The following is a 57,671-nucleotide window of genomic DNA, read 5'->3' as shown; positions in this document are numbered from 1 at the left end:
TCATCGTCCACCCGTTGAGCGCGCCGAACCCGGAGACGATGACCGCCAGTGCCACCAGGTCGCCCACCCACGTCGCGCCGCCCGCCATCGTGGTCGCCGCCACCGAGTACGACGCCTTGTTCGCCTCCTCGCCCAGGATCGCCGACGGCACGGTGCCGAACACCGCCAGCAGCGACAGGAGGTAGACCACGGCGCTGACCAGCGTGCCGAGCACCGTGGCGCGCGGCACGTTCCGCTCGGGGTCGCGCACCTTCGCCGCGGCCACGGCGGCGGTCTCCACGCCGAGGTAGCTGAACAGGCAGATGGCCATCGCGCCGGCGATGGCCCGCAGGTCGCTCTGGCCGCTGACGTTCCACGGCTGGAAGTTCGCCGGGTCGATCAGCAGCAGCCCGACCGTCGACATGATCGCCAGCGGGACGAACTTGATGATCGTCGTCCAGAGCTGGACCGCGCCGATGTTCTTCACGCCCGACAGGTTGACGAAGGCCGGGATCCAGAGCCCGACCAGCGCGATCAGGATCGACCAGCCGGGCACGGCGTCCTGGTTGACGAAGTTCTCGACGTAGTACACCCAGCCGGTGACGATCGCCGCGTTCCCCGCCCACGCGGTGATCCAGTACGACCAGGCGTTCGCGAAGCCGACCCGGTTGCCGAACGCGGCCCGTGCGTAGGCGTACGGGCCGCCCTCGGCCGGCAGCCGCCGTGACAGCCCCGCGAACATCAGGGCGAGCGCCACCGCGCCGACCGTGGTCACCGCCATCGCGACGATGCTGATCGGCCCGAACGAGGCCAGCGAGTACGGCAGGTTGAAGATGCCGACCCCGATGATGCTGCCCAGGATCAACGCGGTCGCCTGTGGCAGCCCGAACCTGGTCGGCGCCGTGGGCGCACCCTTCTTGACTTCGGCTTCGGCCATGGCTGTCTCGCTTCCGTCCCGCCGCTTCCTGACACCACCGCTTGCACCTTCGTCGGGCGCCCGCCGGGCGGGCCTCACCCGCACCGGGTGAGATCAGTGCAGGCAGGAGCGGTTCAGCGGGTCAGTGCGCCAGCAGGGCCTTCAGCGCGACCAGCAGCAGCCCGATGAGCAGATTGCCCACCGCCGCCAGGACGATCAGGTAGGTGCCCAGGTGGGCCCGGATGCCCGCGATGGTCGCCCAGGTCACCTGGCCCGCCAGCGCGGTCGTCAGCGCCATCCAGGCCGTCACCGAGTCGGGCAGGCCGAGCGCCCAGCCCGCCATGGCCGCCAGCGCCGGCGGCAGCGCCGCCTCCACCAGCGGACGCTCGCGCCGGCTCACCGCCCGCACCTGCGACCAGGTCAGCCGCAGCAGGTGCCGGCGCTCGCCGACCAGCCGCGCGTAGACGTGCGCCATCCAGAACACCAGCCCGGTGGCCAGCACCAGCAGGCTGATCACCGCGCCGGTGGGCGGGTCCTTGCCCGGGCTGGTCCCGGCGACGACGGAGGCGGCCAGCAACGACCCGTACACGGCGCCCGTGTAGTCGGCGCGCATGTCCTCGTCCACGTGTCCCCTCTCCACGCCGCGTTGATGATCCGGTCCTCGTACTGTGGCCGGGCCCTCCCCCCGCTGGTTCACCCTCGCCGGGTGACGCCCCGGCGGTCGCGCCGCACGGAGACTCGGCATCGGTGCCCGCGGTCTTGAGGAGGCAATGATGACTACGTCCTCGGCGGGCCAGGGGCCTGCCACGTCCGAGACGCCCGTCTACTTCGCGATGCCCGCCACGGAGGCGTTGAAGGTGCTGGGCGTCGAAGCAGGCCATGGCCTGAGCGCGGCGGAGGTGGAGACCCGCAGGGGGCGGTACGGCCCCAACAAGTTCGCCGAGGCCAAGCCCGAGCCGGCCTGGCGCGCCTTCGTGCGCCAGTACGCCGACGCGATGCAGATCGTCCTGCTGGTCGCCGGCATCGGCAGCCTGCTGCTCCAGCAGTGGGGGACGGGCCTCGTGCTGCTCGGCCTGACCCTGTTCAACGCCTTCCTCGGGCTGCGCCAGGAAGGCAAGGCGGCGGCCGCGGTGGCCGCCCTGCAGAAGATGATGATCGTCAAGGCGAAGGTCCGCAGGGACGGCTCCCTCGCCGAGATCGCCGCCGACGAGCTGGTGCCGGGCGACGTCGTGTCCGTCGAGGCCGGCGACCTGGTGCCCGCCGACGGGCGGATCATCAGGGCCGCCACCCTGGAGATCGACGAGTCCGCGCTCACCGGGGAGAGCACGCCCGTCGGCAAGGACCCGTCGGCGCTGCTGTCACCCGGCGCGGCCATCGGCGACCGCATCACGATGGCGTTCATGAACACCAACGTCACCCGCGGCTCTGGCGACTTCGTGGTGACGGCGACCGGCATGTCCACCGAGGTCGGCCACATCTCCGGGATGCTGCAGACCGAGGAGGAGACGGAGACCCCGCTGACCAGGCAGCTCGCCGCGCTGACCAACCAGATCCTGGTCATCTCCGGGTTCGCGCTCGTCCTGTCGATGGCGCTGAACCTGGCCCGCGGCAACCCGTTCGCGCAGGTCTTCACCGCCTCCATCGCCTTCGCCGTGGCAGCCATCCCCACCGGCCTGCCCGCCGTGGTCACGACCATCCTGTCGATGGGCACGCAGATGCTGGCCAAGGCCAACGCCATCGTCAAGCGGCTGCGCTCGACCGAGACGCTCGGCTGCACCAGCGCCATCAACTCCGACAAGACGGGCACCCTGACGCTCAACCAGATGACCGCCGTCGAGATGGCGCTGCCCGGCCGCCGGTACGTGATCTCCGGCTCCGGCTACTCCAGCGAGGGCACCATCAAACGCGTCGCCGGCCAGCCGGACGTGCCCCTGGAGCCGTTCCTGCTGCCGATGGCGCTGACCGCGGACGCGGAGGTCGAACAGGGCGTGCTCGTCGGCGACCCGACCGAGGGCGCGCTGGTCGTGCTCGCCGAGAAGGGCGGCCTGGACGTGCGGGCCACCCGCGAGACCTACCCCAGGGTCGCTGAGGTGCCGTTCGACGCGGCGTACAAGCTGATGGCCACCTTCCACCGGATGCCCGACGAGCGCGGCTCCGAGGTCGTCCGCTGCCTCGTCAAGGGCGCGCCCGACCAGCTCCTGGCCAGGTCGGACTCCGTGCTCGACTCCGGGCTCGGCCCCATCCCGCTCACCGACGACTTCCGCGCCCGCTACCTCCAGGAGAACCAGCGCCTGGCCGAGCAGGGCCTGCGCGTCATGGGCACCGCCAGAAAAGACTTCGACCCCGCCGAGTTCGATCCCGACGGCGACCTGCTGGCCCAGGTGGACGGGCTGGTGCTGCTGTCGCTCGTGGGCATCGTGGACCCGCCGCGCCCCCAGGCCAAGGCCGCCATCGCCAAGGCCCACGACGCCGGCATCCAGGTCCGCATGATCACCGGCGACCACGCGGTGACCGCGGAGTCCATCGCCAGGCAGCTCGGCATCCAGGGACGGGCGATCACCGGCGCCGAGTTCGCCGCCATGGACGACGAGACCGCGCTGCGCGAGATCGGCGACATCGGCGTCATCGCCAGAGTGGCGCCCGAGCACAAGGTGCGCCTCGTGGACGTCCTGCGCGAGCAGGGCCACGTGGTCGCCATGACCGGCGACGGCGTCAACGACGCCCCCGCGCTGAAACGCGCCGACATCGGCATCGCGATGGGCATCACCGGCACGGAGGTCTCCAAGGAGGCCGCCACCATGATCCTCACCGACGACGACTTCTCCACCATCGTGCGCGCCGTGGAGATGGGCCGCGGCCTCTACGACAACCTCAAGAAGTACATCAAGTTCCAGATCGGCACGCTGATCGGCTTCATCGTCACCTTCCTCGGCGCCAGCGTCTTCAACCTGGTCAGCGGCGTGCCGATGCTGCCCCTGCAGACGCTCTGGGTGAACTTCACCGTACAGATCTGCCAGGCGGTCGGGCTGGGCTACGGAGTCGCGGCAGCCGACCTCATGCAGCGCCGGCCGCGCCCGATCAACGAGAAGATCCTCGACCGCCGCCAGTTCACCTGGCTCGGCAGCGCCGGGTTCGTCATCGGCGTCGGCACGCTCGGCGTCGTCTGGTGGAGCCAGGTGCAGGGCGAGGACCTCGCCAGGACGATGGCGCTGACCACGTTCGCGCTGTTCAACCTGTTCTTCTCCATCGCCTGCCGGGACGAGACCCGCTCGATCTTCGCCCGCGGCGGCCCCGCCGACAGGCCGTTCCTGTACGCGAGCCTGCTGTCCGTGCTGGCGATCGTCCTGTCCGGCGGCGTGGACTTCTTCCAGCGGCTGCTCGGCACCGTGGACATGAACTTCGGCCAGTGGCTCGTCTGCATCGTGGTGTCCGGCCTCATCATCCCGGTCTCCGAGGTGCGCAAGGCCATCCTGCGGCGCAACGAGCGCAAGGCCCTCGCCGGGGGCGCGGCATGACAGGCCCGGGCAGCCCGCCCTCCGCCAGGGCACTGGTCTTCCCGCTGGCGCTCGCGCAGTTCATCGCCAGCTACGCGGCGACGAACATGAACGTGGCCATCAGCACGATCGCGGAGGACATCGGCACCTCGGTCACCGGCATCCAGACCACGATCACCCTGTTCACGCTGACGATGGCGTCCCTGATGATCGCCGGCAGCAAGCTGACCGACATCATCGGGCGCAAGACCTGCTTCATGGCCGGGCTGATCGTGTACGGGGCCGGCGCCCTGCTCGCGTCGCTCTCCCAGGGCCTCGGCCTGATGATCATCGGCTACTCGCTGCTCGAAGGCATCGGCTCCGCCCTGCTCATCCCGCCCATCTACATCCTGATCACCGTCGCCTTCACCGACGTCCGCCAGCGCGCCAAGTACTTCGGCGTCGTCAGCGGCGCCGCCGGGCTCGGCGCCGCGGCCGGGCCGCTCATCGGCGGCTTCATCACCAGCACCATCAGCTGGCGGGCGTCCTTCATCCTCCAGGTGCTGGTCGTCGTGTGGATCCTCCTCATGTCCCGCAAGGTCGCCGCCGTGCCCCGGACGGGGCCCCGGCCGTCCTTCGACGTGACGGGCGCCATCCTGTCGGCGGCCGGCATGTTCTTCGTCGTGTTCGGCATCCTCCAGTCCGGCACCTACGGCTGGCTCACCTCCCGCGCCGACTTCGTCATCGGCGGCGCCGTCGTCATCCCCGAGGGCGGGATCTCGCCGGTGTGGCTGTTCGTCGTCATCGGCGCGCTGTTCCTGCTCTGGTTCTTCCTGCACGTACGCGCCAGGGAGAAAGCGGGCAAGGTGCCGCTCATCTCCCTGTCCCTGTTCCGCAGCCGCACCTCCAACCTCGGCCTGGTGACGCAGAACGTGCAGTGGCTGACCATGCAGGGCTCGTTCTTCGTGATCTCCGTCTACCTGCAGCAGGTCTGGCACTACAACGCCATCCAGACCGGCCTCATGCTCACCCCCGCCACCATCGGCATCCTGGCCTCCTCGGCCGCCGCCGAACGCTTCGCCAGCCGGCATCCGCAACGCCGCATGATCCGGGTCGGGTTCCTGGCCATGGCGGTGGGCATGGCGCTGCTGCTCGCCTTCGCCCGCGAGACCGACGCCATCCTCGCCTACGCGCCAGGGTTGCTGCTGATGGGGCTGGGCATCGGGACCATGCTGACCGCTTCTGTGAACGTCGTGCAGTCGAGCTTCCCCGAGGATGAGCAGGACGACATCTCGGGGCTGTCGCGCAGCGTGTCCAACCTGGGGTCGTCGCTCGGCACCGCCCTGGCGGGGTCCGTGATCGTGGCGGCCAGCTTCCCGGGCGGGCAGCCTTACGCGCTGGCGTTGACGACCCTGGTGGTGATCTCGCTGCTCGGGCTGGCGGCGGCGATGTTCCTGCCGCGTGAGCAGCACGCCAAGGAGACGCCGTCCACGGCCGCTTGAGGCCGGACCCGGCCCCCGCCGTCCGGCCCGCGCCTTCCGGACGGCCCCCGCCCACCGCCCGGCCCGCGCGGCCCGTTCGTTCGCGAGCCTTGATGCGGCGGCCCGCGCGTCCGCGACCTGCGGCTCCGTGGTCTGTGCGCGTGCGGCCCTCTGCCCCGTGGGCTGAGCGACCGCGACCCACAATCCCCTGGGTCATGCCGCCGGGAGACGCGACCCCGCAGGACCGAACCCCGCGTGGCGGGCGCCGGTCGGCCGCCGCGTTGAAAGGGCTGGTCACCCTGTTCACCGGGGTGGTCGTGCTGACCTGCCAGGCCTTCACCATCACCACCTTCGCCACACTCCTGGGCGGCTACCTGATCGTGGCGGGGGCGCTCGACGTCGCGAGAGGCCTCACAGAGAGGGACACGTGCCCAGGCGTGCGGCTGCTGTTCGCCCTCCAAGGCACACTGCTGGCCACCGCCGGCGCACTCGCCCTGGCCGGCATGGTCCAGGCGGGCCCGTTCTGCGTCCTGCTGGGCCTCGTCTGGCTGGTCGGCGGCATCGTCGAGCTGATGAGCGTGGCGTCAGACCTGTGGCGGCCCGGCGCCCTGCCCACGGCGGCGCTGGCCGTCGCCACGACCCTCGCGGGTGAGGCCCTGCTCGTCCTGCCCGTAACGTCCCTGGAACTGCTGGCCCTGATCGCGGGCGCCCAGATGGTGGTGGGCGGCGGGCTCACCGCCTATCTCATGTCGGCCTAGCCGGGCCGCCGCCTCCCCTCAGACGGGTGATGCGGCGGCGCGGCAGGCGCGGTGTCGTGGGACGAGACTCTCGCATGGCCCTTGAGGGGGCGCCGAGGAGGGAAGAACCATGACATCAGCGACTTCTCCCGAGGCTGCCGGAGCCGAACCGGTCCAGGGAGACGGCATGACCGTGCGCCTGATGCGCGGCGCCACCGGGTGGGCGATCGCCGCAGGCCTCCTGTCCGTACTGCTGGGGCTGGCGGTCCTGGTGTGGCCGGAAGCCTCGGTCGCCATCGCGGCCGTGCTGTTCGGCCTGCAACTGATCGTGGTCGGCATCTACCGGATCATCCAGGCCCTCATGGCGGAGCTGGCCACGGGCGCCGCCCGCGTCCTGTACGCCCTGCTCGGCGTGCTGGCCCTGGCCATCGGCGTCCTGGCGGTGCGCAACGTGCCGCAGACCGTCGCCGTGCTGGCCATCATGATGGGCCTGTTCTGGCTGCTCGGCGGCGTGATCGAGCTCGTCAGCGTGTTCGGCGACCGCTCCAGGCCGAAGTGGGGATGGCGGCTCGTGCTGCCGATCCTGGCCATCCTCGTCGGGATCGTGATCCTGGCCATCCCCAGCCTGTCGCTGCTGGTGCTGGTCTGGATGCTGGGCATCTGGCTGGTGACCTGGGGCATCCTGGTGATAGTGATCATGCTCTGGATCCGGTACGCCGACCGCCAGCGAGCCGCCCTCGCCACCTGAGACCTGCTGGAACGGCGGGTCAGCCGCGCCGGAGCACCCTCGCCGCCAGCCCGGAGACCGCCCCGGCCGCCGTGCCCGTCCAGTAGTACAGGCGCGGCGGCACGTGGGGGAGCACCCCGGAGTGCCGCGAGTTGAGCAGCGCGATCATCTCCCTGGGCGGCCGGTCCACGTACCGCGGCACGTTCTCGTACCACTGCGAGCTGCGCAGCGCCGCCCGCTGGGAGGGCCTGATCGCCTTCATGCGCTCCTGCTCGTACCCCGACAGGGCCGTCTCCAGGTGCGGGTCGGCGTGCAGCGCGTCCACCAGGTACGCGGCGTCGCCCAGCGCCAGCGCGGTGCCGGCGCCGATCGAGTAGTGGGTGGTGTGCGCCGAGTCGCCCAGCAGGACGAGGTTGCCGCGATGCCAGGTGCGGTTGGTCATGGTGCGGAAGTTCAGCCAGTGCGCGGCGCCGCCCGTCTGCGTGCGGCCGATCAGCGGCTTCCCGTCCAGCACCTCCGCGAACAGCTTCTCCAGGTGGGCCAGGCCGTCGGCCTCGTTCGCCACGTCGAGCCCGAGCCCCTGCCACGTGTGCGGCGCGCACTCCACGATGAACGTGCTGTGCTCGACGCTGTACGGGTAGCCGTAGCACCAGATCCAGCCGTGCTCCGTCTCCACGAACGCGAAGGTGAAGGAGTCGAGGACCTTGCTGGTGCCGAGCCACACGTACGGGTTGAGCCCGGTCGTGACCTCGGTGCCGAAGTGCTCGGCGTGCCGCTCGCGCAGCCGGCTGTTGACGCCGTCGCCGGCCACGACCAGGTCGGCGTCGGCCACCTCCTCCTCGGCGGTGATCTCGTGCTCGTACTCGACGCGCACGCCGAGGGACTCGGCCCGCTCGGCGAGGATGGCGAGCAGCCGCCGCCGGCTGATGCCGAACCCCTTGTCGCCGTGCCCCACCGTCACGGTGGCCCGCTCGTGCAGGTGTACGACCCAGCTGTCCCAGCGGGCCGAGCCTGCGCTGATCTCGCGGGCCGACTCGGGGTCGACGTCGTGCAGGTAGCCGAACAGCTCGTCCCAGTACGTCACGCCCCAGCCGTAGGTCGAGCCGGCCGGGTTGCGCTCGTACACGGTGATGTCGTGGGCGGGGTCCACCCGTTTCATCAGGATCGAGAAGTAGAGGCTGGCGGGCCCGCCGCCGACGCACGCGACCTTCACAAGAGCTCCCCGCTATACGAAAAGTGAGCAATATATAACGGAGAGTAGCAGTCGGTGGCGTTGCGGCAGCGGAGGACACCGGCCGTGTCGCCCCGAACCCGCCCTGCCTGCCCGCCCTGCCTGCCCGCCCTGCCCGCCCGGCTCGCCCTCCCTGCCCGGCCTGTGCGCCTGCTCGGCATGCCCAGCGAGTGCGGGCGGCGCGAGTGTGGGCGGTGTGGCCATGACCGGTGGTGCGGCGAGTGCGGGTGGTGCCGTCAGGTGGTTACGGTGGCGCGGGCCAGGCGGCACAGGTCGGCGGGGCGCAGCCCGTCCTGCCGCCGCCACAGCGCCGGATCGACGCAGTCGGCCTGCCGTACGTGCTCCACCACCTCCAGCCCGTGCCGCCCGAACAACGCGGGCAGATCGTCGGGGGAGAAGAACGACAGCCACGGCTCGCCCCGCTCGGCGGCGGCGGCCAGGGCGAACGAGGCGTTACCGGCGCCCCGCTCGTCCCGCAGCTCGGGCGGCAGGGCGTACTCCATGACGAGTTCGCTGCCCCCGGGGCAGGCGGCCGAGGGTGGCGAGGGTGCCGTCGATCGCGTCCGGGGTCAGGTACATGGCCACGCCCAGCCAGCTCACCAGCGCGGGCCGGCCGGAATCGAGACCGGCCGCGCGCAGGGCGGCCATCAGGTCGCCGGACTCGAAGTCGACCGGCGCGAAGGCCGCCTCGTCGGGCTCGGTGAGCTTGGCCGCCGCCATGAGGTCGCGCTTCCACCGCTGGGTGGCCGGATGATCGACCTCGATGACGCGGGGCCCGCCCGGCGCCCGCCTGAGCGCGTACGTGTCGAGCCCCGCCCCCAGCACCACGTACTGCTCGAAGCGGTCGCCGAGCAGGCCTTCTGTGTAGGCGGCGCGGGCGGTCACCTGGGCGCGGGTGCCGGAGAGCACGAGGTGGTCGCCGTGCGCGCGGTGGTAGCCGATCAGCTCCTCCGCCTGGCCGCCCAGGAGGGTGGCGGCCAGGGTGTCACGGAAGAGGTGCGGCTCGCCGTCCACGACGAGATGGGCCGCGCGCGCGGCGGCGGCCATCATCGCGGTCTGGCTGGGCTGCGCTGCTCGCATGTGAGGGCGTTCCTTTCCTTATCGGATGAGGAGTGGAACGCCGATGCTAAATGCGATTCTTTGAATATAGAAACCAGCATAGCAGTCGAAAATAAATTTACTGTTCTCGAACAATAACACTCCTATTTCTGGGCCAGGTTGGCCAGGCGCTCCAGCGCCGCGAGGTCGCCCGCGAAGACGTTCTCGTCCACGTCATGCGGAGGCAGTCCCGCGACCCTCGCCGTCCTGGTGAACTGCCAGAAGTCCCAGCCGGAGCCGCCCGGCAGGGGCGGCGGCGGGGTCCGGCCGTAGCGGGCGAGCCGGACGCGGTACTTGCCGAATTCCGTGCTGCCCGCCATACAGCGGTCCACGAAACTCCTCTGCGTGTACACGGTGGGCGCGACACCGGTCACGCTTTTCACGCGGCCGATGAAGGCGAGCGCCTGCCGTACGAGTGCGGCGGGCGCGGCCCCGCACGCGGGCTTGCCGCCTTCCTGAACCTCGATGTCCACCTCCAGCGGCAGTTCGTACGGATGCGTCCCGTCGAGCCCCTGCCCGCGCACCGTGGCGAGGAAGTGGTCGGCCTGCGCGACACCGTCCTGCCCGTGCACGAAGTAGTGGTAGGCGGTGTGGATCAGCTTCGCGCCGCGCGCCCCCGCCAGGTCGCGGACGAACCAGTCGTTCACCCACTTGGTCCGGTGCCCCTCGGTGGCCTTGATGGAGACGAACCTCTGCCCGGCCGCCGCCACCGCCCGCCAGTCGATCGCCTGGTTCGCCCCGCCGTGGTTGTGGCCGGAGACGTCGATGCCGTGCACGGCGTAGTCCTCCGGGCCCGCCGTGGCGGCGGCGGGCGCGGGCGGCGCGAGAAGCGCGAAGGCGAGGGTGACGGGCAGGACGCGTGAGATGCGCATGGTGAGGGTTCCCCTTCCGGGAGCTGGACCGCCCCGGCCCCGTGACGCGGGGCCGGGCGGTGCGAACGGGACGGACGTCAGGGCGTGGCCCAGGCGGAGTACCAGGTGTTGCCGCCGTACTGGTGGAGAACCGCGCGGTACGCGACGCCCTTGGAGACGCCGTTGTCGCGCCACGTGTAGTACCAGGGCTCGGCGCGGACGTACGCCTTGAAGAAGCCCTCGTCCCAGTGCACGGAGCTGGAGCCCCTCACCTGGAAGCCCAGGCGGACGGTGACCTCGCCGCCCGCGTCCTTCCGGTACGAGGCCGTCGCCGGGTTGCCCGCGTTGGCCAGCATGCAGAGCTGGCCGTTGCCGATGTCGGTGCATTTGGTGACCGCCTGGGCGGCGGGGACCGGGGCGGACACGGCACAGGCGGCCAGCAGGGCCGCGCCGAGGACCGTGCGGCGGAGTGTGCTGTTCATGGTGTGGTCGTCCTTCTTCCTCTGTCGTCGCATCGGTGCTCCGATGCGTGATCAGAGTCGCGCGCCCGGTGTCCCGGGCACCGGTGTCCGCCGTCCCCCGCCTGTCCTGTCCTCTGTCCCGGGACGCCGGACGAACGGCGCCCGGCCCAGCCGAGCCCTGCCACCGGCTCCGGCGACCGGCCGGGTGCTGTACGGCGGCTCCGGTGACAGACTGGATGCTGTTGCCGAGCCCGGTGGCAGGTCGGATGCCGTCGCCGACTTCGGTGGCAGGCCGAGTGGCGTTGCCAACTTCGGTGGCAGGCCGGGTGGCGTTGCCGGGCCCGGTGGCAGGCCGGGTGTGGGGTTCGGTCACGTGCCCAGGCCCGCGTCCCTGGCCCGTACCGCCGCCTGGTTGCGATCCTCGACCTGCAGCTTGGCCAGCAACTGGGAGACGTAGTTGCGCACCGTCTTGTCCGACAGGAACAGCCGCCGGGCGATCTCCCGGTTCTGCAGCCCCTGCGCGACCAGGCCGAGGATCTCCACCTCGCGCGGCGTCAGCGCGGGGAACGCGGCCTGGGCGGGGGCGGCCCGCAACGCCGAGAAGTACGCCGCCAGCCGGGCGGCCACGGCCGGGCTGAACACCGCCCCGCCCTCGGCCACCGTCCGCACCGCCCGCAGCAGCTCCTCCCTGCCGGTGCCCTTGACCACGTAGCCGCGCGCGCCCGCCCGCAGCGCCGCCACGACCGAGTCGTCCTCCTCCGACATCGACACCACCAGCACGTTGCCGCCGGGGTCGTCGCCGTCGAGCAGGTCGCGGGTGGCGTCGGCGCCCGAGCGGTCGGGCAGCCGCAGGTCCATGAGCACCACGTCGGGGCGCAGCTCGCGGGCCAGCCGCACGCCCTCGGCGGCGGTTCCGGCCTCGCCGACGACGGTGATCTCGGTGCCGGTCTCCAGGCTGGTCCGCACGCCCGCCCGGAACATGGGGTGGTCGTCCACCAGCAGGACACGGATGGCGGGCGAGGGTGTGTCGGACAAGGGCAGGTCGGGTGAGGGCATGTCAGGCTCCTGGGAGGTGGACGAGGACGAGCGCGCCGGCCGTGCCGTCCGTTCTGGCGGAGATGCGGCAGGTGCCGCCGATCTCCTCGGCCCGCTCCACCATCGAGGTGAGCCCCACCCCGCCGGGGCGCGGCGCGGGCGGCGGCCCTGTGCCGTCGTCGGTGACGCTCAGCACGAGATGCGGCCCCTCCAGCGCCAGCGCGAGCGACGCCTTGGTGGCCCCGGCGTGACGCACGACGTTCGTCAGCGCCTCGGCGGCGATCCGGTAGGCGGCCGTCTCGGTCGCGGCGGGCAGCCCGGGCAGCACGTCCGGCACCTCGACGACGAACGCGGGCCCCTCACCGGCCTCCGGTGTCCCAGCGATGATCGCGGGCCCCGACGCCTCGAAGCGGCCGACCAGGGCTCGCAGTGCGCCCACCAGCCCCAGCTCGTCAAGGTCCGGCGGACGCAGGTCCTCGATGATCCGCCGGATCTCGCCCAGGCTCCTGACCGTCTGCTCCCCGGCCGACTCCACCAGCCCCCGAGCCGCCGACCCCGCCCCCAGCAGCCCCGCCGCCGTGTCGAGCTGGAGTCGCATCACGGCGAGGGACGGCCCGAGCCCGTCATGCAGGTCGTGCCGCAGCCGCCGCCGCTCCTCCTCCCTGGCCACGATCACCCGCTCCCGGCTGATCCGCAGCTCCTCGCGCAGCCCGATCGCGGAGACCACCGGCCCGAGCTGGTCGGTGACTACCCGCAGCGCCGCCGTGTCGCGGCCGTCGAGGGCTCGCTGGCCGCGCCGGAGCTGAACGGTCAGGCAGCCGACGGCGTCGCCCTGGTAGGCGAGCTCGGTGCGGACCACGGTCGCGCCGTCGTCCCAGGTGCCGGAGCGAGCCAGCTCGCGCTCGCCCTGCCGGGTGCGGGCGGTCAGCGCGGCGGCGGGCAGGCCGAGCCGCTCGACGACGGTGCGGCACACCAGCCTCGGCACGTCGTCGGCGGGCACTTGGTCACGCAGGCTGCCGGCCAGGAGCCGCAGCTCGTACGGTTTGCTCTGCCGCCCGTACAGGAGCAGGTCGGCGGCCTCCCACAGCAGCGCGGCCCCCGGCCGCAGCATGAGCACGGTCAGCCCGGACGCGAGCGCCGCGCCCGGCAGCGGCTCCAGCGGCAGCAGCCCGGTGAACCCCAGGTAGAGCCCCCGGTACGCGAACGCCAGCCCGACGACGAGCCCCAGCCCGATGAGGGCGCGCCGCACCACCCGGTCGAGCACGCCGAAGCCGTCGCACAGCACGGCCGCCACGGAGATGACCGCCAGCGACAGCACCAGTGGCCCGTTCGACAGGAACAGCGCCCACTGCGGCAGGTCGCGCTCGGCGCCGAGGTCGATGAGCTTGTCGAAGATCTGGGTGCCCCAGTAGCCGGCGTATCCGGCGGCCATCATGGTGAGCTGCCGCGCGAGCAGGCCCTCGGCGTGCCGGCGGCGGCGCAGCAGGTCGATCAGGACGGCGACGGCCAGCACCCTGGGCGCCCAGATGACGGCGTGGCCGGCCAGGCCCCACCACGGGTGCTCGGCCGCCATGTGCCCGGAGTACCAGTCGCGTCGCGTGACGGGCCAGCCGTGCCAAGCCAGCGGCGCCAGGTAGGCGACGTAGATCGCGGCCAGCCCGCCGGCGGCCCACCGCCAGCGGGGATGCGCCGCCCGCCCCTGCGGGAACCACAGGGGCAGCACCGCCAGCGCGCCGTGCATGGCCAGCATGGACGCCCCGCGCAGCAGCGCGAGCGGCCCGGGGGCGAGGAAGCCGCCGGGGCCGTGCCGGGTGTACCAGACCAGGCCGAAGAGCCCGAACACGCCCAGCGAGATCGACACCATGCCGAGCACGGCGCCGAGCCCGTACCGGCCGGACCACCACACCAGCGCGCCCGCCACCGCGAAGCACGGGCTCAGCGCGAGGGCGCGCGCCGTCCACCAGCCCCAGGACGCGTACAGGCCCCACCGGCCGTCCGCGCCGACCAGCAGGACCGACCCGAGCACCAGCGACAGGCTCACGCAGACGAGGAGGACCGGCAGGAGCACATCTCGCCGTTGAGATGACACTGGGTAATTCTATGGCAACACATGGTGGTGACCGAACCGTCGCGTGGTGGCGTGCGTACCTCAGCACATGCGTTGGAAGACGGCAATAATGGCGCTGCTCGGCCTGCTGCTGGCGGCGGGCTGCGCCGCGGCGGCGGAGACGGAGAAGGCGTACGCGCAGGCGGACGTGACCTTCAACCAGGAAATGATCACCCACCACCAGCAGACGATCCAGCTCGCCGAGGCGGCGTCCGGCCGGGCGGGCAGCGCGTACGTGCGCGAGCTGGCCGGCAAGCTCATCCCGGAGGAGCGGGCGGACATCGCGATGATGGAGTCCTGGCTGCGGTCCTGGAACGAGACGGTGCCGGTGCGGCAGGCCGCAGGTTCGGCGGCGGACCTGCCCGAGGGTGACGGTTTCGACCGGGCGTGGCTGACGGCGTTGTCGGAGCACCTGCACCACGGCGTGATGATGGCCGAGACGGTGCGCGAGTCCGGCAGGCACGGGCCCACGCTGGAGCTGGCCGAGAAGATCATCAAGGTGCAGAACGGCGAGCTGAAGGAGATCGGCGAGCGGCTGACGTGACTCGTCTACTCGGCGGCGGGGGCGAGCAGCTCGATCTCGGCGAGGGCGAGGGCGAGGGCGAGGGCGGGCGTCGTCCCGCCGGCGAACCTGAACCGGTAGTGCGCGTACACGCCCGGCTCCGCGACCTTGAACGGCCGCGTCTGCAGCCGCCACGGGAAGCTCTCCCCGGACCTCTCGTCCAGCACCCGCCACGACCGCCCGTCGGCGGAGCCCTCCAGCACCCAGCCCGCCGGGTCGCGCCCCTCCTCCGCGCCGGAGGTCAGCGTGTAGAAGGTCACCCGCCGCCCGGCGGGCAGGTCGTAGCGGACCCACTCGGGCAGCGCCGCCTCCGTGCCGGAGGTGTCGTCGAACAGGGCGCTCACGTCGGCGCCGCCCGCGCCGGACGCGACACCCCCGGCGGGTCCTGTGACGTCGCCCAGTGGCGCGGGGACGCGGTCGCCGCGGGTGATGGACGGCGGCGCGGCGTCCTCGCCGGTGCCCCACCGCGACGGTTCGGGACCCATCTCGAAGACCAGCTCGCCGCCCTGGGCGATCAGGTCGTGCGGCAGGTACGCCAGGTCGTACCGCTCCCCGTTGACCTTGAGCCCCTGCACGTACACGTTCCGCCCGCTGTTGCCAGGCGCCCTGACGACCAGCTCCCGCCCGTTCTCCAGCCGCACCGTCGCCTTCTCGAACAGCGGCGACCCGATCGCGTAGTACGGGCTGCCCATCTGCAGCGGGTAGAAGCCGAGCGCGGAGAACACCTGCCAGGCCGACATCTCCCCGTTGTCCTCGTCGCCCGGGTAGCCCTGGCCGATCTCGCTCCCCAGGTACAGCCGCGACAGCACCTCGCGCACCCTGGCCTGCGTCCGCCACGGCCGGCCCGCGTAGTCGTACATGTAGGCGATGTGGTGCGAGGGCTGGTTGCTGTGGCCGTACTGGCCCATGCGCACGTCCCTGGCCTCGAGCATCTCGTGGATGAGGCCGCCGTACGAGCCGGGGAACAGCGCCGTCTCCGGCTCGGCGAAGAACGCGTCCAGCTTGGCGGCCAGCCCGTCCCTGCCGCCGTACAAATTGGCCAGGCCGCGGCCGTCGTGCGGCGCGTGGAAGGCCATGTTCCAGCCGTTGGTCTCGGTGTAGTCGAAGCCCCAGACGCGCGGGTCGTAGGCGCCGGGCTGGTGGCGGAACGAGCCGTCGGCGTTCCTGCCCTGGAAGAAGCCCACGGCCGGGTCGAACAGGTGCACGTAGTTGAGCGCCCGGTCGCGGAAGTACTCGTGCTCCTCCAGGTAGCGGGCCCGCTTCGCGCCCGTGGCGCGCCCGGCCAGGGCCTGGGCCAGGTTCGCGATGCCGAAGTCGTTGATGTAGCCGTCCAGCGCCCACGACAGCGCCTCGTCCGCGGACCCGATGGCGGTGTACCCGAGGAACGTGGCCGTGGCCAGGCCCTTGCGGCCCACGTTCGGGTTCGGCGGCACGACCGTGGCGTTCTTGAGCGCGGCGGCGTACGCGGCCTCGGCGTCGAACCCCCGCACCCCCTTCAGGTACGCGTCGGCGAAGGCCACGTCGGAGCTGGTGCCGACCATCAGGTCGGCGTACCCCGGCGACGACCAGCGCGAGATCCAGCCGCCGTCCAGGTACTGCTGGACGAACCCGGCCGCCATCTCGCCCGCCATGCTCGGCGTCAGCAGCGCGTACGCGGGCCACGTCGTCCGGTAGGTGTCCCAGAAGCCGTTGTTGACGTACACCTTCCCGTCCGCCACCCGCGCGCCCGTCTCCGCAGGAGTGCTGGGCGGGGTGCCGGTGGCCGACTGCACGGCGTGCCGGTGGACGGGCGCGGCGGCCGTCCCGGTGTTTTCGAAGCCCGAGTTCGGATACAGGAACAGCCGGTACAGGTTGGAGTAGAGCGTGCAGAGCTGGTCCTGGCTCGCCCCCTCCACCTCGATGACGCCCAGCTTGGCGTCCCACGCCCGGCGGGCCCGCTCGCTGACCGTCTCCAGCGTGTCGGAGGCGGCGATCTCCAGCTCCAGGTTCCTCCTCGCCTGCGCCACGCTGATCAGCGAGGACGCGATGCGCATGCCGACCGTGCGCGCCGGGCCCGCGTCGAAGGCGAGGTAGCCGAGCACGTTGTCGCGGCCCTGGCCGGTCAGCCTGCCGCCGCCGGTGACCGGCCTGTCGAAGACGGCGTAGTAGAACATCCGCGTCGCGCCGGTGGACAAGGCGCTGCGCACGTCCGAGTAGCCGGTGACCACGCCGGCGGCGAGGTCGAGGGTGAGGCCGCCACCGTCGTTCACGTTGTCGAAGATCAGCTTCGCCTCGGCGCCGGGGAAGGTGAAGCGGGCCAGCGCCGCGTGGTCGGCCGGCGCGATCTCCGCCTTGACGCCGTTGTCGAACGTGACCGCGTACAGGTGCGGGTGCGCCACCTCGCGCTCGTGCCGGAACGCCAGCGCGCGGGCGGCGCGCGACGGGTCAGGCGTGCCCTCGGCCGCCGACGGCATGAACTGGAACGTCTGCCGGTCGCCCATCCACGGGCTCGGCGCGTGGCCGGCCGTGAACGCCTGGATCCGCGGCAGGTTGGCGTCGTCGTTGGCGCGGTGGTACTCGTACACCCAGCTCGTCGAGCCCGCGTCGGTCATCGGCGTCCAGAAGTTGAACCCGTGCGGGACGGCGGTCGCGGGGAAGTTGTTGCCGCGCGAGAAACCGCCGGTGGAGTGCGTGCCCCTGGTGGTCACCACGTGGTCGGAAGGGGACTCCAGACGTGCGGGACGGCCGTCGTACGGCTGCCGCCTCCGCTCCGAGACGATCTTGATGTCGTCCACCCAGCCGCGGAACTCCGCCGCCCCCGCCGGGCCGTCGTAGGCCACCAGGATGCCGGTGATCCGCTTGCCCCCGGCCACCCGCCCGATCCAGGCGCGCTTGAAGTTCCACTGGTCGGCGTAGAGGGTCTTGGACTCGCCCTGCTCCCTCGGGGCGAGCAGGACGCCGTGCTGGTCCACGGCCGCCAGGTCGCTGAGGCGGGTGCCGTCCGCGAAGGCCAGGTCCACCGAGACGTACGTGCTGGGGTAGCCCGGGTCGGCGGCCGTGAACTCGGGGAAGACCACGTACGACAGCTCCATGGCGGGCGTCACGGGGATGTCCACCTCGAACACCTGGTTCGTGTGACGGCCGGTGCGGCCCGCGTACTCCAGGGCCCGCAGCCCCGTGAAACCCGCCCCCTGCTTGGAGACGTGGCCGCCCGCCGGGCCCGCGCCCACCTGGGTGCGCATGCCGCCGGTGCCGACCGAGGCCGGTCGCGGGTCGCCGGGCTCGAAGGAGGTGGCGAAGACCGCGCCTTCCTCCGCGGGCAGCGTGTCTGAAGGGGAAATGGGATCCGGACCTTTCCGTGCAGCAGGGCTGACAACGTTGTCAACCCAGAACGTGCCAAACGCCGGGCGGTCCTGTCAAGACAACGCTGTCATGTAGCGCTCCGGCGATCGGCGGCGATATGCGGGTACTCGCCCTGGCCTGCGCAGGGGAGGTCTCATGGCCGAAGGCGGGCTGTTGCTGGCCGCGCCCGGGACCCGCGTCCTCCTGATCGGCAGTGGCCGCCACGGGCCTGGATCCCGGCTGCCCGGCCTTCCCGCCGTCGCCGCCACCATCACCGCCCTGCGCCGCTGCCTCGTCGACAGGGCCGGACTCGACCCGGCCGCCGTGACGTCCCTGCTCGACCCAGAAGGGCCCGCCCAGGTCGCCGAGGCGCTCTACGAGGCCGCCCGCCAGGCCGAGGACGTCCTGCTCGTCTACTACGTCGGGCACGGCGTGGTCACCGCCGACGGCAGACTCCACCTGGCCACCGCCGCCACCGTGGACGTCAACGACGGGCCCGCCGAGTACCAGGCGCTGCCCTACCGGACGATCACCGACGCCCTCACGGCAGGCAGGGCCGCCCGCACCCTGCTCGTCCTCGACTGCTGCTACTCCGGCCGGGCCGGCGCCGTCGCCCGCGCCATGGACGAGCTCTTCGACACCAGCCGCCACGGCCTCTACATCCTGACCGCCGCCAGCCGCAACGAACAGGCCTGGTCACCGCCAGGCCGCCCCCACACCGCCTTCAGCGGCGCGCTGATCAAGCTGCTGGACGAGGGCGACCCCACCGCCCCCGCGACCCTCACCCTCAGGGACTGCCGCGCCGCCCTCACCAGGACGCTCACCGACGCCGGGCTGCCCAGGCCCCGGCACGTCGCGGCGGACTTCGACGAGCAGGCCCGCCTGTGCCGCAACCAGGCCGCCAAACCGGGGGCGCCCGACGACTCCTTCAGCCCGTACCGGGGGCTGGCCTCCTTCGGGCCCGACGACGCCGGCTACTTCTTCGGCCGCGCCGACCTCATCCGCACGCTCGTCAACCGGGTGGCGGAGCTGGCGGGCAGGCCGGGGCCGCTGATCGTGACGGGCGCGTCGGGCGCGGGCAAGTCGTCGCTGCTGCGGGCCGGGCTGATCCCTGCGCTGACGACCTCGCGCACCCGGGTGAAGCTGCTGCACCCCGGCTCCGACCCGGTGGGGGAGCTGCTCAGGGCGTTCGCCGCACCCGGCGCGCGCCCGTCGCTGGAGGAGGACCCGGCCGCGTTCCGCGGCCTCCTGACCGGCGAGGGCGGGCCGCCCGTCCTCATCGTCGACCAGTTCGAGGAGGTCTTCACCGCCTGCCGGGACGAGGCCGCGCGCCGCACCTTCATCCGCGCGCTGCGCGCGAGCGGCGCGGTCGTCGTCATCGGCGTGCGCGCCGACTTCTTCGGCCACTGCGCCCGCCACGCCGAGCTGCACGCAGCCCTGGAACACCCCGTCGTGGTCGGCCCCATGACACCCGGCCAGCTCAGGCAGGCCATCGAAGGCCCGGCCGCCGCCGCCGGGCTCGAACTCGAAGCCGGCCTGGTGCCCCTGCTGCTGCGCGAGCTCGGCTCGGAGATCGCCGTGGTCGAGTCGGCGGGCATCCTCCCGCTGCTGTCCCACGCCCTGCTCGCCACCTGGCAGAACCGCGACGGCCGCCGCCTCACCCTGGCCGGCTACCACGCCACCGGCGGCATCGCCGGCGCGCTGGCCCGCACCGCCGACGCCACCCTGTCCCACATCGTGCTGCCCGGCCAGGACATGGCCAGACGGCTGCTGCCCCGCCTCGTACGGCTCGGCGAGGACTCCATGCACACCCGCCGCAAGGTCCCCGAGGCCGAGCTGCTGCCCCCGGCAGAATCCGCGGCCGAGCACGCGACGGCGCGGGAGGTGCTGGACAGGTTCGTCGACGCCCGCCTCGTCACCGTGGACGAGTACGGCGTCCAGCTCGCCCACGAGGCGCTCATCCGCGGCTGGCCGCAGCTCCAGGAGTGGGTCGAGTCCGACCGCGCCACCCTCCTGCTGCGCCAGCAGCTCACCGACGACGCCCGCGTCTGGGACGCGCACGACGGCGACCCCTCCTACCTCTACCAGGGCACCCGCCTGACCGCCGTGGAACAGGCACGGGAAACCTGGCGCGCCAACCCCGGCCGCTACCCGCCCCTGGGCGACGTCCCGGCCCGCTTCCTGGAGGCCAGCCAGCTCGCCGCCGCCCGCGCCGCCCGCCTCCGCACCCTGTCCGTGGCGTCACTCGTGGTGATCCTGCTCATCTCGCTGGCGGGCGGGGTGACGGCGGCGGTCGCCGCGCGCAACGCCGCCGTCGAACGGGACCGGTCGCTGTCACGGGAGCTGGCGGCGCAGAGCATCAGCGCGGGCAGCACCGACACCAGGCTCTCCGAGGCGCTGGCCGTCCAGGCGTGGCACACGGCGCCGACGGCGGAGGCGGGGCTGAGCATGCGCAACGCGCTGGACAGCCCGCTGCGGACGGTGCTCACCGGTCAGGAAGGAGCGGTTCAGGAACTGCTGGTGAGCGCGGATGGCAGGACGGTCTCGGCGACCACCCTCGACGACTTCGGCGGCTATCAGCAGTGGCTCTGGCGCGAGGAGTCCCCGAGCCAGCCCCAGCGGGTGACCGAGCACCACGGTCCCGAGGTGTCCATGATGGACGCCCTCATGAGCGCGGACGGCCGGACCATGGTGATCTCCACGTGGGTCGACGACGACCTCGCGCGGCAGGCCCCCGCGGAGCTGTGGCAGGCCACGGCGCCGTCGGCGATCAAGCCGCTGTCGAGCTGCCCGGGAACCTACGGCATGGCGCTGAGCGCCGACGGCGGGACGCTCGTCGCGGCAGTCCTGCGGGCCGACAATGCCAGGGAGCTCTGGCTCTGCCCGACCACCTCAGCGGACCCGCCGCGACGCCTGACGGGCTACCAGGGCGTGGCCGCCAAGGTGCTCCTGAGCCGCGATGGCGGGACGGTCGCGGTCATGAGCGCGGTGGACGACGGCTATACAGGCAGCCTCTGGGTCTACGGCGCCGATGCGCCGGATCGTCCACGACGCCTGGTCTCCGGGCGGGTAAGGGTGAGCGATCTCGCCATGAGCGCCGACGGGAACACCATCGTGGCGATCACGAGCGTCCCGGTGAGCGACAACGCAAGCGACGGGGACAAGCAGACGATACGGATGTGGAAGGACGGCGGGCAGCCCCGGGTGCTGTCCACCATCATGGGTTCGTTCGGAACGGTCGCGATGAACGCCGACGGCACGATCGTGGCGGACGGGACCGTTCCGAGGTTCTGGAACACCATGACGACGGACGAGCCGACCACACTGAGAGCTCCGACGGAGCTGTTCGGCAGCTTCGAGGCGCAGATGGCCGGCACCAGTCTCCTCGGCACCGCCAACGAGGAGGTGTGGGTCTGGGACGTCACCCGGCCCGACCTGCTGCCACACCACCTGCCTGACAACCAGGATGGGCTATCGAACGTTCTGATGTCCGGCGACGGCAAAACCCTCGTCGCCGCCATGGAGGACGAGCGCGTCACCCTGTGGGACCTGGCCGCTCCCCATCGCACCGGGCGGATGCTGGACACTCAGGTCCCGCTCACCTCGCTGGCGTTGAGCGACGACGGCACCGCCATGGCGGCCTCCGCCGGCGGCAATGGATGGGTGTCGCGCCTCGGGAGATCAGGGGCGACGCGACAGCTGACCGGTCACGACGGTCGCATCGCCACGGTGGCTCTGAGCCCTGATGGGAAGACGGTCCTCGCGGCCACGACATCGGCGGAGACGGATCGCTCGCGCCTGTGGTCGTGGTCCGTGACGTCGCCGTCGGTGGCGCGGCCGCTGACCGGTTTCGACGGCGTCATCCAGCGGATGGCGGTGAGTGCGGACGGGAAGGCGGTGGTCTGCGTCCTCCGAGGTCCGTCGGCCACGGACAGGCTGCGGGTGTGGCGGGACGGAAAGCCCGACGTGAACCTGCGGATCTCCGGCATGCTCGGCAGCTCGCGCCTGTACATCAGCGCCGACGGCACGATCGTGGCCGCGCCGGCCGCCGACGAGGAGGGCAGTGAGGTGAGCGACAGGTTCCTCGCCTGGTCCGTCGAGGAGCCCGGCAAGCCCCGGCAGGTGCGCGGCGAAGTGAATCTGACGGCGTCGCGCCTGCCGATGAGCGCGGACGGCCGGGTATTGATCAAGGCGTCCGGCGGCGACGAGCTCGTGCTGCGGCACGTCGTCAGAGCGGACGCACCCGTCCGGCTGACCGGGCAGCTCGGGCAGGTGGACCAGTTCGATCTCAGCGCGGACGGCAGAACCGCGGTCGCCACGACCGCCAACGGCGCCCAGACCTGGTTGTGGAACACCGCCGACCCCGGCAGGCCGCGGCGCCTGAGCGGCCAGGCGGAGAAGGTGCGGATGATTCGGCTGAGCGCGGAGGGGCGCGGCGTCGAGGCGCTGACCACGGCAGAGGAGTCCGACCGGCAAGTCTGGCATTGGGACACCACGGCACCGGACCGGCCCCGGGCGCTGACGGGGCAGCAGGGGACGATCGATCTCATCGACGTCAGCCCCGGCGGTGACACGGTCATCAGCATGGCAACCACCTATCCTGACGGCGCCGGCCAGGACAGCGCCGTCTGGCTGTGGCAGGTCTCCTCGCCCGACCGGCAGGCCAGGCTGTTCGGCGGCTATCTCGGGGCCGTCCGCAACGTGCTGCTGACCGCCGACGGCAGGTTCGCGGTGACGCGCGGCGCGGAGGGCACGCTCTGGCGATGGAATCTCACCCGCCCCGCCGAGCACAGCCGCCCCTTCACCGGCCACCGCCTGGCCATCGCCGACATCGCGATGAGCGAGAACGGCCGCCTGCTCGCCGGCGCCGACGTCAAGGGAACCGCGTGGATCTGGGACGCCACCTCACCGGCCACACCCGGCCGGGCCCTGCGCGGCCCGATGCCGATCGCCGGGGTGGCGGTCAGCGCCGACGGCGGCACCCTGGTCGGTTACGACAGCCAGGGCGCCGTCTGGTCGTGGGACCCCGATCGGCCCGATCGGCCCGCCACGAAACTCCTGACCGCCCCCGACAAGGTCAGGGACGTGGCGCTCGGCGGCGACGGAAAGGTGCTCGCTGCCGCCACCTACTCCTCCGGCGTGCTGGTGTGGGATCCGATCGACGGCGCCGCGCCACGCTCCTTCACCGGCCTCAAAGGCGCGATCCGCCAAGTGGCGCTCAGCGCCGACAGCCGGGCTCTGGTGGGCGGCGGCTCGGGCGGGGACGTGTGGACCTGGGACGTCCGCGCCTCCGACCAGCTCGGCCACCTCCTGGCCGGCCATCGCAGCGAGGTACGCGGCGTGGCGGTCAGCAACGACCAGACGACGATCGCCAGCGTCGACGCGGAGGGGCACGCGCGCATCTGGTCGGTGGCAGCCCAGGGCCAGCTCGGACCCCAGTTGTTCGGCCTCTCGGCGGAAGCGCCGGGCATCGCCCTGGACGGCCATGGGAGAACGCTCGTCGCGCTGGACCCCGCCGGCGACCTCCAGGTGTGGCGGCTGCCGGCCCCACCCGGCGACACGACCGCGTGCGAACGGCTGGCCGCCCGCCTGCACAACACCCCCGAGTGGAGCCGCCACCTCGGCGACCTCTCCGTACGAGAGGCCTGCCACCCCTGAAGCCCTACGGCCGGACCAGGAACACGTTCCCCAGCGACCGCTGCCCCGTCGCGTCCGACGGCCGGTTCACGATCCCGCCGCCCGACGTCACCATGACGCTCGACCCGCCCCCGTCGAGGTTCATCGCCTCCCGGGCCCCGAGCAGCTTCATCAGCTCGGCCGTCTGCGCCACCCCGAGCCCCTCGCTGTACCCGTCCTGCCGGCCGTCCACGACCACCAGCATCAGCCGGCCCCGCTCGTCCATCCCGATCATCGAGCGGGGGTTGGCCCGGACGGTCCAGTTGTAGGTGAACGTCTGGTCGGTGCCCTCCCGGATCACGCCGTCGCCGGACGCGTTGACCGACACCCGGCCGTCCCGGACGAGGGAGGGCCCGACCTGGAGGATCGTGGTGTCGGGGGTGAGCGCGACCCGGCGGCCCCTGCCGTCCTCGACGCGTTCGCTCACCTTGAGCCGGTCGCCGGGCTCGGCGTGCTCCAGCAGCCAGGCCGCGCTGTCGCCGATGGCCTGGATCGTGGTCCCGCCGGCGGGCACCGCCGTCCCGCGTGAGGCGTTCACGGCGGTGACCGTGCCGCGCGCGTCCAGCACGACCTCGGCGCCCGCACCGGCGGGCGGCTTGCCCCATTCGGGGGTGAACAGCACCAGCTCGTCGGCGTCGGTGCACTTCAGGTCGTGCTGCGGCTTCTCCGTGGGCAGGTCGCCGCCGACGCCGCCGCAGTTGTAGATCTCGCCGGGCACCCGGTTGACGCCGTCGATCTCGACGGTGTCCCGGCCGGCCCGCAGGGTCACGTGGGCGGTGTACGTGTCCACGTCCACCGACCGGCCACCCCGGGTGATCTTGATTCCGGCGCGGCCCTGGGTGGCGGAGCCGATCAGCTTGCCGTCCTTGACGTACATGCCGCCCGGCGCGCTGTTGTAGAACCACTGCGCGTTGACGCCCGCCACCGCGCCCGCCGCGGCGGCCAGGTCCGTCAGCTTCTCCGTGCCGTTCAGCGCGGCCCCGAAGTCGGTGCCGACCGTGCCGCCGAACTGCCGGAAGTCCACCCGGAGCACGTGCACCTGCTGCGGCGCCCCCGGGTCGGTTCCGTCCTGGGCGGTGTAGCGGGTGCCGCCCGCGAAGCCGGCCGCCCTGATCGCGGACAGGGCGGTGGCCGCCTCGGCGCTGCCGGCGTACTGGCCGATCCGCACCGTCCAGCCGAGCGGGCCGGCAGGGCGGTCGGCGAACGCGGGCGTGACGACCTCCTCCACGCGCGGCTCGAACCCCTTCTCGCGCAGGGCGCCCGCCACCCGGTCGGCGATCTCCCTGGCGCCCAGCGCGGTGGCGGCAGTGTTGAGCGGCCCGTCGATCGCGCCCGGCAGGTACACGTGGACGGTCCAGTAGTCGCCGGCGTCCTTGGCGCCGAGCGACATCGAGGTCAGCGTCACGCCGGGCGCCACCGTCGAGGTCACCGGCGGCGCGCTCAGCGGCAGCCGCCCGCCGAAGAAGGAGTCCCGCGGCGTGGCCGCCGCTGCGGCGGGAGCGGCGCTCGCGGCCAGCAGGGTCACTGCCGCCGCGACGGCGGAGAGGGTGTTGCGGTGCATGTACGTCCTTGGATCCCGTGCGAACTTGCTCTGCCAGGGCAGTCAAGGGCCCGCTGGTGAACGGCGGGCGCCGGCCGTGGAGCACCCAGGTGAACAGCGTCGAAGATCGGCGCGCGGCACGGGTCAAGGGCTCCCCGGCCGGACCGACGCCGGATCCGAGCGGACCGGCGGCCGTCGGTCAGACGGCCGCACCTGCCCGGACCCGGGGTTCGCTCACGTTCTCGGTCAGGTCGCGGCGGCGGGTCTCCGGGGCGAGCAGGGCGGCGACGGCGGTGGCCGCCGCGCAGACCACCAGCAGGAGGGCGATCGGCCAGGACGCGCCGCCGGCGCCCGCCACCAGGGCGGTCGCCACGAGCGGGGCGGGCCCGCTGGTCAGCGCCGCCGTCCACTCACGGGCGATGGCGACGCCGCTGTAGCGGTAGCGGGTGTCGAACAGCTCGGTGAGCAGCGACGCCAGCACGGCGAACATCCCGGAGACGCACACGCCGTACCCGACCGTGACCGCGAGGATCACCAGCGCGGGGTGGCCGGTGTCGACCATCCGGAACATCGGGAAGGCGAAGGCGCCCAGGAAGAGCGCGCAGCCGAGGAAGACGGGACGGCGGCCGACGCGGTCGGACAGCAGCCCGAACAGCGGCGTGACCGCGATCGCCACCGCCGAGGCGAGCAGCTTGGCCGACAACCCCACCGCGGGCGGCAGGCCGAGCGTCCTGGTCACGTAGGAGAGCACGAAGACGTTGAGCAGGTAGGCGATCGCCCCGAAGGGGGCGTTGGCCGCGAGGGCGATCAGCAGGATCCGCGGCTGCCGCCTGGCGACCTCCAGCGCGGGGAAACGGCTCAGGCCGCGCGCACGCTCACGTTCGAACAGCTCCGACTCCCGCACCTGGAACCTGAGGAACAGCCCCACGCCCACACCCACGATGCTGAGCAGGAACGGCACCCGCCACCCCCAGGTCTCGAACGACGGCAGCGCCGTGACCGCGGTGAAGACCAGCGTGGCGGTCAGGATGCCGAGCTGCACGCCTGCGCCGGGAAGCGAGGCCCACAGGCCGCGCCGGCGGGGGTCGCTGGACTCGGCCACCATGACCAGGGCGCCGGCGTACTCCGCTCCCGCGCCGAACCCCTGGGCCAGCCGGAGCAGCGTCAGCAGGACGGGCGCCGCGACGCCGGCCTGCTCGTAGGTGGGCAGCAGCCCGATGCCGACCGTGGACAGCCCCATCAGCAGCAGCGTCATGACCAGCATGGGCTTGCGCCCGACCCGGTCACCGAAATGGGCGAACACGACACCGCCGATGGGGCGGGCCAGGAACCCGACCGCGAAGGCGGCGAACGCGCCGAGGGCTCCCGCGACGGGCATGCCGGCCGGGAAGAACTGCTTGTCGAAGACGATGGCCGCGCCCAGGCCGAAGAGGGCGTGGTCGTAGAACTCGAGCGCGGTGCCGATGACCGCGGCTTTCGTCAGAGGTCTCCTCGTCACTTCCTGTGTCACTTCTGTCTCCTGTCGTCAGGGCCCGCCAGGCCGCTGTCACTCGGCGGCCTGGCGGATGAGGTCGGCGACCGCGGCGGGCTGGGAGATGTGGACGGCGTGGCTGCCGATGACCTCGACGGTCGTCGCGCCGGCGCGCTCGGCCATCAGGTGCTGGGCAGGCGTGGGGATCATCCGGTCCTCGGTCGCCACGAGGTACCAGCTCGGCCTGTGCCGCCAGGCCGGTTCGGTGACCCGCCCGCCGAGCGCCGCCACCCCGAAGGGGACCTGGGAGTCGGCCATGAACGCGGCCATCCGGTCGGGCAGGTCGGCGGCGTAGGAGGTGGCGAACCTGTCGCGGTCGAGGAACAGGAAGCCCTCCACGGGAGGGCGGACGGGCGGCGCCGGCGGGGTGATGAGCGTGCGGGCCGACTCGCCCCGGTCGGGGGCGAACGCGGCGACGTACGCCAGGGACGCGACGTTGGGGTGGGTGCCCGCCTCGGTGATGACGACCCCGCCGTAGGAGTGGCCGATCAGGACGGCCGGGCCGTCGAGGCCGTCCAGGGCCCGGCGGGTCACCGCGACGTCGTCGCGCAGCGACCGCGTCGGGAGCTGCACGATGTGGACGCGGAGGCCGTCCCTGGTCAGCTCGTCGTGGACGGCCCTCCAGCCGGATCCGTCCACGAAGCCACCGGCTACGAGCACGATGTCGCCGATGGTGGTCACTGGCCGCTCCTGGGGTTGGACGGGGGCACAGGCCCTGCGCCTGTCCCGGTGCCTCCCATCGAAGTGGCGCGCCCGCCGCAGCACCACGCAGAACAGGACGCAGAACACGGCACGGAACGGGCGCGGAACGGGCGCGGACGCGGCGCGGACGCGGCGCGGAACGGGGCGGATCGGGGGCACGGAGCAGGCGACGGCGCCGTCAGCGTGCGGTGCCGTCAGCGTGCGGCGCTGTCAGCGTGCGGTGCCGTCAGGGGGCTGCGTCGTCAGGGGCGGAGGCGTCAGGGGTGGCGTCGGCCAGGGCGCGGCAGCAACGGCTCGCCTCGGCGTCTCCGATGGCCTCGTACACCTCCGCCGCCCGCGCGTAGGCGGCGCGGCTCTCACCGCCCCGGCCCTCGTCGCCCAGCGACGCGGCCAGCGTCTCCAGGGCGCGCGCCTGCGGGGCGGGCATCTGGGCCCGCTCCATGAGACCGATCGCCTCGCTGAGCGTGCTGATCGCCTCGGCCCGCCGCCCGAGAAGCCCCAGGCACTCCCCGACACGGGCCAGCGCGATCGGCCGGATGAACGCCGTGGCGCTAGGCGTCATCCCCGATTGGCCGTCGTCGAGCAACTGGAGCAGCCCCAGGTACTGCTCCAGCGCCTCGGCGTGGCGGCCGGCGTCGCGCAGGCAGGTGCCGAGGGCGCCGAGGCACTGGCAGTAGGTGTCGATGTCACCGCGGGCCTTGAACGTCTCCGCCGCCCGCGTCTCGGCCGCGATGGCCTCGTCGAGCCGCCCGAGCCGCCGTAACGCGCCCCCGGCGTTGTGCTGGGTCAGGGCGATCTGCTCGGTGTCGCCGCCGCGGACGGCCAGCTCCATCGCCTGGTCCGTGTGGCGCAGCGCCGTCTCCGGGTCGTCCCGCGGCACCAGGTGGACCCAGGCCAGCAGGTTGTGCTGCGCCGCCTGCCTGACCGGGTCGCCCAGGGCGGCGGCGGCCCCGGCGCCGAGGGTGAAGACCTCGTACCAGTGCGGCGCGTGCATCCACCGGTCGGAGAAGCAGTTCATCGACTCGGCGCAGTCGAGGACCTCGGTGTGCCGGCCGAGTTCCGCCAGCCGGCGTAACGCGCCCAGCCAGTTGTCCACGTTCACGCGCAGCCAGTGCGCGGCCTCGTCCGGCGTGGACAGGCCTGCGGGGCAGGGGTCGGGACGGCCGTGCGCGGGCTCGAACCACCGCCCGGCGAGGGTGGCCATCCGCACCAGCCACGACGTCATCGTCAGCGTGATCGCCTCGCGCCCGGCCGCGCTCTCCTCCTCCTTGAGCCGGTCGCGGGCGAACAGCCGGACCAGGTCGTGGAAGCGGTAGCGCCCCGCCGTGGCGTCCTGCAGCAGGCCGAGGTCGACGAGCTCGTCGAGGGCGTCCCACGCGCCTTCGGTCGAGGTGCCGTCCAGCACGGCGGCGAGCGCGGCGTCGAAGCCGCGCCCCGGCACCAGGGCGAGCCGGCGGAAGAGCCGCCGCGTGGGGGCGGCGAGCTGCTCGTACGACAGCCCGAACGCCGTCGCGATCCTGAGGTCGCCCGCGCTCAGCTGGTCGAGGCGGCGCTCCTCGTTCGCCAGCCGGGCGGCGAGGTCGGCGGCGTTCCAGCCGGGGCGGCTGACCAGCCGGTTCCCGGCGATCCTGAGCGCGAGGGGCAGCCCGCCGCACAGTTGCGCGAGCTGCCAGACGGCCGAGCCCTCGTCGCAGTCGCCGCGGTCCTTGAGTATCGCGGTCAGCAGCTCGCTCGCCTCCAGCAGGGGCAGGGGCCCGAGGCTGAGCCTGCGCACCCCTTCCAGACCGGCCAGCAGGCGGCGGCTGGTCACCAGGGCCTTGCCCAGGCCGCCGCCCGGCAGCAGCGGCCTGACCTGCTCCTCGGAGGCGGCGTTGTCGAGCACGACGAGGACACGCCGGTCGCGCAGCAGGGACCGGTACAGGGAGGCGCGCCCGGCCAGGTCGCCAGGGATCTGCTGGTCGGTGCTGCCGAGTGCGCGCAGCAGGGCGGCCAGCGCCTCCTCGACGGGCAGGGGCTGGGGAGACATGCCGAACAGGTCGAGGAAGAACACCCCGCCGGGGAAGCCCGGCCGCAGGGCGTGCGCGGCGCGGATGGCCAGCGTGGTCTTGCCCAGCCCGGCGGAGCCGGTGACGAGCCCCACGCCCGCGGCGCCGAACGCGTCGCCCGCGCGCACCAGCTCGTCGATCCAGGCCAGCTCGGCGGTGCGGCCGGTGAAGTCGTCGACGGTGCGGGGCAGCTCGCACAGCCCGGTCGGGCGGCTCCAGTGGTCGCGCAGGCGGCCTTCGCGGGCCAGCTCGACGAGCTGCCGGCGGTCGGCGCCGGCCAGGCCGAGCGCGTCGGCCACCGCGACGACGGTGCGGTGCTGCGGGCCCTTGCTGCGGCCGCGCTCCATGTCGGACAGCGTCCGGTCGCTCACGCCCGAGGCCTCGGCGAGCTGCTCCAGCGTCAGGCGTGCCGCGCGGCGGTGGCGCCGCAGCACCTGCCCGAAGCTGGGGGTCGCGTTGATCGGTGCTCCTTCGCCGCGATCCGATGGAGATCACCCGAAGCTTACGGGGAAGGCCCCGTCCTGCCCAAGAGCGCCGGACGTCCGGCAGTGCCGAGTGCCCGCGCCAGGAAGCGCCCGGCCTGGTCGATCGCCGCCTGGGCGGCGTGGGTGCCGCGCAGCGCGTTGAGCGTGAGGAACCCGTGGATGACGCCCTGGTAACGCACCGCCGTCACGGGCACGCCCGCCTCGCGCAGCTTGGCGGCGTAGGCCTCGCCCTCGTCGCGCAGCACGTCGGCCTCGGCGAGGACGACCAGGGCCGGCGGCAGCCCGGCGAGTCGGCCCACCGGGGCCCGCGACGGCGAGACGGTGATCTCGGCGCGCAGTTCGGGACGCGTGAGGTACTGCTCCCAGCACCAGCGCATGCCGTCGGCGCGCAGGCAGTAGCCCTCGGCGAACTCGCGGTAGGAGCCGGTGTCGCAGAACGCGTCCGTGGCCGGGCACAGCAGCACCTGCGCGGCCAGCCGCTCGCGGGCGGTCAGGGCGAGCGCGGCGGCCAGGTTGCCGCCGGCCACCGCGATCCTCGTGGCGTCCAGGCCGTGGGCGCCGCCGTGCGCGGCGATCCAGTCCAGCGCCGCCTCCCCTTCGCCGAGCGCCAGAGGGTAGCGGGCCTCGGGCGACAGGCCGTAGTCGAGGAACACCGTCGCCGCCCCTGACTCGCGGGCCAGCTCGCGGGCCAGCCGCCCGTGGGCGTGCTCACCGCCGAAGACCCAGTCGTCGTGCAGGTAGAGCACCACCGGCAGGGGACCTGCGGCGGGCTCGGGACGGAAGACGATGAGCCTGGTGCCCTCGACCGGCCGCCGGCTGACGCCCGGTACGCGGATGTCCGGGCGCTGGACCTCGGCCAGGGCCCGGCGGCCCGCTTCGAGCGGCAGGTCACGCAGGTACGGAGGGCGGGCGGTGGCATCGGCGAAGGCCCGGGCGGCCGGCTCCAGGACGGGTTTGCTCATTGACGGCTCCAAGAGCTGGTGCGATGCGTCCGCCGATGCTAGGAGAAGTCAAGAGGCCAGTCATTCGTAGCATGACGTACTTATGCGACAATTCGATCATGGGGGCTCCGACGGGAGATATCACACTCTTCGGGCGCGAGCCGGAGATCGCGACACTGGACGGGTTCCTGGACCGCGTGCGCGAGCGCGGCGAGGCCCTGCTCGTACGCGGAGCACCGGGCATCGGCAAGTCGGCCCTGCTGTCCTTCGCCGTCGAGCGCGCCGAGGCCAGGAACCTGCTGGTGTCCACCGCCTCCGGGGTACAGAGCGAGACGCATCTGCCCTTCGCCGGGCTGCACCAGTTGCTGCGGCCCATGCTCGCCGCCGCCGGCAGGCTGCCCGGCCGCCAGCGCGAGGCCCTGCTCGGCGCCTTCGGCATGGCAGGGACCGGCGACCCCGAGCCGTTCCTGGTCGCGCTGGCCGTGCTCAACCTGCTCGGCGACGCGGCGGCGCACCGGCCCCTGCTGATCGCGGTGGACGACGTGCAGTGGCTGGACGCGCCCACCACCGAGGTGCTGGGGTTCGTGGCCAGGCGCCTGCGATCGGACCCGATCGTGCTGCTGATGGCCCTGCGCGACGGCCACCCCACCAGCCTGGACGCCAGCGACGTCCCCGAGCTGCGGCTGAACGGCCTGGAGCCCGCCGCCGCCGAGGCGCTGCTGGACGCCGGCAGCTCCGGGCTCAGCGTCGGCCTGCGCTGGCGCGTGCTCAGCGAGGCGGCGGGCAACCCGCTCGCCCTGGTCGAGCTGCCGCTCGCGCTGGACGCCGGGACGGTCACGGACGAGACGGGCTTCCTGCCGCTCACCGCGCGCCTGGAGCGCGCCTTCGCCGTACGGCTGGCCGAGCTGCCGCCGCACACCAGAGGGCTGCTGCTGGTGGCCGCCGCCAACGACGGCCACGACCTGGCCGACGCCCTGGCCGGCGGCGCGACGGTGACGGGCGCCGACCTGACCGCCGAGGCGCTGGTCCCCGCCCTGGACGCGGGCCTGGTCGAGCTGCACGACCAGACGCTGCGCTTCCGTCACCCGCTGGTGCGCTCGGCGATCTACCACAAGGCAGGCGGCACCGACCGGCTGGCCGCCCACGCCGCGCTGGCCCAGGTGCACGCCCGCGACCCGGACCGCAGAGCCTGGCACCGCGCCGCGGCGATCGCCCATCGGGACGAGTCCGTCGCCGCCGAGCTGGAAGAGGTGGCCGTGCGGGCCAGGCAGCGCGGCGCGATCACGGTGGCGGTGACCGCCCTGCGCCGGGCGGCGGAGGTCAGCGAGGAGCCGGCTGCCGGGGCTCATCGTCTGCTGACCGCGGCCGAGCTTGCCTTCGAGCTGGGCCGCGGCGACCAGGCCGCGGAGCTGCTCGCGCTGGCCCAGCCGTCCGTCCTCGGCGATCTGCCGCATGCCAGGGGCGTCTGGCTGAGCGAGGTGCTCGGCGAGGGACGCAACGACGGCCCCGCGCGGATCCGCCGCCTGGTCACCATGGCCGAGGCGGCGCAGGCGGCGGGCGATCGCGAGCTGGCGCTCAACTTCGTCCGCGCGGCGGCCATCCGCTGCTGGTGGAGCGACCCCGGCTGGGAGCAGCGCAGCCGCGTCATCGCGCTGGCCGGACGGCTCGCGGCCGGCGACGACGACCCGGAGCTGCTGGTCACCATGGCCACGGCAGGGGCGGTGGAACACGGCGCGGAGGTCATCGAACGGCTGGCCAAGGTGGGCGGCGCCCGGCTGGACGCGGACGTGACCAGGCTGCTGGGCGTCGCGGCGAGCACGGTAGGCGCGTTCGACCTCGTCGGCGGCTTCCTGGAGAGCTCGATCGCCGACCTGCGCACCCAGGGCAGGCTGGGCCTGCTCACGCGGGCGCTGAGCACGCAGGTGTGGCGGCAGGTCTTCTGCGGCGACTGGGCAGGGGCGCTGCTGGTCGCCGAGGAGGCCGAGCGGCTGGCCCGCGAGACCGCGCAGCCGCGCCGGCAGGCCTCCGCCCTGGGGATGCTGGCACTGCTGGCCGGGCTGCGCGGCGAGGAGGAGCGCGGCCTGGCGCTGGCCGCCGAGGGCGAACGGGTGCTCGGCACCGTCGACATCAGCTCGGTCGTGGCGCTGATCGAGCACGCCAGAGGCGTGATCGCGCTGTGCGCCGGACGCTACGACGACGCGTTCGGGCACCTGTGGCGGCTGTTCGAGCCGGGCGACGCCGCCCACCACCCGATCTGGCAGCAGTGGGTGATCAGCGAGCTGGCCGAGGCCGCCGTCGCCGCGGGCCGGACGGAGCAGGCCAGGCGGGCGGTCGCCGAGCTGGAACAGGTGGCCGCCAGGACCCCGGCCCCGCTGCTGCACGTGGGGCTCCGGCACGCCCGCGCGTCGCTGGCCGACGACGCCGACGCCGAGGCGCTCTACCAGGACGCGCTGGGCGCCGACCTGTCGCACTGGCCCATGGCCAGGGCGCGCCTGCTGCTCGGCCACGGCATGTGGCTGCGCCGCCGCCGGCGGATCCAGGAGGCACGGGTGCCGTTGCGCGCCGCCCGCGACGCCTTCGACGTGCTCGGGCTGCTGGCCTGGGGCGAGAAGGCCCGCCAGGAGCTGCGGGCCGCGGGCGAGGCCAGCGACCGCCGCGTCGCGCCCGCCGCCGAACAGCTCACCTCACAGGAGCTGCACATCGCCCGGCTGGCCGCCGCCGGGCTGTCCAACCGCGAGATCGCCCAGCAGCTCTACCTGTCGCACCGCACCGTCAGCACCCACCTGTACCGGGCCTTCCCCAAGCTGGGCATCACCGCCCGCGGGCAACTGCGCGACGCCCTGGGAAATACGTCACGCGACTGATACCCCGCTCCGTCATGTGCGCCGTACCGTCGCCGCGTGCCGTCGTCGACGTCCCGAGGAGAACGATCACATGCACATCATCGGACGCGCCAGGGAGCTGGGTGAGCTGCGGCGAGTGATCGACCGCGCCCCGGGGGCCGCGCCCAACGTGGTGCTGCACGGCGATCCGGGGGTGGGCAAGTCGGTGCTGTTGCAGGCCGGTGTGGCCTACGCCCGTGAGCGGGGGATGCGGGTGGTGGGCGGCAGCGGTTTCGAGAGCGAGGCGCAGCTCGCGTTCGCCGGGTTGCACCAGCTCTTCGCGCCGGTGATGGAGTACCTGGACCGGGTGGAGCCGTTCCACCGCGACGTGCTGCGCCGCGTGCTGGGCCTGGGGGACGGGCCCGCGCCCGATCGGCTGGCGATCTCGGTGGCCTCCCTGGCGGTGCTGGCGGCGGTGGCCGAGGACGGGCCGGTGCTGATCGCGGTGGAGGACGCGCACTGGGTGGACCACCCCACGCGGGAGGTGATGATGTTCATCCTGCTGCGGTTGCGGCCCTACGACCTGCGGGCGATCTTCGCCCGCCGGCCGCTGACCGCGACCGAGCGGGTCACCCCGGGCATCAACATGATCGAGGTGGGGCCGCTCGCCGACGACGCCGCCGGGCAGTTACTGGATCTGCTGCATCCCGGGCTGCCGCCGTCGGTGCGCGAACGGGTGCTGGCCGAGGCGGCGGGCAACCCGCTGGCGATCACCGAGTTGCCGCTGACGTCCGTGGGGGTGGAGCTGCTGCCCAGCGGGGCGTCGCTGCGCACCCGGCTGGAGACCGGGTTCGCCGGGCGGCTGCTGGAGCTGCCGCCGCGCATCCGCACGACGCTGCTGGTGACCGCGCTGGACGGGGACCGGCTGGAGCATCGCGCCGAGCTGTCGCCGTACGAGCTGCTGGAGGTTGAGCGGGCCGGGCTGGTGACGCGGGATTCGACGCCGTCGGGGCTGCGGTTCCGGCATCCGCTGGTCCGATCCGCGATCATCAAGACGGCCTCGCCGGAGGAGACCCGCCAGGCGCACGCCGTACTGGCCGAGCAGCACGCCGCCGACCCGGAGCTGCGGATGTGGCATCTGGCGGCGGCCACCGTGGAGCCGGAGGAGGGCGTGGCCGCCGAGATCGAGAAGGCCGCCCGCGCGGTCAGCCGGCGCGGCGGCAGCGGGCTGGCGGTCAAGGCGCTGCGACGCGCGGCCGACCTCACCCCGCACCCGGCCGCCCGAGCGGCCCGGCTGCAGCACGCCGCCGAGCTGGCCGGCGAGTCCGGGCAGCTCACCCTCGCCCAGGAACTGCTGGACCAGGCACGCCGCCACCTGGACGACCCCGCCAGGGCGCTGGCCGTGCGCGCGCAGATCCTGCTGCTGCGCGACGGCGACCTGGACGCCGCCCGCCGCCTGCTGCGCGGCAGCCCCGCAGCGGGCCCGCTGGTGCGGGTGCTGGCCGCCTCCTACGCCCAGGATCCCGCCGACTGGGCGGAGGTGAGCGACGTGGTGGCGGGCTGCGACGACGAGCACGTCCGCCTGCTGCACGACGTGTTCGCCGGTCAGGGGGCGGCGGCGCGGGTGCGCACCGCGCTGGACGCGCTGCCCGCCGACGCCCCGCCCGGCCGGGTGGCCGCGCTGTGCCGGGCGGCCACCTGGATGGATCTGCTGCCCGACTACCGCGACCGGATCCGCGCGCTGACCGAGGGGGAGGCGGGCCAGGGCGCGGTCACCCACGCGGCGGGCGGCTACTGGCTGGCCGCCCACGATCATTTCCTGGCCGGGCAGTGGGAGGCCGCCGAGACCGCCGCCAGCACCGGCCTGGACCTGTGCGTCCGCCACGACCTCGGGCTGCTGGCCCACGACCTGCGCTGCAGCCTCGGCTGGATCGCCGCCGCGCGAGGCGATGCCGACAGCGCCCGCGCCTACAGCAGGACCGTGGAGCAGTGGGCGGCGCCGCGCGGCAGCGGCCTGCACCTGTCCCTTGCCGCGCGCAACCTGGCGCTCGCCGCGATGGCGGAGGGCGACTACGAGACCGCCTACGCGCACTGGATCAGCATCAGCCCGCCCGGCGTCATCCCGGCGCATGTGGCGTTCGCGCCGTGGGCGGTCTTCGAGCTGGTCGAGTCGGCGATCCGGACCGGCCGGACCGCCGAGGCCCGCGCGCACGCCGCCGCCGCGACCCACCTGGCAGAACGGGCGCCCCGGCTGCGCCTGCACGTCATGGCCGCCCAGGCCCTGGTCGCGCCGGAGGAGGAGGCGGTGCCGCTGTTCAAGGCGGCGCTGGCGCTGCCCAGGACCGAACGCTGGCCCTTCGACCATGCCCGGGTCCGGCTCGCGCTGGGCGAGCTGCAACGCCGCCGGTTGCAGCCCGGCGAGGCGCGTCCCGAGCTGCGCCGCGCGGCCGATCTGTTCGCCGGGATCGGTGCGACCGCCTGGCAGCAGCGCGCCGAGCAGGAGCTGCGCGCCACCGGCGTGGCGGTCACCCGGCAGCCCGGCACCGCCGCACACGGCCTGACCGCTCAGCAGTTGGAGGTGGCCCGGCTGGCCGCCTCGGGGCTGAGCAACAAGGAGATCGGTGAGCGGCTGTTCCTGTCGTCGCGGACGGTCAGCGCCCACCTGTATCGGATCTTCCCCAAGCTCGGCATCACCTCCCGCGCCGCCTTACGCGACGCCCTCGCCCGCGCCGCCGTGGACGAGGCCAACTGACACGCCCAGGTCAGGGCGGGCACGTCGGGCTCGTCGGGCTCGTCGGGCTCGGGGGTGAGGACCAGGCCGGTGGATCGGCCCGCTCGCGGCGGCGGATCAGGTACTCGGCGGTCGCCAGCGCGGCGGCGCCGAGCAGCACCTCGCTGACGGTGGAGATCAGGCGGCTGGCCAGGGCCACCACCGCGGCGGCCGGAGCGGGCAGCACCACGGTCAGCGCCGCCGTGAGCACCGCCTCCCGCACGCCGATCCCGTCCGGGATGAACACGGCCGCGATGCCGACCGACGTGGCGAGCGTGAACGCGCCGACGCACAGCAGCAGCGAGCGGGACGGGGGCGCGCCCATCGCGACGGCCAGCGGCCACAGGTGCAGCCCCGTCACCACCCACGACGCGCTCTGCCAGGCGACCGCGAGCCGCACCCCCCGCACGGACGCGGCCTTGGCGGCGGCGGGGCGGCGCAGCAGCCGCAGCAGCAGCGCCGAGCCCTGGTTGACGAGCTGCGGGCGCACCAGCACCAGCACGATCAGCACGGCCGCCCCGCCCAGCCACGCCGCCCGCGCCCCCAGCAGTTGCACGCCCGCCAGCAGCCCGACCGTGAACCCGCTCAGCAGCACCAGGCTCATGACCAGCGCCGCCGTGGTCATCAACCTGCCGAAGGTGATGCCGTTGACCGAGGCGACCTTGGCGGTGGCGACCATGCCGGGCACCCGTCCAGGCAGGTACTTGGACAGGAAGCCGACGAAGAAGATCCGCACCACGCGCGGCCCGCTCACCGGGGGGCCGAGCTCCAGCAGCACCACCCGCCAGGCGAGGAACCCGAGCGACAGGCCCGCCGTGCTCGCCAGCAGCGAGCCGCTGAGCAGCAGCGCCATCTGGCCGGGGTCGCGCCGGGCGAACAGGACGCCGACCACGCTCCAGTCCAGCCGCGACATCGTCCACCCGATCGCGACGGCGACGGCGACGGCGAACGCGGCCACCAGCGCCCGCTTCACCGGTCGAGGCAGGCGGGGCAGGCGGGGCAGCCAGGGTGCGCGAGGCGGGCCGGCCGGTTTCACTCGTGCGCCCCGGCCGTCGGCGCCGCGGACCCGATCGGCTCCCCCCTGCGGCGGCCCAGCTCGTACGCCACCCGCAGCAGCCCCACACACGCACCGGAGAAGAAGGCCGCGTGGAAGCAGAGCTGCATCCACGCCACCCACACCGCGAAACGCACCCCCCGGTACCGGCGCGCGAACCCGAGGAACACGCGGTTCCTGTAGAGGAACACCGCGAGCGCCCCCGCGGGCAACGCCAGCAGCCACGGGCTGACCAGAGCGAGCGGCAGGCCGAGAAAGGTGAGCGCGGCGGAGGCGGAGGACAGCCGCGGCCCCTTGCGCCGCTTCTGCCGTCCTGTGCCGATCATGTCGAGCTGGAACCCGGCCCTGTCCCCGCCGCGCAGCCGCCGCGCCCGCATCATGATCACCGGCAGGGTGGTGGACCGCACGAAGCGCTCCGCCAGGCACCCCCAGAACCGGTCCTCGTCGTCGGCCCTGGTCACCACGGACGTGCTCACGACCCGCCGGTAGCGGGCCGGTACGCGGGTGCCGAACTCGAAGTCCTCGCCGTCGCGCAGCCGCTCGTCCAGGCCGCCCGCCTCCTCGAAGACGTGGCGCGGGATCAGCGTGCACGACAGGAACGTGGCCGTGGTGCGGCTGCGCTCGTAGTGCTCGCACAGCACCCGGTACCGCTCGACCGGGCCGTCGTCGTACAGCGGCTCGATGTCGTAGATGCCCTGCACCAGGCCGCAGTCCGGCGTCCGCCGGTACGCCTCGACCGCGTTGCGGATCGCGTCGGGGGCCAGCGCCGTGTCGGAGTCGACGAAGAACAGCAGCGGCGCCGTGCTGCGGGCCACCCCCAGGTTGCGGGCCCCCGCCGGGCCCTGGTTGCGCGGCGATTCGACGACCGTGCACGGGAAGCCCCGGGCCGTCTCCAGCGAGCCGTCCGTGCTGACGTCGTCGACGACGATCACCTCGGCCGGCCGGTACGTCTGCGCGTACACCGACTCCAGGCAGGCCCGCAGGGTCCTGCGCTTGTTGTAGTTGGGCACGATGACCGCGACGTCATCGCTCACCTCGTCAGCCATGGGACTTCCCTTCGTCGATCAGGACACCGACACGACCATGCGCTGGGCCCGATGGTCGGACAACCCTCGGGCGGACGGCAGGTCGTAGCGGTGCACGGTCACGTCGGGGCTGGTGTAGAGCCAGTCGATCCGCCACAGCTCGGCGGCGCCGGCCAGGTAGGTCGCCGGGTAGAGGGAGGACAGCGCGGGCGTCCCGTCGACCAGCCGGTCGGGGAGCAGGCGGCGCGCGCCCATCGCGGGGGAGGTGTTCAGGTCGCCGGCGAGCACGACGGGGTGCGGGTTGGCCGCGACGTCCGCGGCGATGGCCAGGAAGCTCGCCTCCCGCCGCAGGGTCTTGGCGCGGGCGGAGTCGCGGGCCTCGGCGTCCCACAGCCGCCATTCGAGCGGCGGCTGGGCGATCTGCGCGTCGTAGAAGGAGACGGTCGTGCCGTTGACGTCGAGGTCGGTGCGCAGCGTCTCGACCGTGTAGCCCTCCGGCCAGTCCCGCAGCGCCCCGGGGATCTCCCGCTGGTCGGGCGGCAGCCACGGGCGCAGGTCCAGGCCGCGCTGCGCGGTGATCGGGAAGCGGGACAGCGTGATCTGCTCGCCCGACACCGCGACGTGGTAGCCGGGGAACTCGCGGCGCAGCTCGGCCAGCTTGTCGATGCGCAACGCCAGGTCGGCGGTCCAGCGCTGGGCGCGCATGTCCCCCGCCTGCGTGTTGACGTACAGGTACTCCGTCAGCAGGTAGACGTCGGCGTCCAGCTCGTGCAGGTAGGCGTAGAAGCCGGGGGAGCGGCGGTCGCCGTCGGCGGTGCGCCAGTCCTGGTCCCAGAACTGGGTGTTCCAGGCGGCCACGGTGATGGCCGCGGGGCCGGCGGGCGGCGGGGCGTACCAGAGGGTGGCGTAGTTGATCCCGCTCCGGCCCGCGCCCAGCAGCGCGGTGACCACCAGCAGCGACATGACGCGCCAGCGGACCGGCCTGGCCAGCGGCGCCACGACCAGCAGCAGCGCGGGCACCACCAGGAACAGCAGCGGCGGGACCAGCTCGATCGGGGCCCACAACGCGGCCCGCCCGCTGGCCAGCAGGTGGCACAGCACGAACAGCAGCCACCCCGCCGACGCGGTCACCACCAGCTTGGTGCCCCAGCACCAGCGCCGGCGCGGGCGCACGAAACGCCTGACCCGCTCCGCCCACGATCGCCCCGCCCGCGGCGCGGCGGAGGCCACTTGCTGCTCGATCACGGCGCCGAACGTACCCGGCGGTCCTTGTCCGGTTCTTGTCGTACGGGCGCGACAAGAACCGGACAAGACACCGTGCCTACCGTGAACCGGACATGAGGTCCGACACGGCAGACGGAGCACACATGGCACACCCCCTCGTCTCGGTCATCATCCCCAGCTACAACCGGTCCGACGTGTTGCGACTCTGCCTGGACGCGGTGCGGGCACAGACCCACCCGAACGTCGAGGTCATCGTGGTGGACGACTGCGGCACCGAGGACGCGGCCCAGGTGGCCGCCTCCATGGGGGCCAAGGTGGTCCGCACCGGCGTCAACGGCGGCCCGACCCCCGCCCGCAACCTCGGCGCCGAGCATGCCACCGGCGAGATCCTGTTCTTCCTCGACGCCGACATCGCCCTCGAACCCGACGCCGTGGCGAACGCGGTGCGGCTCCTGGAGACCCATCCGCGGGTCGGCGCCCTCGGCGGTGTCCTGCTGCCCGAGTCGCTGGTCTCCCAGAGCCTGGCCGCCCAGTACCGCGCCGTGCAGATGCACCGCTGGTGGATGCCCGCCCACCGGCCGACGCTGGAGCTGCACGCGTCGGTGCTGGCCGTCCCCGCCAAGGTTTTCGCCGAGGTCGGCCCCTTCGACCCGCGGCTGCGCGAGACCGTCTCCTCCGACTACCGCGTCCGCGTGACGCGCTCGTACGAGGTGAAGCTGAGCGACGCGATCCGCGGGCGCAAGGACCACGACGCCACCGTGCCGACCATCCTGCGCAAGGTGTTCCGCCGCGCCCGCCTCAGCGCGCTGGACTGGCGCGAGGGGGAGACGCCGGGCGACTCCGTGCCGCGCGCGGTCGGCGGTGTCCTGCTGCTCGCCGCCGTCCCGGCCTTCGCCCTGTCGCGCGTGCTGGGCGGACGGCGGCGACGGGCCGCCGCGCTCGTCCCGCCCGCGCTGGTCGCCGCCGCCATGGCCCTGGACGCGGGCACCTACCGCTTCGCCTTCGACCGGCGCGGCCCCGCGTTCGGCCTGTACTTCTCCGGCGTGCACCTGGCCGTCACCTTCACCGGCGCGCTCGGCGGCGCGGTCGGCGTCACGCAGCGGCTCGCGCTCGCCCGCCTGGAGAAGCTCGCCCGGCTCGCGGCCCAGGACTGAACGGCCATGCGGATCATCGCCACCGGCTTCGGCCGGACGGGAACGCTCTCGCTCAAGACGGCGCTGGAGCGGCTCGGCTTCGGGCCGTGCCACCACATGGTGGACGTGTTCGCCCACCCCCGGCAGATCAGGCCCTGGCTGGCCGCCGCCACCGCCCGCCAGGTGGACTGGGACCGGCTGCTCGCCGGCTACGAGTCGTGCGTGGACGGCCCGACCTCCGCCTACTGGCGGCAGCTCGCCGACCACTACCCCAAGGCCAAGGTCATCCTCACCACCCGCGACCCGGAACGCTGGGTGGCCAGCATGCAGCGCACCCTGTTCGCGCAGCGCCGCCGCATCGAGTCGCTGCCGGGCAGGGCGGCCGTCCTGCTGTCGTCGCTGCTCGGCACCGACCTCGCCGCGTTCGTCAGGATGGTCGACACCACCCTGGACGCGCGCACGTTCGCGACGGCGGCCGACCGGGAGCCCGAGCGGGCCATGAAGCTGTTCCAGGCGCACGCCGAACGGGTGATCGCCGCCATCCCGCCCGAGCGGCTGCTCGTCCTCGACGCCACCGCCGGATGGGGGCCGCTGTGCGAGTTCCTGGACGTCCCCGTGCCCGGCGAGCCCTACCCCCGGGTGAACGGCCGGTCCGACTTCACCAGGAGCGGCCTCGGCAGGCCCCTGCCGCTGCTGCTGCGCCGGACCAGGCAGCGGGGGCGGCGATGAGGCCCCTCGTGTCGGTCATCGTGCCGAACTACAACTACGCCCGGACCCTCGAACTGTGCCTGAGCGCGCTGGAGCGGCAGACGTACCGGAACCTGGAAGTGATCGTCGTCGACGACCGCAGCACCGACGACTCCGTCGAGGTCGCCCACCGGCACGGCGTGCGCGTCGTCGTCACCGACACCAACATCGGCGCCCCGGCGGCCCGCAACCTCGGCGCCGGCCACGCGCGCGGCGAGGTGCTGTTCTTCCTCGACTCCGACCTGGCGCTGGCCGACGACGTCGTCGAGCGCGCGGTCGAGCTGCTCACCACCGACCCCACGCTCGGCGTCGTGTGCGGCACCTACGACCCCGAGCCGCTCATCCCCGACAGCCTCGTGGAGCGCTACCGCAGCCTCCAGCTCCACTACTGGATCTCCGGCGACGAGGGCGAGATCAGCACCATCTACTCCGCGCTGTTCGCCATGCGCGCCGAGGTGTTCCGCGAGGTGGGCCCGCTCAACCCCGCGCTGCGCCACAGCGAGAACGCCGAGTACGGCCACCGCGTCACCCAGCGGTACCGCATCGTGCTCGACAACCGGATCAGGGGCAGGCACGACCACGACGACCGGCTCAAGGTGGTGCTGTCGAAGTTCTTCCACCGGGCCCGCCTGCACATCCCGCTGTACCTGCGCCGCCCCGACTTCAACGGCGGCCCGGCCAACAGCAGCCGCGGCTGGGGCTCGCTGGCCGCCCTGTTCGCCGTGCTCGCCGCGCCGCTGCCGGCCCTGCTCGGCCCGGCCTGGCTGGCCGTGCCGCTCGTGCTGCTGGCCGGCTCGATCGCCGCCGACCTCGGCATGTACCGCTTCGTCCGCCGGTACGCGGGCCTGCCCTTCACCCTGTACTTCACCGGCGTGCACTTCCTGGTGAACGTCACCGTCGCGGTCGCCGTCTTCGTCGGCGCCGCCCAGTGTGTCTTCTCCAGCAGGTTCCGGCGCACGTACGACCTACCGGCGGAGGTGTGAGCGATGACCCTCGTGTCGGTGATCGTGCCCAACTACAACTACGCCGCCTCGCTGGAGCTGTGCCTGCGCGCCCTCCTCGCGCAGACCTATCAGCCGATCGAGCTGATCGTCGTGGACGACGGCAGCACCGACGACTCCGCCGAGGTCGCCCGGCGGCTCGGCGTGCGGGTGATCCGCACCGAGGAGAACCTGGGCACGGCCGCCGCCAGAAACCTCGGCGCCGCCCACGCCAGTGGTGAGATCCTCATGTTCGTGGACTCCGACGTGGCCGCCTACCCCGACGCCGTCGAGGTGTCCGTCCGCCTGCTCGCCGCCGACCCGCGGCTCGGCGTGGTCTCCAGCGTCCACGACCCCGAACCGCTGATCCGCGACAGCCTCGTCGAGGAGTACCGGGCGCTGCAGTACCACTACTGGACGGTCAGCTCAGAAGGGCCCGTCTCGTTCCTGTTCTCGGCGCTGATGGCGATGCCGCGCCGCGTCTTCGACGAGATCGGGCCGTTCAACCCGCGCCTGCGCGAGACCGAGGAGGTCGACTACGGCCACCGGCTCACCCAGCGTTACGAGATGCTGCTCACCACCGCCGTGCGGTCGCGGCACGACCACGACGACAAGCTGCTCAAGCTGCTGCGCAAGCTGTACCGGCGGGGGCGCGCCCGGGTGCCGCTGTACGCGCGGCGGCGGCGCTTCGCCCGCGGGTTCGAGACCTCCAGCCGGGCCGGCGGCAGCCTCGCCGCCCTGGCCGCCCTCGTCGCTGCGCCCCTGGTCGTGCCTTTCGGGGTGGCGGGGGCCTCGCTCGCCGTGCTCGCCCTCGTCGTGTCGCTGGTGGCCGATCTGGGCATGTACCGCTTCGTGCTGCGGCGGCGGGGGTGGTGGTTCCTGCTGTACTTCGGTGCGGTGCACTTCGTGGTGAACGTGACCATCGCGGCGGGGGTGGCGGCCGGGGTGCTGCGGTGGTTGTGCTCGGCCCGGTTCCGGCGGCTCTACGACCCCGACCCGGTCATGCGGCAGGCGGTCACGTGACGGCTCCGCTCCGGGCGTTCTTCTGGCCGGTACGCCGAGCACGCGCAGCCGCCGCCACCCAGCCCAGTGCCCAGCCCAGTGCCCAGCCCGGCGCGCAGCCTGCCGCCCAGCCTGGCGCGCGGCCCCGTGCGCGGGCGGTGGTGCTGGGTCGTAGGTTTCGGCGTGGGGCGCGGGCTCGTAGGGTGCCGCTGCTCCTGTGCGCCGCCCTCGCCTGGCTGGTGTTCGTGGTGCTGCACCGCGTCCTGTCCGGTCAGGTGTGGTGGTGGCAGGCGCCGGAGCTCCTCCCGCCCCTGGCGCTGGCGGCCGTCCCCGTGCTGCTGCTGGCCGCGGCCCTGGCGAGGGCCCGCCGGGGCGCCGTGGCGGGGGCGTACCGCACGCGTCGGGTGACCGTCGCGGCGGCGCTGATCTCGCTGACGCTGGGCGCGCCCGGCAGCGGCCTCAATCTCGCCTGGCTGTGGCACCCCACCACCCCCGCCCCACTCGGCGCGATCAAGCTGTTCTCCTGGAACACCTGGTACTGGGACCAGCCCGCCACCACCACGCTCCCCCCGCCCACCGGCACCCCACCCCAGGACGTCACCGCCTTCTACCGGCATCTGCACGCCCAGGACGCCGACGTCCTGCTCCTCCAGGAGTACGTCTACTTCGGCGCGGGCAACCACCCGATCCGGGTGAACGACCTGGACAGGCTCCGCCGCGAGTTCCCCGGTCACCACCTCGCCACCGCCGGCGAGATGGTGACGCTCTCGCGTTACCCCATCGTCCAGCAGCACGGCATCGAGGCGAAGGACGCCCACGTCCCGCCAGGATCGAGCTGGCCGGCCTTCCACACGACGAAGACCCTCCGCACCGACCTGCGCATCGCGGGCCGCACCGTCTCGGTCTACAACACCCACATCAACTCGCCCCTCGGCTCAGGCGCTCTCAACCGCGCCCAGCACGAGGACCGCGAGGCCAACCTGCGCGCCCTGGCCGCCGACATCCGGGCGAACCCGCTGCCCGCCGTCCTGGCCGGCGACTTCAACGCCTCGCCCGCGATGGGCCTGCTGCGCCTGGTGCCGGAGCGGATGACCGACGCCACCCCGGCGCTGCGCTCGCTCTACCCCGCCACCTGGGACGAGCGGAGCGCCCTGCTGTCGCTGTGGCGGATCGACTGGGCGTACACGACGCCGGAGATCGCCGTCCACGAGTACGGGCTGGTCCGCTCGGACGGCCTGTCGGACCACAGCGGGCAGCGGCTGGTCCTCTCGCTCACCCGGTGACCTGGGCGTACAGCAGAGCAGGGCGAGGCGCGGGTGCCCTGCTCGCGCGCAGGATGCGCAGGTGCAGCGCGCGCAGCTCAGGGCCGGGCTCGACGCCGAGCTGGCGGGCGAGGTAGCCGCGCAGCCGGGCGTACAGGGCGACCGCCTCCGCGCCGCGTCCCAGCTCGCACAGGCCGCGCATCAGCATGCTGGCCAGCGGCTCCGCGAGCGGGTAGCGCGGTACGAGAGGCGTCAGCTCGGTGACCACGATGTCGGGCCGTCCCAGCCGCAGGTGGGCCTGCGCCCAGGTGACGACCGCGCCGACGTACTGCTGCTCGATGCCGTACCGCGTGCGGGCGGCCCACTCGCCGGGGATGCCGGTGAGCGGCGCGCCGCGCCACAGCTCCATCGCCTCGGCGAGCATCCGGACCCGGGCGGGGTCGTCGCAGGCGCGTTGCTGCGCCTGCTTGGCCAGCCGCCGGAACCGGTGGGCGTCCACCCGGTCCGGGTCCACGTCGAGCGTGTAGCCGCCGTCGCGGCGCTCGATGCGCACCCCGGTCGCGGTCAGCGCCTGCCGCAGGCGGGCGATGTGGGCGTACAGCGAGTCGGCCGCCCGGTCCGGCGGATCGTCCCAGACCCGCTCGATCAGCGTGCCGAGCGAGACGGGCCGGTAGGCGTCGATCGCCAGGGCGGCCAGCACCGCGCGTCGCTGCGGCGGCCCCAGGGCGACACCGCGCACCTCGACCGGTCCCAGTAAGCGGACGTCCATCGCCTTCCTCTCACAATCGTTTCTCACAGGCGGACGAGCACGAGCGTCACGCCCAGGGCGGCGGCCCACACCATCGAGTTGGCGACCATGACGCGGTCGCGCAGCAGCACCCGCACCGGGTCGCCGCCCTCGTTGTGCACGAGCTGGATCTGCAGGTACCGGAAGAGGGCGAACAGCGCGAACGGGGTGGACAGCATCATGGCCGTCGGGCCGTGCTGCGGGCCGAACGGCCCCTCGTCGCGCAGGTACATCAGGCCGGACACGAGGGCCAGCACGGAGGCGATCTGCAGCAGCCAGTTGGTCAGCTCCATCGAGTAGCCGCGCAGCGCGGGCCGGTGCGCGGCCCCGCCTTCCAGCAGCTCCTGCCGGCGCTTGCCGATGAGCAGCAGCAGCGCCATCGAGAACACGGTGATCAGCAGCCAGCCGGGCACCCGGTCGCCGGTCACCTCGTACCCCTGCACGACGCGCAGCACGAACCCGGCGGCCACCGTGCCCACGTCGATCAGCGGGAGGTGCTTGAGCAGGCGGCTGTAGGCGATGTTGAGCACCAGGTAGACCAGCACCGGCCAGGACTCCACGGGCGCCCGCGCGACGACGGCCCCGAGCACCGCCAGCAGGACGGCGCAGCAGACCGCGGCGGCCAGCACCCCCACCCGCCCGGCCGCGATGGGCCGGTGGCACTTGACCGGGTGGAGCCGGTCGCGGTGCCGGTCGGCGAGGTCGTTGCCGATGTAGACGGCGGCGGAGGCGACCATGAACGCCACGGTCGCCCACAGCACTCCGGCCACCTCGGCCGGGCTGGGCGCGGTCGCGCCGATGAGCGCCACGGGCACGAGCAGGATCGCCTTGGCCGCGTGGGAGGGACGGATCAGGGCGGCCAGATCCGCGATCGGGCGCCTGCGGGTCTCCACGGGCCGCTCGTGCGCCGTCCCCTGGCGCTGCGGGCTGTCTGGAACGTCAGGCGATTCGACAAGGCGCATGCTTCACCCCGATAGCTCAGAAGAAGACCTTCGCCAGCGACAGCGCACCCTGCCGCCACGCGTCCCGGCTGGTCGCGCCGCGGCTCGCGCCGGTCGCCCGGTTCTCCCGCCACCACGCGTACGTGCGCAGGATCGCGTCCCTGTTGGACAGCCGCGGGCGGAAGCCGAGCCGGTCGCGGGCCTTGTCGATGCTGACGTAGGAGTCGGCGAGCAGCTTGCGCGCCAGCCGCCCGTACACCGGGGACAGCCGGCTGCGCTCCAGCAGCCGCAGCCCGGCCAGCGCCGGTCCGGCGGGCAGCGAGACGACCCGCTTGCCGTGGCCGGCCGCGTCGAGCACCGCCTGGAAGTCCTCGCGCAGCGTGCCGAACTCGGCGGCGGCCAGGTTGTAGGTGTCGTCCGCGACGGGGGCGGGCGCGTCGAGGACGAGGGCCACGGCGTCCACCAGGTCCTCGATCGCGAACATCTGGATGCGCTTGTCCCCCTTGCCGAGCACCGGGAAGTTGCGGCCCTCCTCGGCCCACTCGAACAGCATCGCGAACAGGCCCATCCGGCCGGGGCCGAGGAACGTCTTGGGGCGCAGGACGGGCACGCGCATGCCGTTCGCCCGGTACTTCTCCGCCAGTTCCTCCGCCGCCGCCTTCGCCCTGGTGTAGGGGTCCACGGGGGCGCGCGGATGGTCCTCGGGGGTGGGCACCAGCTCGGGCAGGCCGTACACGGCGGTGGAGGAGATGTGCACCAGCCGCTCCACGCCCGCCAGGCGCCCGGCCTCCAGGACCGTGCCGGTCCCCGTGACGATCAGGTCGTGGATCTGCTCGGCCGGGTAGCTCGGCAGCGCGCCCGCGCAGTGGACGACCGCGTCCGCGCCGGTCATGACCTCCGTCATCAGCGGCAGGTCCCGCACGTCGCCGATCCGGTGCTCCACCGGGGTTCCGCTCTCCGCCGCCGGGCCGGCAGGCGGGCGCAGGTCCACCCCGACCACGTGGTGGCCGTCGAGCGCGAGCCTGCGGGTCAGGTGGCCGCCGAGCATCCCGGCGCTGCCGGTGACTACGACCCGGCGGGCCATCGCGACCCCACCTTCTCCCGTACGAACCGGGCGAGCAGCCGCGGCAGCCCCTTGGCCAGCGTCTTGTCGAGGCTGTCCAGGAAGTACTCGACGTCCTCCGGCTCGATGGCCAGGGTCGGCGCGACGACGAGCGGGTTGTCGGCGTTCGGGCTGTAGTAGGAGACGATGCCGTGCTCCCGGTACAGCTCCGCGATCACCGAGAGCGTGATCAGCTTGGTGCGGAACTGCGGGTCGCCGGAGAAGCCAGGCGCGAGCTTGGCCGCCAGGTCGAGCACCTTGGGCCCGCCGCTCAGGAACACGCCCCACAGCGCGCCCACCCCGCTCACCCGGCCGACCACGTCGGGGTGGCGCTTGCAGATGTTGTTCAGGCCGGGGCCGAGGATGCGCTCGATCTGCCGCGCCCTGGCGGGGTAGTCGTCCTCGACGACGATGTTGACGGCCTCGATCGCGGTGACGGTCTCCTCGCCGAACCCGTAGTACGTGGTGCTGTGCAGGATGACGTCCGAGAGCCGGTCGTAGGCCTTGCGGAAGACGCGCTCGCGGGCGGTGTAGCCGGCGATCGACGCCTTGCCGCCGCCGAGCGACTTGGAGTAGACGAGCACGTCGGGCAGCAGGTCCGGGTAGCGCATGAAGTAGAAGAGGCTGCCCGTCTTGCCCCAGCCCGTGTACACCTCGTCGAAGATCAGCATGATGTCGTCGGCGTCGCAGAGCCGGCGCAGCTCGTACAGGTCGCTCTCCGACCAGCAGCGCATGCTCGACGCGCTGTACGGCTCCGCCATGATCGCGTAGACGTCGCACTCGCCGCCGGGCGTGCGGGCCGCCTCCACGGCCGCGCGGACGGCCGCCAGGTCGCCGTACGGGTGGACGACGATGCCGGGCAGGCCGGGGAAGCGGAAGGAGTTCTCCGACGAGCCCGTCAGGCTGCCCGCGCCCAAGGTCTTGCCGTGAAAGCTGATGTCGGAGCGGAGGATCGTGTTGCGGCGGCCCCCGTGGTACTTGTACGCCATCTTGACGGCGCCCTCGTTCGCCTCGGCGCCGGAGTTCGGGAAGTAGGAGATGTTCAGGTCGCCCGGCAGCAACTCGGCGATGTTGTGGCTGAGCGCCGCCACGTACGGCGAGAAGAACGCCTTGTGCACCTCCATCCGCCGGCGCTCGGCGAAACGGCGCCGCGCCTCCAGGATGCGGGGGTGGTTGTGGCCGTGGTTGAGTACCCCCACCCCGCCGGTGACGTCAAGCACCTCGCGGCCGTCGCGCGTCCTGATCCGCGCGCCCTGCGCGCTCTCGACGAGTTCCCGGCCGAAACCGAAGGAGGTCATGAGGTTGACCTGGCTGCGGCTGACGTACCTTCTGTACAGATCCTGGACCTGTTTTACGGTGAAACTTTCACACTCGTCTACGCCGATGAGCTCGGACACGGCCGCCCTTCCCGCTACGTGCGAATTCCGCTGGTGCCCGGCCTTCTTCGCGGCGGCGAGAAAAGGTGAGACACGGCGTCAACAATGTCGAATCCGGCTACACCCCGTGCCATACAAATGTGTATAGGTGGACGGCGGGCGGCATGACGGCGAAGAAGAAAAGCGGCCGGGAGCGGACCGCCGGGGCATTTATCGATCGAATCTCCCGGTGAATGCGGGATGATTTCCCGCGGGCGGCCCGGCGTCAGCTCCGCACGGGCATGTAGGTGATCGGCTGGGCCGATGCCTGGGCGGCCGGGACGGCGGCTTGCACGGGCGGCCCGGCGGGCGGCGTCCAGACGTCGCGGCGCGCCCGCCTGACGGCCTGCGCCTGGTCCTCCTCGGTGTCCTCCTCCCTGGCGCGCTCGCGCGCGAACAGGCAGAGCAGGTCGTGCATGCGGTACCGGTCGTGCCCGCACACCTCCAGGAGCTGGGCCTCGGCCAGGTGGTCCAGCAGGTCGCCGGCGCGCGGCTCGGAGCGGTCGGCCAGCGCCGCGGCGGCCGTGACGCTGATGGCGCCGCCGCCGAGCAGGCTCAGCAGCCGGAACATCCGCGACGACTCGGTGTCCAGGCTGCGGTAACTCATCATGAAGTACGCCCGCACCGCCTGGTCGTCGGCCTGCAGCTCCGACAGGCGGTGCTCCTCGACCGCCAGCCGCTCGGCCAGGCCGTGCAGCGACAGCCCCGGACGGGCGATCAGCCGGGCGGCGGCGATCCTGACCGCCAGCGGCAGCCCCGCGCACAGCCGGACGATCGCGCGCGCCGCCCGCTGCTCGGCCGCCACGCGCTCCTCACCGATCAGGCGGCCCAGCAGCGTGGCGGTCTCCTCCTCGGTCATCACGCCGAGACGGAGGTGCGCGGCGCCGTCCAGCGAGGTGAGCATCCTGCGCGCGGTGACCAGCACGCCGCAGGTGGGGCTCGCGGGCAGCAGCGGGCGCACCTGCGCGGCGTCGCGGGCGTTGTCCAGCAGGAACAGCAGGTGCCTGCCGTCGGTCAGCGAACGGAAGCGGGCCGCGGCCTCGTCCACGTCCAGCCGCCCGTCGGGGCCCGCCGCCGCGTCGTCGCCGAGCGAGCGCAGCAGGCGGGCCAGGACGTCGGCGGGATGCAGCGGCGCGACGCCCGGGGTGGAGCCGTGCAGGTCCACGTACAGCCGGCCGTCCGGGAAGCGGCCCGCGACCTGGTGGGCGACGTGCACGGCGAGCGCCGACTTGCCGACCCCGGCCGCGCCGGTGATCGCCGAGATGGCGGCCGTGCCGGAGACGGCGCTCAGCTTCGTACACAGGCGGGAGACCTCGGCGATCCAGCCGGTGAAGGCCGCGGCGCCGATGGGTAACTCGGCCGGCGCCCGCCGCGCGGCGACCGCGGGCGGCGGCGTCAGCGCGGGGTCGTCGGCCAGGATGCGCTGGTGCATGCGGACCAGGTCGGGCCCCGGATCGATGCCGACCTCAGCGGCAAGCGTCATCCGCGCGCTCTGGTAGACGGTCAGCGCGTCGGCCCTGCGGCCGGAACGGTACAACGCCAGCATGAGCTGGGTCCGCAGCCGCTCGTTCAGCGGATCCCTGCGGGTCAGCGCCTCCAGGTCGGCGAGCATCTCGCCGTGCTGGCCGAGCGCCAGCCTCGCCTCCAGCGAGGCGTCCACCACGGTCGCCCGCAGCCGCTCCAGCCGCGCCGCCTCGCAGCGCAGCGGCGCGGGCAGGGGTAACTCTTCCAGGACGGACTCGCCGCGCCACAGGCACAGGGCCCGGGTCAGCCGTTCGAGCGCGACGTCGTGCCGCCCGGCCGACAACGCCAGTTGCCCCTGCGCGGCGAGATCCTCGAACAGCGTGACGTCCACCTCGCCCGGCGTGACGCGCAGCATGTAACCGTTCGAGCCCGCCTCGATGCGAGAGGGGGAACCGAGCACCTTGCGCAGCGCGGAGATGTAGGTGTACAGGTTCGACTCCGCGGTGGCGGGCGCGCGTTCGCCCCAAAGCCAGTCGAGCATGCGCCGACTGGGTATCGCCTTTCCCGTGTTGAGCAGCAGGGCGGCAAGCAGCACCCGTTGTTTTCTGCGGCCGAGCGCGATCGGTCTCCCGAGAGAGGTACGAACCTCGATCGGCCCGAGGATCTTGAAATCCATACACATCACCCTGCAGCGCGCGGCTTTTCACCAACGGGACCGTACGATTGCACACGGATCTTGATTTGCCGCGACCCATGATCGACGTAAGCGACCTTGGAACGGTACTTCCTGTAACGGAATAAGAAGATTACGCATCTCGAATGGCGGGCCCCCGCCGGGGAGGCGGCTGAAATTTATTGCCGCGTCGATATGCGTGCTGCGAGAAATTCGCCTCCGGGCGGGGCGGGGCCCGTCGGGGATCACACACTTGTGCGATGTACGGTAGATCGTCACCTGGCACGGTGGTTTCCCCTGCACGGCACGGACACAGGAAGGCTTCGGATGGACGACCAGCAGATCCTCCAGCGCATTCACGCCCTCGTGGACGAGGAGCACGAGCTGCTCTCCCAGCGCGAGTCCGCGGGGCCTGAGCAGCACGCCCGGATCGCGCACCTGGAGGAGACCCTCGACCAGTGCTGGGACCTGCTGCGCCGCCGCCGCGCCCGGCAGTCGGCCGGGCTCGACCCGGACGACGCCCAGGCGGCGCCGGTCGCGCAGGTCGAGAGCTACCTGCAGTAACCGGTCCCGCAGGCTTCCCGCGTTGGCCGGGTCCCGCAGGCCTCCCACGTTGGCCGGATCCCGCAGGCTTCCCGCAGTGACCGGAGCCCGCAGGCTGCCTGCGGTGACCGGGTCCCGCAGGTTCCCGTAGTGACCGGGTCTCACAGGCTCCCTGCGGTGACCGGTCGCGCAGGTCGAGAGCTGCCTGCAGTCAGACTGCGGGCTTGAGGAGCGACTACATGCCACGTACCTGGCTGACCGAGCGTTTCGGGCTGGACGTGCCGCTGGTCGGCGCGCCGATGGCGAGCGTCGGGGACGGACGGCTGGCCGCCGCCGTCTCCTCGGCGGGCGCGCTCGGCATGATCGGTGTGCCCGCCTCCGCACCCGGCTCCTGGATCGCCGAGCAGGCCGCCGTCGCAGCCGCGAGCGGGCGGCCGTACGGCATCGGGCTGATGGCCTGGGCACTGCCCGGCCACCCCGACCAGCTCGCCGCCGCCCTGGAGGCGCGGCCCGCGCTGGTCTCGGTGAGCTTCGGGGACTTCACCCCGTACGTCCAGCCGCTGCGCGACGCCGGCATCACCGTCGCCGTCCAGGCGGGCACCACCAGGGAAGCGCTCCAGGCGGAGGCCGCCGGGGCGGACGTCGTGGTCGCCAGGGGCGGCGAGGGCGGCGGGCACGGGCGCGACGAGGTGGCCACGCTGCCGCTGCTGCAGGGCGTGCTGGAAGAGGTGACGGTCCCGGTGCTCGCCGCCGGCGGCATCGCCACCGCCCGCGGCCTGGCCGCCGCCCTCGCCGCCGGCGCTGCCGGCGGCTGGGCCGGGACGGCGTTCCTCGGGTGCGCCGAGACGCTGCTGTCCGAGGCCGCCCGGGCGCGGGTGCTGGCCACCGAGGAGACCGGCACCGCGTACGGGCGGGTCTTCGACGTGGCCCAGCGGCTGGCCTGGCCGCCGGAGTTCGGCGGGCGGGCTTTGCGTAACGCGTTCTTCGGGCGGTGGGAAGGGCGGGAGGAGGAACTGGCCGGGGATGAGGCGGCACGCGAGGAACTGGCGGCGGCCCGGGCGGCGGGCGACTTCGACACCGCGTACGTGTACGCCGGCCAGGGAGTGGGCCTGGTGAAGGGCGCGGGGGAGGGGGTGCGGACCGCTGCCGACGTGGTCACCGCCTTCGCCGCCGCCGACGAGCTGCTCCGCCGCTTCTAGCCCGCCGCTTCTAGCCCGCCGCGTCTTGCCCGCCGCGTCTTGCCCGCCGCGTCCGGTCCGCCGCGTCGAGTCCGCCGCGTCCGGTCCGCGCGTCGAGTCCGTCGTGTCCAGTTCGCCGTTTCCAGCCCGCCGCTTCCAGGAGGCGCCGCATGCCCCGCTTCGAGGTGACCACCCTCGTCCAGGCGCCACCCCCGGCCGTCTTCGACGCGTCCCTGTCGGTGGACCTGCACACCTCCGCGTTCGCCCACACGGGCGAGCAGGCGGTGGCGGGCGTCACGTCAGGACGGCTCGCCCTGGGCGACCAGGTCACCTGGCGCGCCCGCCACTTCGGCCTGACCTGGCACCTCACCTCCACGATCAGCGCCTGCACCCGTCCCGCGTACTTCGTGGACGAGCAGGTGACGGGCCCGTTCCGGCGCTGGCACCACGCCCACACGTTCGAGGCGACCGGCGACGGCGCGGCCACGCTCATGACGGACGTCGTCGACTTCGCCGCCCCCCTGCCCCCGCTGGGCCGGCTGGCGGAGATCCTGGTGCTGAAGCGCTACCTGACCAGGCTCATCGTCCGGCGCAACGCCCACCTCGCGGCGGTGGTCACGCGCCGGCCCGCTGGATGACGTACATGCCGAGCTGGTCAGGACCGGTGCCGGACGCCAGCAGGCCACCGCCGCGCCCTGGCCGTCCTGCGTCGTCTGCGGGGCTGACCCGGGTCAGGAGAGGGCGGCGGCGAGGCGTTCGCGCAGCGCGGCGTCGTGCTCGGCGTCCGTGCACAGCGTCACGGACAGCCCGTCGTGGGAGGCGTCGGCGAGCACGGTCAGCAGTGTGGCGAGCTGCTCGGGCGGCTCGTCGGCCAGCAGCTCCTCGGCGTGCCGGACGATGAGCGTGACGGCGCCGATGTCGCGCAGGCAGTCGGTGAGCGCGTCCCAGTTGCGGCCGAAGTAGCCGGGGAAGCGCAGCGCCCGCGCCACCTCCTCGAAGAAGGCGGCGCGGGTCCTGCACGCCCGCCCGTCCACGACCCGGCCGGTGGACACGGTCAGCCACGGGGGCAGCGGACGCGGGGCAGAGTTCATGCGTGTTCCCTAGAGCCGGTAGAAGTCGGTGTAGTGGTTGGGGGAGAACCAGACGGCGCCGGTGCTGCGGTTGACGACGATCCGGTACGCGTCACGCGCGGCGCCACGGGCCCGGGAGTAGACGTCGTACTCGTAGTAGGTCGCGTTCGTGGGCAGTTGCCCCTCGCGGTTGTAGTGGCGCCCGCCGGTGTAGTTGTATCTTCCATCAGGCCAGGAGTACCAGCCGGCGCTGGTGGGGTAGCCCTTGGCGGCCCAGGTGGCGCGGGCCGAGCGGGCGTCGGCGCAGCGGGAGATGGTGCAGGAGCTGTAGACCGCGGCGTTGGCGGGCGCGACCCCCGCGAGTCCGATGACGGAGACGAGGGCGGCGAGGACGACGGCGAGCCGTGCCGGCCAGGAAGGGCGCGACGGAGTGTGCACGGAGCCTCCTTGCGAAGGGGGTGACGGACACCGTCATGATCGCCTTCCTTCGCTTGTCAGGGAAAGACGCCGGCGTCAAGGAACGGTGAACAATGCGAGGCCTTTTCATGGTGCCGGGCGTCGAAGCGCGACCAGCGCCGTACGCTCGGACGGCACCGAACCTAGACCGACAGCAGGACGGGCAGCGCGCGGTGCCCGTTGGAGATGAACGACTCCAGCGGCAGCAGGTCGCCCGGCCGCGCGGCCAGCGTCATGCCGGGGAAGCGGCCGAACAGGGCGGGCAGCGCGATCGCGGCCTCCAGCGTGGCCAGCGGCGCGCCGAGGCAGCGGTGCACGCCGTATCCGAAGGCCAGGTGCTCCTTGGCGGCGCGGGTGACGTCGAACGTGGCCGCGTCCTGGCCATGCACGAGCGGGTCGCGTCCGGCGGCCCCGTAGCAGTTGAGTATCGGCTCGCCGGCGGGCAGCACGAGGCCGTCGCCGAGGTCGATGTCCTCGACGGTGAAGCGGAGCGGCAGGTTCGCGATCGGCCCCTGGCTGCGCAGTGTCTCCTCGATGACCTCGTCCCAGCTCACGCTGCCTGAGCGGACGAGGGCGAGCTGGCCCGGGTGGGTGAGCATCGCGTAGATGGCGTTGTCGAGCAGGTTGACCGTGGTCTCGTGGCCCGCGCTCAGGAACAGGATGAGCGTGTCGACCAGCTCGTGCTCCTCCAGCGGCGCGTTCTCCTCGTCGCGGGCGGCGATCAGCGCGGAGGACAGGTCGTCGCCTGGGTGCTCGCGCTTGCCTGCGACGACCTCGCGCAGGACGGCCTGGAGCCGCCCCAGGATCTCGGCCGTGTCGGGGGCGTCGGGCCGGCCGATCTGGAAGAAGGAGTCGGCGCAGTGGCGCACCTCCTCGCGGGTGTCCTCGTCGGCGATGCCGAACAGCTCGCAGATCACCTTGATCGGCAGTGGGTAGGCGTACCGTTCGCGCAGGTCCGTCACCGTGTCGGGCGGCTGGCCGGCCAGCTCGCCGAGCAGCTCCTCGGTGATCGCCTCGATGCGCGGGCGCAGCGCGGCGGTGCGGCGGACGGTGAAGGCGCTGGAGACCAGGCCGCGCAGCCGCCGGTGGTCCGGCCCGTACGCGGTGAGCATGTTCCGCACGGCCACCCACGCGAACAGCGGCCACTCCGGCGAGATCTCGCCCTTGATCCAGGCGGGCCAGTGCAGGTAGGCGTCCTTGGACACGCGCGGATCGGTCAGCAGCCGCCTGAGCAGCGCCTGGTCGCTCACCGCCCACGCCAGGACGCCGCCGGGCAGCTCGACGCGGGCGGCGGGCCCGAGCGCGCGGATGCGCTCGGCCTCGCCGTGGATGTCGCGGCCCGCGGGATCGATGACGAACGGCCGTGCGCCGGCAGCGCCCATGGTGTTCTCCTGTGGGATTAGCGCCCGATTTGTCCATCGGCAGCGTTCCCCATCAGGCAGCACCGCGTCCACTATCCGGGCGGATCAAATCATGTACGCCTACGCCGTGGCCGCCGCGGGCACCAGCGCGAAGCCGGTGACGATCTCCGGCTGGATGCGGATCACCTGCTCCATCTCGCCCGCCACCCAGGGCGTCAGCATCGTCCTCAAATGCGCAGCCTCGGCGGGATCGGTCACCAGCCGCGCCACCCCCGTGATGATCACGCTCCAGCCCAGGCGCTCGTACCCGTCCAGGTCGTCCGCCTCGTACGCCACCACGGCCTCCGCCGGCGCCACGTGGGCGCTGAGTATCGTGCCGGGGCTGGACCGGATCACGATCTGACCGCCCACCACCACGTGGTTGACGGGCCGGATCGCGGGCAACGCGTGCCGGGTGAAGACGATCCGGCCGAACGGCACGCCGGCCAGCAGCCGCAGCGCCTCCGTCTCGGGCAGCTCCCGGAGCCGCCGGTTGCCCGTTCCGTTCTGGTACATCACCATCACAGCCTGCCGATGGCCGCCCGCGACCGAACAGGGACCAAAGTCCCGACTTTCCCAGGAGGAGGACCCTGCGGGAGCGCCTCTCACGGCCGGTGGCCTGATCGCGCTCCGTGACGGGTGAGGAGGGCGGGCAGGTCGGCCGGCGTCCCCCACGTGCCAGACTGGGCGGATGGAGAGCGAGCACCGTCCGTTGATGCCGCAGATGCGCCTCGATGAGCTGCTGGCGGAGCTGCAGGTGCGGCTCAACGCCGTGCTGTCCACCCGCGACCGGGTGCACGCGCTGCTGGAGGCCGTCGTCTCCATCGGCAGCGACCTCGACCTGGAGACGGTGCTGCGCAGGATCGTGGCGACCGCCACCACGCTGGTGGACGCCGCCTACGGCGCGCTGGGCGTGGTCGGCGAGGAGAACACCCTGGTCCAGTTCATCCCCGTGGGGCTGAGCGAGGAGGAGATCGCCAGGATCGAGCACTGGCCGCACGGGCTGGGCCTGCTCGGCCTGCTGATCAAGGACGCCCGGCCGCTGCGGCTGGGCCGCATCTCCGACCACCCCGAGTCCTACGGCTTCCCGCCCGGCCACCCGCCGATGGGCACGTTCCTCGGCGTGCCGGTCAGGGTGCGCGACGAGGTGTTCGGCAACCTGTACCTGACGGAGAAGCGCGGCGGCGGCGAGTTCGACGAGGAGGACGAGGCCGTCGTGATCGCGCTGGCCACCGCCGCCGGCGTCGCCGTGGAGAACGCCCGCCTCTACGAGGAGTCGCGGCGGCGCGAGACCTGGCTGCAGGCCTCCGCCGACGTCACCACGAACCTGCTGTCGGGCGCCGACCCCCGCCAGGTGCTGTCGGTGGTGGCCGCCCGCGCCCGCCAGCTCAGCGACGCGGACCTGGCGCAGGTGCTGCTGCCGGAGGGCGCGGCGCTGCGGGTGGCGGCGGCCGAGGGCGAGGGCGCGCAGGAGCTGCTCGGCTCGTCCTGCGAGCTGGACGGCACCCCGGCCGGCCAGGTGTTCAACGGCGGCGAGCCGGTGACGGAGCCGGAGGGCAGGCCGGTGCTCCTCGTGCCGCTGGGGGCCGCGCCGGGCGTGCGGGGCGTGCTGGTGCTGGCCAAGCGGAGCGGCCGGCTGCCGTTCAGCATGGCCGACCGGCAGGTGCTGGAGGCGTTCGCGGGGCAGGCGGCGCTGGCGCTGGAGCTGGCGGAGGCCCGGCGCG

General features: G+C 73.1%; 44 protein-coding genes (1 of these 44 running past the window's edge). 17 read left to right on the top strand and 27 right to left on the bottom strand.

Annotated features, from left to right (window positions below):
* Together ABD331_RS15585 and ABD331_RS15580 are read right to left on the bottom strand one after the other, a co-directional pair.
* Positions 1-916, bottom strand: partial view of an APC family permease gene (locus ABD331_RS15585; protein ID WP_344475118.1) — the 5' portion only. The gene continues 485 nt to the left of window position 1, outside the view; only the first 916 of its 1,401 coding nucleotides appear in the window; the start codon lies at positions 914-916; the stop codon falls past the left edge of the window.
* Between the two features lie 121 nt (positions 917-1,037).
* Complete coding sequence (locus tag ABD331_RS15580) at positions 1,038-1,535, bottom strand: hypothetical protein (RefSeq protein WP_344475116.1); 498 nt, start codon at positions 1,533-1,535, stop codon at positions 1,038-1,040.
* A gap of 133 nt (positions 1,536-1,668) precedes the next feature.
* Between ABD331_RS15580 and ABD331_RS15575 the strand changes: the two genes are divergently transcribed.
* The 4 genes from ABD331_RS15575 to ABD331_RS15560 all read left to right on the top strand — a co-directional run bounded on the left by ABD331_RS15575 (position 1,669) and on the right by ABD331_RS15560 (position 7,334).
* Positions 1,669-4,410: a cation-translocating P-type ATPase gene (locus tag ABD331_RS15575; RefSeq protein ID WP_344475114.1), complete on the top strand. Its 2,742-nt coding sequence runs from the start codon at positions 1,669-1,671 to the stop codon at positions 4,408-4,410.
* The gene (locus tag ABD331_RS15570) at positions 4,407-5,870 is read left to right on the top strand and encodes an MFS transporter (protein ID WP_344475112.1); all 1,464 of its coding nucleotides are present in this window, start codon (positions 4,407-4,409) and stop codon (positions 5,868-5,870) included. Before ABD331_RS15575 ends, ABD331_RS15570 begins: the two co-directional genes overlap by 4 nt.
* Positions 5,871-6,064: 194 nt before the next feature.
* Positions 6,065-6,607, top strand: a complete 543-nt coding sequence (locus tag ABD331_RS15565) for a DUF308 domain-containing protein (protein WP_344475110.1) — start codon at positions 6,065-6,067, stop codon at positions 6,605-6,607.
* Positions 6,608-6,773: 166 nt separating this feature from the next.
* Positions 6,774-7,334, top strand: a complete 561-nt coding sequence (locus tag ABD331_RS15560; RefSeq protein ID WP_187414150.1) for an HdeD family acid-resistance protein — start codon at positions 6,774-6,776, stop codon at positions 7,332-7,334.
* A 19-nt stretch (positions 7,335-7,353) separates the two neighbouring features.
* Here the strand turns inward: ABD331_RS15560 and ABD331_RS15555 are convergent, their stop codons facing one another.
* The 7 genes from ABD331_RS15555 to ABD331_RS15525 all read right to left on the bottom strand — a co-directional run bounded on the left by ABD331_RS15555 (position 7,354) and on the right by ABD331_RS15525 (position 14,078).
* A complete protein-coding gene (locus ABD331_RS15555; RefSeq protein WP_344475106.1) occupies positions 7,354-8,526 on the bottom strand; it encodes an FAD-dependent monooxygenase in 1,173 nt (390 codons plus the stop codon).
* Between the two features lie 254 nt (positions 8,527-8,780).
* Positions 8,781-9,047, bottom strand: a complete 267-nt coding sequence (locus tag ABD331_RS15550; RefSeq protein WP_344475104.1) for a hypothetical protein — start codon at positions 9,045-9,047, stop codon at positions 8,781-8,783.
* Positions 8,998-9,624 (bottom strand): class I SAM-dependent methyltransferase, encoded by a 627-nt coding sequence (locus ABD331_RS15545; protein ID WP_344475102.1) that lies wholly within the window; start codon positions 9,622-9,624, stop codon positions 8,998-9,000. The genes ABD331_RS15550 and ABD331_RS15545 overlap by 50 nt, the downstream gene beginning before the upstream one ends.
* Before the next feature lie 122 nt (positions 9,625-9,746).
* Entirely contained in the window at positions 9,747-10,514 is a 768-nt protein-coding gene (locus ABD331_RS15540) for a glycoside hydrolase family 25 protein (RefSeq protein ID WP_344475100.1), read from the bottom strand.
* A gap of 77 nt (positions 10,515-10,591) precedes the next feature.
* Entirely contained in the window at positions 10,592-10,975 is a 384-nt protein-coding gene (locus tag ABD331_RS15535; protein WP_344475098.1) for a hypothetical protein, read from the bottom strand.
* A 348-nt stretch (positions 10,976-11,323) separates the two neighbouring features.
* Positions 11,324-12,010, bottom strand: a complete 687-nt coding sequence (locus ABD331_RS15530; protein WP_344475096.1) for a response regulator — start codon at positions 12,008-12,010, stop codon at positions 11,324-11,326.
* Position 12,011: 1 nt separating this feature from the next.
* Positions 12,012-14,078 carry a sensor histidine kinase gene (locus ABD331_RS15525; protein WP_344475094.1) on the bottom strand — a complete coding sequence of 689 codons (2,067 nt, stop codon included), beginning with the start codon at positions 14,076-14,078 and terminating at the stop codon, positions 12,012-12,014.
* Between the two features lie 67 nt (positions 14,079-14,145).
* On the opposite strand from ABD331_RS15525, the gene ABD331_RS15520 reads away from it, so the two are divergent.
* Positions 14,146-14,640 (top strand): DUF305 domain-containing protein, encoded by a 495-nt coding sequence (locus ABD331_RS15520; protein WP_344475092.1) that lies wholly within the window; start codon positions 14,146-14,148, stop codon positions 14,638-14,640.
* Positions 14,641-14,645: 5 nt separating this feature from the next.
* On the opposite strand, the gene ABD331_RS15515 is transcribed toward ABD331_RS15520, so the two are convergent.
* Positions 14,646-17,879: a GH92 family glycosyl hydrolase gene (locus tag ABD331_RS15515; RefSeq protein WP_344475090.1), complete on the bottom strand. Its 3,234-nt coding sequence runs from the start codon at positions 17,877-17,879 to the stop codon at positions 14,646-14,648.
* A 256-nt stretch (positions 17,880-18,135) separates the two neighbouring features.
* Here ABD331_RS15515 and ABD331_RS15510 point away from each other — a divergent pair, with 256 nt between their 5' ends.
* Complete coding sequence (locus tag ABD331_RS15510; RefSeq protein ID WP_344475088.1) at positions 18,136-23,637, top strand: caspase, EACC1-associated type; 5,502 nt, start codon at positions 18,136-18,138, stop codon at positions 23,635-23,637.
* Positions 23,638-23,641: 4 nt separating this feature from the next.
* Here the strand turns inward: ABD331_RS15510 and ABD331_RS15505 are convergent, their stop codons facing one another.
* From ABD331_RS15505 to ABD331_RS15485, 5 genes are all read right to left on the bottom strand, one after another.
* Complete coding sequence (locus ABD331_RS15505) at positions 23,642-25,216, bottom strand: phosphodiester glycosidase family protein (protein WP_344475086.1); 1,575 nt, start codon at positions 25,214-25,216, stop codon at positions 23,642-23,644.
* 178 nt (positions 25,217-25,394) lie between these two features.
* Positions 25,395-26,693 carry an MFS transporter gene (locus ABD331_RS15500; protein ID WP_344475084.1) on the bottom strand — a complete coding sequence of 433 codons (1,299 nt, stop codon included), beginning with the start codon at positions 26,691-26,693 and terminating at the stop codon, positions 25,395-25,397.
* Positions 26,694-26,741: 48 nt separating this feature from the next.
* The gene (locus tag ABD331_RS15495) at positions 26,742-27,407 is read right to left on the bottom strand and encodes an alpha/beta fold hydrolase (RefSeq protein ID WP_344475082.1); all 666 of its coding nucleotides are present in this window, start codon (positions 27,405-27,407) and stop codon (positions 26,742-26,744) included.
* A 247-nt stretch (positions 27,408-27,654) separates the two neighbouring features.
* Positions 27,655-29,907, bottom strand: coding sequence for a helix-turn-helix domain-containing protein (locus ABD331_RS15490; RefSeq protein WP_344475080.1), 2,253 nt, complete (start codon positions 29,905-29,907; stop codon positions 27,655-27,657).
* 68 nt (positions 29,908-29,975) lie between these two features.
* The gene (locus ABD331_RS15485) at positions 29,976-30,920 is read right to left on the bottom strand and encodes an alpha/beta hydrolase (protein ID WP_344475078.1); all 945 of its coding nucleotides are present in this window, start codon (positions 30,918-30,920) and stop codon (positions 29,976-29,978) included.
* 98 nt (positions 30,921-31,018) lie between these two features.
* Between ABD331_RS15485 and ABD331_RS15480 the strand changes: the two genes are divergently transcribed.
* Entirely contained in the window at positions 31,019-33,763 is a 2,745-nt protein-coding gene (locus ABD331_RS15480) for an ATP-binding protein (protein WP_344475076.1), read from the top strand.
* Between the two features lie 70 nt (positions 33,764-33,833).
* Positions 33,834-36,473 (top strand): helix-turn-helix transcriptional regulator, encoded by a 2,640-nt coding sequence (locus ABD331_RS15475; protein WP_344475074.1) that lies wholly within the window; start codon positions 33,834-33,836, stop codon positions 36,471-36,473.
* Positions 36,474-36,483: 10 nt separating this feature from the next.
* Here the strand turns inward: ABD331_RS15475 and ABD331_RS15470 are convergent, their stop codons facing one another.
* The 3 genes from ABD331_RS15470 to ABD331_RS15460 are packed head-to-tail and all read right to left on the bottom strand — an operon-like array spanning position 36,484 to position 39,815.
* A complete protein-coding gene (locus ABD331_RS15470; protein WP_344475072.1) occupies positions 36,484-37,464 on the bottom strand; it encodes a lysylphosphatidylglycerol synthase domain-containing protein in 981 nt (326 codons plus the stop codon).
* A gap of 59 nt (positions 37,465-37,523) precedes the next feature.
* Positions 37,524-38,591 carry a glycosyltransferase family 2 protein gene (locus ABD331_RS15465; RefSeq protein ID WP_344475070.1) on the bottom strand — a complete coding sequence of 356 codons (1,068 nt, stop codon included), beginning with the start codon at positions 38,589-38,591 and terminating at the stop codon, positions 37,524-37,526.
* 18 nt (positions 38,592-38,609) lie between these two features.
* The gene (locus ABD331_RS15460; protein WP_344475068.1) at positions 38,610-39,815 is read right to left on the bottom strand and encodes an endonuclease/exonuclease/phosphatase family protein; all 1,206 of its coding nucleotides are present in this window, start codon (positions 39,813-39,815) and stop codon (positions 38,610-38,612) included.
* Positions 39,816-39,937: 122 nt separating this feature from the next.
* Here ABD331_RS15460 and ABD331_RS15455 point away from each other — a divergent pair, with 122 nt between their 5' ends.
* From ABD331_RS15455 to ABD331_RS15435, 5 genes are all read left to right on the top strand, one after another.
* Entirely contained in the window at positions 39,938-40,948 is a 1,011-nt protein-coding gene (locus tag ABD331_RS15455; RefSeq protein ID WP_344475066.1) for a glycosyltransferase family 2 protein, read from the top strand.
* Between the two features lie 6 nt (positions 40,949-40,954).
* On the top strand, positions 40,955-41,656 hold the full coding sequence (locus ABD331_RS15450) for a sulfotransferase family protein (RefSeq protein ID WP_344475064.1): 702 nt from the start codon (positions 40,955-40,957) through the stop codon (positions 41,654-41,656).
* Complete coding sequence (locus ABD331_RS15445; protein ID WP_344475062.1) at positions 41,653-42,657, top strand: glycosyltransferase; 1,005 nt, start codon at positions 41,653-41,655, stop codon at positions 42,655-42,657. The genes ABD331_RS15450 and ABD331_RS15445 overlap by 4 nt, the downstream gene beginning before the upstream one ends.
* Before the next feature lie 3 nt (positions 42,658-42,660).
* Entirely contained in the window at positions 42,661-43,677 is a 1,017-nt protein-coding gene (locus ABD331_RS15440; RefSeq protein ID WP_344475060.1) for a glycosyltransferase family 2 protein, read from the top strand.
* 182 nt (positions 43,678-43,859) lie between these two features.
* Positions 43,860-44,939, top strand: a complete 1,080-nt coding sequence (locus tag ABD331_RS15435; RefSeq protein ID WP_344475058.1) for an endonuclease/exonuclease/phosphatase family protein — start codon at positions 43,860-43,862, stop codon at positions 44,937-44,939.
* On the opposite strand, the gene ABD331_RS15430 is transcribed toward ABD331_RS15435, so the two are convergent.
* The 5 genes from ABD331_RS15430 to ABD331_RS15410 form a co-directional block, all read right to left on the bottom strand.
* On the bottom strand, positions 44,929-45,687 hold the full coding sequence (locus tag ABD331_RS15430) for an AfsR/SARP family transcriptional regulator (protein WP_344475056.1): 759 nt from the start codon (positions 45,685-45,687) through the stop codon (positions 44,929-44,931). The two genes, ABD331_RS15435 and ABD331_RS15430, sit on opposite strands and share 11 nt — an antisense overlap.
* A gap of 23 nt (positions 45,688-45,710) precedes the next feature.
* Positions 45,711-46,667: a UbiA prenyltransferase family protein gene (locus ABD331_RS15425; RefSeq protein WP_344475054.1), complete on the bottom strand. Its 957-nt coding sequence runs from the start codon at positions 46,665-46,667 to the stop codon at positions 45,711-45,713.
* Positions 46,668-46,683: 16 nt separating this feature from the next.
* The gene (locus ABD331_RS15420; RefSeq protein WP_344475052.1) at positions 46,684-47,730 is read right to left on the bottom strand and encodes an NAD-dependent epimerase/dehydratase family protein; all 1,047 of its coding nucleotides are present in this window, start codon (positions 47,728-47,730) and stop codon (positions 46,684-46,686) included.
* A complete protein-coding gene (locus ABD331_RS15415; RefSeq protein ID WP_344475050.1) occupies positions 47,712-49,046 on the bottom strand; it encodes an aspartate aminotransferase family protein in 1,335 nt (444 codons plus the stop codon). The genes ABD331_RS15420 and ABD331_RS15415 overlap by 19 nt, the downstream gene beginning before the upstream one ends.
* A 343-nt stretch (positions 49,047-49,389) precedes the next feature.
* Positions 49,390-51,303: an AfsR/SARP family transcriptional regulator gene (locus tag ABD331_RS15410; RefSeq protein WP_344475048.1), complete on the bottom strand. Its 1,914-nt coding sequence runs from the start codon at positions 51,301-51,303 to the stop codon at positions 49,390-49,392.
* Between the two features lie 324 nt (positions 51,304-51,627).
* On the opposite strand from ABD331_RS15410, the gene ABD331_RS15405 reads away from it, so the two are divergent.
* From ABD331_RS15405 to ABD331_RS15395, 3 genes are all read left to right on the top strand, one after another.
* The gene (locus ABD331_RS15405) at positions 51,628-51,864 is read left to right on the top strand and encodes a DUF2630 family protein (RefSeq protein ID WP_344475046.1); all 237 of its coding nucleotides are present in this window, start codon (positions 51,628-51,630) and stop codon (positions 51,862-51,864) included.
* 218 nt (positions 51,865-52,082) lie between these two features.
* Positions 52,083-53,042, top strand: a complete 960-nt coding sequence (locus ABD331_RS15400; protein WP_344475044.1) for an NAD(P)H-dependent flavin oxidoreductase — start codon at positions 52,083-52,085, stop codon at positions 53,040-53,042.
* Positions 53,043-53,191: 149 nt separating this feature from the next.
* Positions 53,192-53,659, top strand: coding sequence for an SRPBCC family protein (locus tag ABD331_RS15395; protein WP_344475042.1), 468 nt, complete (start codon positions 53,192-53,194; stop codon positions 53,657-53,659).
* 93 nt (positions 53,660-53,752) lie between these two features.
* Here ABD331_RS15395 and ABD331_RS15390 read toward each other — a convergent pair whose 3' ends face one another.
* From ABD331_RS15390 to ABD331_RS15375, 4 genes are all read right to left on the bottom strand, one after another.
* Positions 53,753-54,112 carry a barstar family protein gene (locus ABD331_RS15390; protein ID WP_344475040.1) on the bottom strand — a complete coding sequence of 120 codons (360 nt, stop codon included), beginning with the start codon at positions 54,110-54,112 and terminating at the stop codon, positions 53,753-53,755.
* 9 nt (positions 54,113-54,121) lie between these two features.
* A complete protein-coding gene (locus tag ABD331_RS15385; RefSeq protein ID WP_344475038.1) occupies positions 54,122-54,529 on the bottom strand; it encodes a ribonuclease domain-containing protein in 408 nt (135 codons plus the stop codon).
* A 161-nt stretch (positions 54,530-54,690) separates the two neighbouring features.
* Positions 54,691-55,929: a cytochrome P450 family protein gene (locus ABD331_RS15380; protein WP_344475036.1), complete on the bottom strand. Its 1,239-nt coding sequence runs from the start codon at positions 55,927-55,929 to the stop codon at positions 54,691-54,693.
* 99 nt (positions 55,930-56,028) lie between these two features.
* Positions 56,029-56,463, bottom strand: coding sequence for a pyridoxamine 5'-phosphate oxidase family protein (locus tag ABD331_RS15375; RefSeq protein WP_344475034.1), 435 nt, complete (start codon positions 56,461-56,463; stop codon positions 56,029-56,031).
* Positions 56,464-56,638: 175 nt separating this feature from the next.
* Here ABD331_RS15375 and ABD331_RS15370 point away from each other — a divergent pair.
* The coding region (locus ABD331_RS15370; RefSeq protein ID WP_344475032.1) for a GAF domain-containing protein at positions 56,639-57,671 on the top strand (1,033 nt) is incomplete at its 3' end.

It is taken from the genome of Nonomuraea monospora (assembly GCF_039531895.1).
GTDB lineage: Bacteria > Actinomycetota > Actinomycetes > Streptosporangiales > Streptosporangiaceae > Nonomuraea > Nonomuraea monospora.
The sequence above is the reverse complement of the archived record's forward strand: the minus strand, read 5'-3'. Positions and strand labels throughout refer to the sequence as shown.

Excerpts from the sequence above, each read along its gene's own strand:
- ABD331_RS15575 (WP_344475114.1), top strand. The coding sequence starts at position 1,669 with ATGACTACGTCCTCGGCGGGCCAGGGGCCTGCCACGTCCGAGACGCCC.
- ABD331_RS15570 (WP_344475112.1), top strand. The coding sequence starts at position 4,407 with ATGACAGGCCCGGGCAGCCCGCCCTCCGCCAGGGCACTGGTCTTCCCG.
- ABD331_RS15565 (WP_344475110.1), top strand. The coding sequence starts at position 6,065 with ATGCCGCCGGGAGACGCGACCCCGCAGGACCGAACCCCGCGTGGCGGG.
- ABD331_RS15560 (WP_187414150.1), top strand. The coding sequence starts at position 6,774 with ATGACCGTGCGCCTGATGCGCGGCGCCACCGGGTGGGCGATCGCCGCA.
- ABD331_RS15550 (WP_344475104.1), bottom strand. The coding sequence starts at position 9,047 with ATGGAGTACGCCCTGCCGCCCGAGCTGCGGGACGAGCGGGGCGCCGGT.
- ABD331_RS15545 (WP_344475102.1), bottom strand. The coding sequence starts at position 9,624 with ATGCGAGCAGCGCAGCCCAGCCAGACCGCGATGATGGCCGCCGCCGCG.
- ABD331_RS15540 (WP_344475100.1), bottom strand. The coding sequence starts at position 10,514 with ATGCGCATCTCACGCGTCCTGCCCGTCACCCTCGCCTTCGCGCTTCTC.
- ABD331_RS15535 (WP_344475098.1), bottom strand. The coding sequence starts at position 10,975 with ATGAACAGCACACTCCGCCGCACGGTCCTCGGCGCGGCCCTGCTGGCC.
- ABD331_RS15530 (WP_344475096.1), bottom strand. The coding sequence starts at position 12,010 with ATGCCCTCACCCGACCTGCCCTTGTCCGACACACCCTCGCCCGCCATC.
- ABD331_RS15520 (WP_344475092.1), top strand. The coding sequence starts at position 14,146 with ATGCGTTGGAAGACGGCAATAATGGCGCTGCTCGGCCTGCTGCTGGCG.
- ABD331_RS15515 (WP_344475090.1), bottom strand. The coding sequence starts at position 17,879 with ATGCGCACCCAGGTGGGCGCGGGCCCGGCGGGCGGCCACGTCTCCAAG.
- ABD331_RS15510 (WP_344475088.1), top strand. The coding sequence starts at position 18,136 with ATGGCCGAAGGCGGGCTGTTGCTGGCCGCGCCCGGGACCCGCGTCCTC.
- ABD331_RS15505 (WP_344475086.1), bottom strand. The coding sequence starts at position 25,216 with ATGCACCGCAACACCCTCTCCGCCGTCGCGGCGGCAGTGACCCTGCTG.
- ABD331_RS15485 (WP_344475078.1), bottom strand. The coding sequence starts at position 30,920 with ATGAGCAAACCCGTCCTGGAGCCGGCCGCCCGGGCCTTCGCCGATGCC.
- ABD331_RS15480 (WP_344475076.1), top strand. The coding sequence starts at position 31,019 with ATGGGGGCTCCGACGGGAGATATCACACTCTTCGGGCGCGAGCCGGAG.
- ABD331_RS15475 (WP_344475074.1), top strand. The coding sequence starts at position 33,834 with ATGCACATCATCGGACGCGCCAGGGAGCTGGGTGAGCTGCGGCGAGTG.
- ABD331_RS15465 (WP_344475070.1), bottom strand. The coding sequence starts at position 38,591 with ATGGCTGACGAGGTGAGCGATGACGTCGCGGTCATCGTGCCCAACTAC.
- ABD331_RS15455 (WP_344475066.1), top strand. The coding sequence starts at position 39,938 with ATGGCACACCCCCTCGTCTCGGTCATCATCCCCAGCTACAACCGGTCC.
- ABD331_RS15450 (WP_344475064.1), top strand. The coding sequence starts at position 40,955 with ATGCGGATCATCGCCACCGGCTTCGGCCGGACGGGAACGCTCTCGCTC.
- ABD331_RS15445 (WP_344475062.1), top strand. The coding sequence starts at position 41,653 with ATGAGGCCCCTCGTGTCGGTCATCGTGCCGAACTACAACTACGCCCGG.
- ABD331_RS15440 (WP_344475060.1), top strand. The coding sequence starts at position 42,661 with ATGACCCTCGTGTCGGTGATCGTGCCCAACTACAACTACGCCGCCTCG.
- ABD331_RS15430 (WP_344475056.1), bottom strand. The coding sequence starts at position 45,687 with ATGGACGTCCGCTTACTGGGACCGGTCGAGGTGCGCGGTGTCGCCCTG.
- ABD331_RS15425 (WP_344475054.1), bottom strand. The coding sequence starts at position 46,667 with ATGCGCCTTGTCGAATCGCCTGACGTTCCAGACAGCCCGCAGCGCCAG.
- ABD331_RS15420 (WP_344475052.1), bottom strand. The coding sequence starts at position 47,730 with ATGGCCCGCCGGGTCGTAGTCACCGGCAGCGCCGGGATGCTCGGCGGC.
- ABD331_RS15415 (WP_344475050.1), bottom strand. The coding sequence starts at position 49,046 with ATGACCTCCTTCGGTTTCGGCCGGGAACTCGTCGAGAGCGCGCAGGGC.
- ABD331_RS15410 (WP_344475048.1), bottom strand. The coding sequence starts at position 51,303 with ATGGATTTCAAGATCCTCGGGCCGATCGAGGTTCGTACCTCTCTCGGG.
- ABD331_RS15405 (WP_344475046.1), top strand. The coding sequence starts at position 51,628 with ATGGACGACCAGCAGATCCTCCAGCGCATTCACGCCCTCGTGGACGAG.
- ABD331_RS15400 (WP_344475044.1), top strand. The coding sequence starts at position 52,083 with ATGCCACGTACCTGGCTGACCGAGCGTTTCGGGCTGGACGTGCCGCTG.
- ABD331_RS15395 (WP_344475042.1), top strand. The coding sequence starts at position 53,192 with ATGCCCCGCTTCGAGGTGACCACCCTCGTCCAGGCGCCACCCCCGGCC.
- ABD331_RS15390 (WP_344475040.1), bottom strand. The coding sequence starts at position 54,112 with ATGAACTCTGCCCCGCGTCCGCTGCCCCCGTGGCTGACCGTGTCCACC.
- ABD331_RS15380 (WP_344475036.1), bottom strand. The coding sequence starts at position 55,929 with ATGGGCGCTGCCGGCGCACGGCCGTTCGTCATCGATCCCGCGGGCCGC.
- ABD331_RS15375 (WP_344475034.1), bottom strand. The coding sequence starts at position 56,463 with ATGTACCAGAACGGAACGGGCAACCGGCGGCTCCGGGAGCTGCCCGAG.